Annotated in this window: 61 protein-coding genes and 1 riboswitch (2 of these 62 cut by a window edge); of the genes, 31 read left to right on the forward strand and 30 right to left on the reverse strand. The window is 37.2% G+C overall.

The window, feature by feature from the left end:
* Positions 1-857, forward strand: the end of a protein-coding gene (locus M3226_RS07600) for a phospho-sugar mutase (RefSeq protein WP_251564072.1). The gene continues 886 nt to the left of window position 1, outside the view; 857 of the gene's 1,743 nt are visible here — the last part of the coding sequence; its start codon lies beyond the left edge, outside the window; its stop codon occupies positions 855-857.
* A 126-nt stretch (positions 858-983) separates the two neighbouring features.
* Here M3226_RS07600 and M3226_RS07605 read toward each other — a convergent pair whose 3' ends face one another.
* Positions 984-1,238, reverse strand: a complete 255-nt coding sequence (locus M3226_RS07605; RefSeq protein ID WP_251564074.1) for a YhdB family protein — start codon at positions 1,236-1,238, stop codon at positions 984-986.
* A 149-nt stretch (positions 1,239-1,387) separates the two neighbouring features.
* Here M3226_RS07605 and M3226_RS07610 point away from each other — a divergent pair, with 149 nt between their 5' ends.
* Positions 1,388-2,371, forward strand: a complete 984-nt coding sequence (locus tag M3226_RS07610) for a M14 family zinc carboxypeptidase (RefSeq protein ID WP_251564075.1) — start codon at positions 1,388-1,390, stop codon at positions 2,369-2,371.
* A 123-nt stretch (positions 2,372-2,494) separates the two neighbouring features.
* Positions 2,495-3,910: a SpoVR family protein gene (locus tag M3226_RS07615; protein WP_251564077.1), complete on the forward strand. Its 1,416-nt coding sequence runs from the start codon at positions 2,495-2,497 to the stop codon at positions 3,908-3,910.
* A gap of 86 nt (positions 3,911-3,996) precedes the next feature.
* Here M3226_RS07615 and ald read toward each other — a convergent pair whose 3' ends face one another.
* Both ald and M3226_RS07625 read right to left on the reverse strand, forming a co-directional pair.
* Positions 3,997-5,130 (reverse strand): alanine dehydrogenase, encoded by a 1,134-nt coding sequence (gene ald / locus M3226_RS07620; protein WP_251564079.1) that lies wholly within the window; start codon positions 5,128-5,130, stop codon positions 3,997-3,999.
* A 135-nt stretch (positions 5,131-5,265) separates the two neighbouring features.
* Positions 5,266-6,498, reverse strand: coding sequence for a PucR family transcriptional regulator (locus tag M3226_RS07625; protein WP_251564081.1), 1,233 nt, complete (start codon positions 6,496-6,498; stop codon positions 5,266-5,268).
* Between the two features lie 466 nt (positions 6,499-6,964).
* Here M3226_RS07625 and alaP point away from each other — a divergent pair, with 466 nt between their 5' ends.
* Positions 6,965-8,365 carry an alanine permease AlaP gene (alaP, locus tag M3226_RS07630; RefSeq protein ID WP_251564083.1) on the forward strand — a complete coding sequence of 467 codons (1,401 nt, stop codon included), beginning with the start codon at positions 6,965-6,967 and terminating at the stop codon, positions 8,363-8,365.
* Positions 8,366-8,529: 164 nt separating this feature from the next.
* The gene (locus tag M3226_RS07635) at positions 8,530-9,312 is read left to right on the forward strand and encodes a 5'-nucleotidase, lipoprotein e(P4) family (RefSeq protein ID WP_251564526.1); all 783 of its coding nucleotides are present in this window, start codon (positions 8,530-8,532) and stop codon (positions 9,310-9,312) included.
* 67 nt (positions 9,313-9,379) lie between these two features.
* Here M3226_RS07635 and M3226_RS07640 read toward each other — a convergent pair whose 3' ends face one another.
* From M3226_RS07640 to M3226_RS07655, 4 genes are all read right to left on the reverse strand, one after another.
* Positions 9,380-9,745, reverse strand: a complete 366-nt coding sequence (locus tag M3226_RS07640; protein ID WP_251564085.1) for a cytochrome-c oxidase — start codon at positions 9,743-9,745, stop codon at positions 9,380-9,382.
* Between the two features lie 131 nt (positions 9,746-9,876).
* Complete coding sequence (locus tag M3226_RS07645) at positions 9,877-11,133, reverse strand: DUF445 domain-containing protein (protein WP_251564087.1); 1,257 nt, start codon at positions 11,131-11,133, stop codon at positions 9,877-9,879.
* A gap of 105 nt (positions 11,134-11,238) precedes the next feature.
* Entirely contained in the window at positions 11,239-11,904 is a 666-nt protein-coding gene (locus M3226_RS07650; protein WP_251564089.1) for a DUF3939 domain-containing protein, read from the reverse strand.
* A 249-nt stretch (positions 11,905-12,153) separates the two neighbouring features.
* Positions 12,154-12,456 (reverse strand): HesB/YadR/YfhF family protein, encoded by a 303-nt coding sequence (locus M3226_RS07655; RefSeq protein ID WP_251564091.1) that lies wholly within the window; start codon positions 12,454-12,456, stop codon positions 12,154-12,156.
* Positions 12,457-12,810: 354 nt separating this feature from the next.
* Here M3226_RS07655 and M3226_RS07660 point away from each other — a divergent pair, with 354 nt between their 5' ends.
* Positions 12,811-13,107 carry a hypothetical protein gene (locus tag M3226_RS07660; protein ID WP_251564094.1) on the forward strand — a complete coding sequence of 99 codons (297 nt, stop codon included), beginning with the start codon at positions 12,811-12,813 and terminating at the stop codon, positions 13,105-13,107.
* A gap of 91 nt (positions 13,108-13,198) precedes the next feature.
* Here the strand turns inward: M3226_RS07660 and M3226_RS07665 are convergent, their stop codons facing one another.
* The 5 genes from M3226_RS07665 to M3226_RS07685 all read right to left on the reverse strand — a co-directional run bounded on the left by M3226_RS07665 (position 13,199) and on the right by M3226_RS07685 (position 18,545).
* On the reverse strand, positions 13,199-14,551 hold the full coding sequence (locus M3226_RS07665) for a hemolysin family protein (RefSeq protein ID WP_251564095.1): 1,353 nt from the start codon (positions 14,549-14,551) through the stop codon (positions 13,199-13,201).
* Positions 14,552-14,611: 60 nt separating this feature from the next.
* Positions 14,612-15,013: a MerR family transcriptional regulator gene (locus M3226_RS07670; RefSeq protein WP_308211936.1), complete on the reverse strand. Its 402-nt coding sequence runs from the start codon at positions 15,011-15,013 to the stop codon at positions 14,612-14,614.
* Between the two features lie 190 nt (positions 15,014-15,203).
* Positions 15,204-16,514 (reverse strand): hemolysin family protein, encoded by a 1,311-nt coding sequence (locus M3226_RS07675; RefSeq protein WP_251564099.1) that lies wholly within the window; start codon positions 16,512-16,514, stop codon positions 15,204-15,206.
* A gap of 207 nt (positions 16,515-16,721) precedes the next feature.
* Complete coding sequence (locus tag M3226_RS07680; RefSeq protein WP_251564102.1) at positions 16,722-17,273, reverse strand: GNAT family N-acetyltransferase; 552 nt, start codon at positions 17,271-17,273, stop codon at positions 16,722-16,724.
* 117 nt (positions 17,274-17,390) lie between these two features.
* A complete protein-coding gene (locus M3226_RS07685; protein ID WP_251564104.1) occupies positions 17,391-18,545 on the reverse strand; it encodes a histidine kinase N-terminal domain-containing protein in 1,155 nt (384 codons plus the stop codon).
* A 211-nt stretch (positions 18,546-18,756) separates the two neighbouring features.
* Positions 18,757-18,865, forward strand: a riboswitch (TPP riboswitch).
* 118 nt (positions 18,866-18,983) lie between these two features.
* Here M3226_RS07685 and thiT point away from each other — a divergent pair.
* The 7 genes from thiT to fumC all read left to right on the forward strand — a co-directional run bounded on the left by thiT (position 18,984) and on the right by fumC (position 26,689).
* Positions 18,984-19,574: an energy-coupled thiamine transporter ThiT gene (gene thiT / locus M3226_RS07690; protein ID WP_251564106.1), complete on the forward strand. Its 591-nt coding sequence runs from the start codon at positions 18,984-18,986 to the stop codon at positions 19,572-19,574.
* Between the two features lie 174 nt (positions 19,575-19,748).
* Positions 19,749-19,973, forward strand: a complete 225-nt coding sequence (locus M3226_RS07695; RefSeq protein WP_098529731.1) for a FeoA family protein — start codon at positions 19,749-19,751, stop codon at positions 19,971-19,973.
* The gene (gene feoB, locus M3226_RS07700; RefSeq protein WP_251564108.1) at positions 19,973-21,976 is read left to right on the forward strand and encodes a ferrous iron transport protein B; all 2,004 of its coding nucleotides are present in this window, start codon (positions 19,973-19,975) and stop codon (positions 21,974-21,976) included. The genes M3226_RS07695 and feoB overlap by 1 nt, the downstream gene beginning before the upstream one ends.
* 21 nt (positions 21,977-21,997) lie before the next feature.
* Positions 21,998-22,153, forward strand: coding sequence for a FeoB-associated Cys-rich membrane protein (locus M3226_RS07705; protein WP_251564110.1), 156 nt, complete (start codon positions 21,998-22,000; stop codon positions 22,151-22,153).
* A 158-nt stretch (positions 22,154-22,311) separates the two neighbouring features.
* Positions 22,312-22,767 (forward strand): helix-turn-helix transcriptional regulator, encoded by a 456-nt coding sequence (locus M3226_RS07710; protein WP_251564111.1) that lies wholly within the window; start codon positions 22,312-22,314, stop codon positions 22,765-22,767.
* 133 nt (positions 22,768-22,900) lie between these two features.
* Positions 22,901-24,937, forward strand: a complete 2,037-nt coding sequence (locus M3226_RS07715) for a transglycosylase domain-containing protein (protein WP_251564114.1) — start codon at positions 22,901-22,903, stop codon at positions 24,935-24,937.
* Positions 24,938-25,264: 327 nt separating this feature from the next.
* Positions 25,265-26,689: a class II fumarate hydratase gene (gene fumC / locus M3226_RS07720; protein WP_374110569.1), complete on the forward strand. Its 1,425-nt coding sequence runs from the start codon at positions 25,265-25,267 to the stop codon at positions 26,687-26,689.
* An 80-nt stretch (positions 26,690-26,769) separates the two neighbouring features.
* On the opposite strand, the gene M3226_RS07725 is transcribed toward fumC, so the two are convergent.
* Complete coding sequence (locus tag M3226_RS07725) at positions 26,770-26,976, reverse strand: alpha/beta-type small acid-soluble spore protein (RefSeq protein WP_215040071.1); 207 nt, start codon at positions 26,974-26,976, stop codon at positions 26,770-26,772.
* 374 nt (positions 26,977-27,350) lie between these two features.
* On the opposite strand from M3226_RS07725, the gene M3226_RS07730 reads away from it, so the two are divergent.
* Positions 27,351-27,548: a hypothetical protein gene (locus M3226_RS07730; protein WP_285857767.1), complete on the forward strand. Its 198-nt coding sequence runs from the start codon at positions 27,351-27,353 to the stop codon at positions 27,546-27,548.
* 40 nt (positions 27,549-27,588) lie between these two features.
* On the opposite strand, the gene M3226_RS07735 is transcribed toward M3226_RS07730, so the two are convergent.
* The 8 genes from M3226_RS07735 to M3226_RS07770 form a co-directional block, all read right to left on the reverse strand.
* Positions 27,589-28,701 (reverse strand): ABC transporter ATP-binding protein, encoded by a 1,113-nt coding sequence (locus M3226_RS07735; protein WP_251564118.1) that lies wholly within the window; start codon positions 28,699-28,701, stop codon positions 27,589-27,591.
* A gap of 107 nt (positions 28,702-28,808) precedes the next feature.
* The gene (locus tag M3226_RS07740) at positions 28,809-29,711 is read right to left on the reverse strand and encodes a PucR family transcriptional regulator (protein ID WP_251564120.1); all 903 of its coding nucleotides are present in this window, start codon (positions 29,709-29,711) and stop codon (positions 28,809-28,811) included.
* Positions 29,712-29,827: 116 nt separating this feature from the next.
* Positions 29,828-30,013, reverse strand: a complete 186-nt coding sequence (locus M3226_RS07745) for a hypothetical protein (RefSeq protein WP_251564527.1) — start codon at positions 30,011-30,013, stop codon at positions 29,828-29,830.
* A 132-nt stretch (positions 30,014-30,145) separates the two neighbouring features.
* On the reverse strand, positions 30,146-30,355 hold the full coding sequence (locus tag M3226_RS07750; RefSeq protein ID WP_251564122.1) for a YheE family protein: 210 nt from the start codon (positions 30,353-30,355) through the stop codon (positions 30,146-30,148).
* A gap of 76 nt (positions 30,356-30,431) precedes the next feature.
* Positions 30,432-31,475, reverse strand: a complete 1,044-nt coding sequence (locus M3226_RS07755) for a YheC/YheD family endospore coat-associated protein (RefSeq protein ID WP_251564124.1) — start codon at positions 31,473-31,475, stop codon at positions 30,432-30,434.
* The gene (locus M3226_RS07760) at positions 31,472-32,836 is read right to left on the reverse strand and encodes a YheC/YheD family endospore coat-associated protein (RefSeq protein WP_251564125.1); all 1,365 of its coding nucleotides are present in this window, start codon (positions 32,834-32,836) and stop codon (positions 31,472-31,474) included. The genes M3226_RS07755 and M3226_RS07760 overlap by 4 nt, the downstream gene beginning before the upstream one ends.
* Positions 32,814-33,917 (reverse strand): YheC/YheD family endospore coat-associated protein, encoded by a 1,104-nt coding sequence (locus M3226_RS07765; RefSeq protein WP_251564127.1) that lies wholly within the window; start codon positions 33,915-33,917, stop codon positions 32,814-32,816. Before M3226_RS07765 ends, M3226_RS07760 begins: the two co-directional genes overlap by 23 nt.
* 1 nt (position 33,918) lies before the next feature.
* Positions 33,919-35,295 (reverse strand): YheC/YheD family endospore coat-associated protein, encoded by a 1,377-nt coding sequence (locus M3226_RS07770; protein WP_251564129.1) that lies wholly within the window; start codon positions 35,293-35,295, stop codon positions 33,919-33,921.
* A 149-nt stretch (positions 35,296-35,444) separates the two neighbouring features.
* On the opposite strand from M3226_RS07770, the gene M3226_RS07775 reads away from it, so the two are divergent.
* From M3226_RS07775 to M3226_RS07785, 3 genes are all read left to right on the forward strand, one after another.
* Positions 35,445-35,792 (forward strand): YlbF family regulator, encoded by a 348-nt coding sequence (locus M3226_RS07775; RefSeq protein ID WP_251564131.1) that lies wholly within the window; start codon positions 35,445-35,447, stop codon positions 35,790-35,792.
* A 278-nt stretch (positions 35,793-36,070) separates the two neighbouring features.
* Positions 36,071-36,940, forward strand: coding sequence for a Cof-type HAD-IIB family hydrolase (locus tag M3226_RS07780; RefSeq protein WP_251564134.1), 870 nt, complete (start codon positions 36,071-36,073; stop codon positions 36,938-36,940).
* A gap of 268 nt (positions 36,941-37,208) precedes the next feature.
* Positions 37,209-38,000 (forward strand): enoyl-CoA hydratase, encoded by a 792-nt coding sequence (locus tag M3226_RS07785; protein WP_251564136.1) that lies wholly within the window; start codon positions 37,209-37,211, stop codon positions 37,998-38,000.
* A gap of 268 nt (positions 38,001-38,268) precedes the next feature.
* Here the strand turns inward: M3226_RS07785 and M3226_RS07790 are convergent, their stop codons facing one another.
* The gene (locus tag M3226_RS07790; protein ID WP_251564138.1) at positions 38,269-38,454 is read right to left on the reverse strand and encodes a YhzD family protein; all 186 of its coding nucleotides are present in this window, start codon (positions 38,452-38,454) and stop codon (positions 38,269-38,271) included.
* Between the two features lie 164 nt (positions 38,455-38,618).
* Here M3226_RS07790 and M3226_RS07795 point away from each other — a divergent pair, with 164 nt between their 5' ends.
* From M3226_RS07795 to M3226_RS07820, 6 genes are all read left to right on the forward strand, one after another.
* On the forward strand, positions 38,619-39,518 hold the full coding sequence (locus tag M3226_RS07795) for an ABC transporter ATP-binding protein (protein ID WP_251564140.1): 900 nt from the start codon (positions 38,619-38,621) through the stop codon (positions 39,516-39,518).
* A complete protein-coding gene (locus M3226_RS07800; protein WP_251564142.1) occupies positions 39,511-40,761 on the forward strand; it encodes an ABC transporter permease in 1,251 nt (416 codons plus the stop codon). The genes M3226_RS07795 and M3226_RS07800 overlap by 8 nt, the downstream gene beginning before the upstream one ends.
* A 113-nt stretch (positions 40,762-40,874) precedes the next feature.
* The gene (locus M3226_RS07805; protein ID WP_251564143.1) at positions 40,875-42,095 is read left to right on the forward strand and encodes a metallophosphoesterase family protein; all 1,221 of its coding nucleotides are present in this window, start codon (positions 40,875-40,877) and stop codon (positions 42,093-42,095) included.
* 18 nt (positions 42,096-42,113) lie between these two features.
* Positions 42,114-45,113: an ATP-binding protein gene (locus M3226_RS07810; RefSeq protein ID WP_251564145.1), complete on the forward strand. Its 3,000-nt coding sequence runs from the start codon at positions 42,114-42,116 to the stop codon at positions 45,111-45,113.
* 55 nt (positions 45,114-45,168) lie between these two features.
* A complete protein-coding gene (yhaM, locus tag M3226_RS07815) occupies positions 45,169-46,113 on the forward strand; it encodes a 3'-5' exoribonuclease YhaM (protein ID WP_251564147.1) in 945 nt (314 codons plus the stop codon).
* Positions 46,114-46,238: 125 nt separating this feature from the next.
* Positions 46,239-46,427 (forward strand): sporulation YhaL family protein, encoded by a 189-nt coding sequence (locus M3226_RS07820; protein WP_176541166.1) that lies wholly within the window; start codon positions 46,239-46,241, stop codon positions 46,425-46,427.
* A gap of 88 nt (positions 46,428-46,515) precedes the next feature.
* On the opposite strand, the gene M3226_RS07825 is transcribed toward M3226_RS07820, so the two are convergent.
* Positions 46,516-47,388 (reverse strand): peptidylprolyl isomerase, encoded by an 873-nt coding sequence (locus tag M3226_RS07825; RefSeq protein WP_251564149.1) that lies wholly within the window; start codon positions 47,386-47,388, stop codon positions 46,516-46,518.
* Positions 47,389-47,608: 220 nt separating this feature from the next.
* Between M3226_RS07825 and M3226_RS07830 the strand changes: the two genes are divergently transcribed.
* Both M3226_RS07830 and M3226_RS07835 read left to right on the forward strand, forming a co-directional pair.
* Positions 47,609-47,695 (forward strand): YjcZ family sporulation protein, encoded by an 87-nt coding sequence (locus tag M3226_RS07830; protein WP_098529756.1) that lies wholly within the window; start codon positions 47,609-47,611, stop codon positions 47,693-47,695.
* 33 nt (positions 47,696-47,728) lie between these two features.
* Positions 47,729-47,821: a YjcZ family sporulation protein gene (locus M3226_RS07835; protein ID WP_040204450.1), complete on the forward strand. Its 93-nt coding sequence runs from the start codon at positions 47,729-47,731 to the stop codon at positions 47,819-47,821.
* Between the two features lie 91 nt (positions 47,822-47,912).
* On the opposite strand, the gene M3226_RS07840 is transcribed toward M3226_RS07835, so the two are convergent.
* The gene (locus M3226_RS07840) at positions 47,913-48,092 is read right to left on the reverse strand and encodes a hypothetical protein (RefSeq protein WP_098529757.1); all 180 of its coding nucleotides are present in this window, start codon (positions 48,090-48,092) and stop codon (positions 47,913-47,915) included.
* A gap of 277 nt (positions 48,093-48,369) precedes the next feature.
* On the opposite strand from M3226_RS07840, the gene M3226_RS07845 reads away from it, so the two are divergent.
* Positions 48,370-48,708, forward strand: a complete 339-nt coding sequence (locus M3226_RS07845) for a DUF1878 family protein (protein WP_251564153.1) — start codon at positions 48,370-48,372, stop codon at positions 48,706-48,708.
* 11 nt (positions 48,709-48,719) lie between these two features.
* Here the strand turns inward: M3226_RS07845 and M3226_RS07850 are convergent, their stop codons facing one another.
* Entirely contained in the window at positions 48,720-49,295 is a 576-nt protein-coding gene (locus M3226_RS07850; protein WP_098529759.1) for an HTH-type transcriptional regulator Hpr, read from the reverse strand.
* 166 nt (positions 49,296-49,461) lie between these two features.
* Positions 49,462-49,824: a YtxH domain-containing protein gene (locus M3226_RS07855; RefSeq protein ID WP_251564155.1), complete on the reverse strand. Its 363-nt coding sequence runs from the start codon at positions 49,822-49,824 to the stop codon at positions 49,462-49,464.
* 165 nt (positions 49,825-49,989) lie between these two features.
* Between M3226_RS07855 and M3226_RS07860 the strand changes: the two genes are divergently transcribed.
* Positions 49,990-50,181, forward strand: a complete 192-nt coding sequence (locus tag M3226_RS07860; protein ID WP_251564157.1) for a hypothetical protein — start codon at positions 49,990-49,992, stop codon at positions 50,179-50,181.
* A gap of 55 nt (positions 50,182-50,236) precedes the next feature.
* Here M3226_RS07860 and M3226_RS07865 read toward each other — a convergent pair whose 3' ends face one another.
* The gene (locus M3226_RS07865) at positions 50,237-50,764 is read right to left on the reverse strand and encodes a tryptophan transporter (protein ID WP_098529762.1); all 528 of its coding nucleotides are present in this window, start codon (positions 50,762-50,764) and stop codon (positions 50,237-50,239) included.
* Between the two features lie 154 nt (positions 50,765-50,918).
* Positions 50,919-51,338 (reverse strand): HIT family protein, encoded by a 420-nt coding sequence (locus tag M3226_RS07870; RefSeq protein WP_251564159.1) that lies wholly within the window; start codon positions 51,336-51,338, stop codon positions 50,919-50,921.
* 637 nt (positions 51,339-51,975) lie between these two features.
* On the opposite strand from M3226_RS07870, the gene M3226_RS07875 reads away from it, so the two are divergent.
* From M3226_RS07875 to M3226_RS07885, 3 genes are all read left to right on the forward strand, one after another.
* Positions 51,976-52,716 carry an ABC transporter ATP-binding protein gene (locus tag M3226_RS07875; RefSeq protein WP_251564160.1) on the forward strand — a complete coding sequence of 247 codons (741 nt, stop codon included), beginning with the start codon at positions 51,976-51,978 and terminating at the stop codon, positions 52,714-52,716.
* Positions 52,709-53,920: an ABC transporter permease gene (locus M3226_RS07880; RefSeq protein WP_251564162.1), complete on the forward strand. Its 1,212-nt coding sequence runs from the start codon at positions 52,709-52,711 to the stop codon at positions 53,918-53,920. The genes M3226_RS07875 and M3226_RS07880 overlap by 8 nt, the downstream gene beginning before the upstream one ends.
* 97 nt (positions 53,921-54,017) lie before the next feature.
* The gene (locus M3226_RS07885; protein ID WP_098529766.1) at positions 54,018-54,740 is read left to right on the forward strand and encodes an EcsC family protein; all 723 of its coding nucleotides are present in this window, start codon (positions 54,018-54,020) and stop codon (positions 54,738-54,740) included.
* Between the two features lie 20 nt (positions 54,741-54,760).
* On the opposite strand, the gene M3226_RS07890 is transcribed toward M3226_RS07885, so the two are convergent.
* Positions 54,761-55,936 (reverse strand): M20 family metallopeptidase, encoded by a 1,176-nt coding sequence (locus M3226_RS07890; RefSeq protein ID WP_251564164.1) that lies wholly within the window; start codon positions 55,934-55,936, stop codon positions 54,761-54,763.
* A gap of 156 nt (positions 55,937-56,092) precedes the next feature.
* On the opposite strand from M3226_RS07890, the gene M3226_RS07895 reads away from it, so the two are divergent.
* Positions 56,093-56,728: a phosphatase PAP2 family protein gene (locus M3226_RS07895; protein WP_251564166.1), complete on the forward strand. Its 636-nt coding sequence runs from the start codon at positions 56,093-56,095 to the stop codon at positions 56,726-56,728.
* Positions 56,729-56,743: 15 nt separating this feature from the next.
* On the opposite strand, the gene M3226_RS07900 is transcribed toward M3226_RS07895, so the two are convergent.
* A protein-coding gene (locus M3226_RS07900) for a hypothetical protein (protein WP_251564168.1) crosses the window boundary here: on the reverse strand, positions 56,744-57,671 show its 3' portion. It continues 470 nt past the right edge of the window; 928 of the gene's 1,398 nt are visible here — the last part of the coding sequence; its start codon lies beyond the right edge, outside the window; it ends in the stop codon at positions 56,744-56,746.

Raw genomic sequence — 57,671 nt, forward strand, 5'->3', positions numbered from 1 at the left:
CGGATATTTTAATTGCAACTGACCCTGATGCAGACAGACTTGGAATTGCTGTTCCTAATGAAGAGGGAGAATATATTGTATTAACTGGCAATCAGACCGGTGCTTTATTAGTGGACTATCTTCTTTCTCAGAAACAAGCAAAAGGAATATTGCCTCAAAATGGGGTTGTATTAAAAACCATTGTTACATCTGAGTTAGGCCGGAAAATTGCTGCTGCATTCAACCTAGAAACAGTTGATGTTTTAACCGGATTTAAATTCATTGCAGAAAAAATAAAGGAATATGAAACAACAGGAGAGCATACCTTCCTATTTGGCTACGAGGAGTCTTACGGCTACTTAATTGGGGACTTCGCGCGTGATAAGGATGCTGTTCAAGCAGCGTTGCTGGCTACAGAGGTTTGTGCCCACTATAAAAAACAAGGATTAACCCTTTATGAAGGAATGCTCCGCGTATTCGAAAAATACGGTTTCTATCAAGAGGGACTTCGTTCTTTAACACTGAAAGGAAAAGAAGGGGCAGAGATGATTCAACGCCTGTTAGCATCTTTCCGTAATGAGCCATTAACAAGTTTGGGTTCACTTAAGACTGTTGCCAGCGAGGATTATTTGACTCGTAATAGAGCAACAAAAGATGGCGAAGAATCGATTCAGTTACCTAAATCTAATGTTTTGAAATATATCTTTGAAGATGGATCATGGGTATGCTTACGTCCATCTGGAACGGAGCCAAAAGTTAAATTTTATTTTGGTGTCAATAGTGCAAGTCTTGCAGAAAGCAAACAAAAGCTGCATACCATTGAAAAGGATTTTATGGAGTTAGTAGATAAGAAAGTAAAAATGGTTCAAACTATTTAATTTATAGGATGCAGCTTAGCGTTTTAACGAATAAAACGGCCTCCATATTAGGAAGCCGTTTTTTTGGTGGAATTCTATTTTCCCGGTAGAAAAATTTTCTCAACAATTTTGTATCCACTTTATTTTTCAGGAGAGACTATACATCGGTAAGCCATTTTCATCAGGGTCCAGTGAATCATTTGCATGGTCAATGTAACGGAGCAGATTATATAATTTTGTCTCAATCACAGTGTAGTCACGTTCAAAATTATATGCGTGCAGGAATTGTTCAATCTTTTTCGATAAGAATTGGTCCTTTGTCCGAACCATTAAAATTAATAAATTGTCCCATTCGGATCTGTGCGTATAATATAACGCCCGATCGTAATCCAGTTTATTCATTCGATTTTGCCTCCTCCATATTAGGAGTTGACTTTATTTTATGACATTCCCCAGATAACTTTCACAGAAAATGTTGGACACCTGATGTTTACGCGGTTTTTAACATTTACCAGTATAAAAAAGTTTTCTATAGAAACGTGGTGCATTATTTGGGTCGATTGATTTGTATGCTTTTCTGCTTATTCATACTAACAGATTCCGTGGCTGATGCGAAGATTGTAAAAGTGGATAAACCGTACTCATATGAACGTCTGAAGCAAGATCTGAAACAAATGAATAAAAAATACCGGGAACATATTGAAATTAAAACAATTGGAACAACACATTTTGGAAGGGAAATTTGGGGAGTAAAGTTAGGAGAGGGAAAAACTAATATTGTATTAATTGGTGCTCATCATGGGCGAGAGTGGCTGACAAGTGCCCTTCTGATGAACATGCTCGAGAGTTATGCCGAAGCATGTCAGAGAGGCAATAGACTCGGGTTTAGGTCAACAGATATCCTGAATCAAGTTTCTATTTGGTTTATACCAATGCTTAATCCGGATGGAGTGACCATTCAACAAAATAATCTCAAATCATTCTCCTTGGATTATCAAGACCAATTGTTACAGATGAATGAAGGCTCAAGAAATTTAAGAAGATGGAAGGCTAATGGGATTGGAGTGGATTTAAACAGACAATACCCTGCAGGCTGGAGAAGGCTTAACCAAGAGCAGTCAAACCCAAGCTATGCTTTTTATAAAGGTAAAAAACCTCTTGAATCCAAAGAGGTCATTGCTTTAACCCAATTTATTAAAGAGATAAAACCTTCGATTGCCGTTGCTTATCATACAGCAGGCAGGGAGATTTTTTGGAATTACAAAAATGGAAAACATCTGAAGCGTGATTATAAGGTTGCAAAGAAGGTATCCAGGCTGACCAACTATAAATTAGCGAAACCAGAACCAGAGGCATTTGGCGGTGGCTTTACAGATTGGTTTATTACCACCTATCACAAACCGGCTATGACCATTGAAATTAGTTACCTAGTTGGGGAAACTAGTCCGCCCCTGTCAGTTTTTAATACCGAGTGGAAGCGAAATAAATATGTCGGTCTTCTTCTTGCGAAGGAAGCCAAAAAGATGGACCAATAAATTAAGTATTTTAAACCGTAGAATCACAAAAACAAACGGCTTGCTATTGTTTTTTGGCCATCTCTCTCATCAATCTCACCTTTTCTTCATACATTGTTTTAAGAGGAAAAGGGGGAGTGAGGAATGAAAGTTGAAGATCGCAAGCAGCTAGAATATGCAATTAGTGAAATTACTGAGATTGCCAGAGGCTTTGGTCTGGATTTTTATCCAATGCGCTATGAAATCTGTCCAGCTGAAATTATCTATACTTTTGGTGCCTATGGTATGCCAACTCGATTTTCACATTGGAGTTTCGGGAAACAATTCCATAAAATGAAACTGCATTATGATTTAGGTCTAAGTAAAATTTATGAGCTTGTAATAAATTCTAACCCTTGTTATGCATTTTTGCTTGATTCTAACACACTTATTCAAAATAAGTTAATCGTTGCTCACGTTTTAGCCCATTGCGACTTCTTTAAAAATAATGTCCGCTTCCAGAATACCAAACGGGATATGGTAGAAAGTATGGCTGCTACTGCAGAGCGAATCCATAAATATGAAATACAATATGGAAAGAAGGAAGTAGAAACCTTTTTAGACGCTGTGTTGGCAATTGATGAGCACATTGACCCTTCTCTAATGAGGCCGAAACTTTCATGGTCCATAACGGATTTAGATGATGATGAAGATGATGAGCAGCGAAATATAACCCCATATGATGATTTATGGAAGCTGGATGAAAAGGATAATAAGGTAATTAGAAGTCCGAAGAAAAAGAAGTTCCCTCCCAAGCCGGAAAAGGACTTATTATTATTTATTGAAACCTTTAGTCGAGAGTTAGAGGATTGGCAGCGCGATATTTTAACCATGATGCGTGAGGAAATGCTCTATTTCTGGCCGCAGCTTGAAACGAAAATTATGAACGAGGGTTGGGCCTCATTTTGGCATCAACGAATATTACGCGAATTGGATTTAACAAGTGGTGAAGCAATTGAATTTGCAAAACTGAATGCGGGAGTTGTTCAGCCATCCAAAACGGGAATCAACCCTTACTACCTTGGTATTAAAATCTTTGAGGATATCGAAGAAAGATATAATAACCCAACAGAAGAGATGAAACGAAGAGGTGTTAAGCCAGGGTCTGGCAGGGAAAAGATGTTCGAGGTACGGGAAGTTGAATCAGACATATCTTTCCTTCGTAATTACTTAAACAAAGATCTAGTAATGAGAGAGGATATGTATCTGTTCCAAAAGCAGGGAAGGGATTATAAGATCGTTGATAAAGAATGGGAACATATCCGTGATCAATTAGTGAATATGCGGGTAAACGGAGGATTCCCTTATATCACCGTTAATGATGGCGACTTCTTGAAAAATGGAGAGTTGTACTTAATGCACTGGTATGAGGGTGTAGAATTAGACGTAAAGTATCTTGAAAAGGTACTTCCGTATATTCACCAGCTTTGGGGCAGACCTGTCCATATGGAAACCATGGTTGAAGAAAGAAAAATGCTGTTTTCCTATGATGGTAAAGGTGTACATCGAAAATATTTATAACGTAAAGGCAGCTATTTTAAATAGCTGCCTCTTTGCTTATATCTCTAAACTGTTTGAAATGGATGAGCGAAGGAGAGAATCCTAAATTAGATTACAACAGTTTCTTTCGCAAGTGCCTCTTCTACTGAAACATATTTAAATCCTAGGTCTTTTGCCACCGCTTCATAAGTAATATCCCCATTTGCTACATTAACGCCAAGCTTTAAAGCAGCATTTTCCGAAATGGCTTTTACAACCCCTTTATTAGCGATTTGTAAAGCATATGGAACAGTAACGTTCGTAAGGGCAATTGTTGAGGTTCTTGGAACTGCCCCAGGCATATTGGCAACGGAATAATGAACCACACCATGTTTGACAAAAATAGGATTATCATGTGTTGTTACATGGTCAATGGTTTCAACAATTCCGCCTTGGTCAATCGCCACATCGACAATAACAGATCCTGGCTTCATTGTCTTCACCATTTCTTCAGTTACTAGTTTCGGAGCCTTTGCACCGGGAATTAACACTGCTCCAATGAAAAGATCAGCTTCCGCAACTGCTTCTGCGATGTTAAATGGATTTGAAATTAATGTTTTAACTTGATTTCCAAAAATATCATCTAACTGGCGTAAACGGTCGGCACTTAAATCTATGATGGTTACATCAGCACCTAGCCCAATAGCCATTTTAGCAGCATTTGTTCCAACAATACCACCACCAAGAATAGTTACCTTACCACGGTTAACTCCTGGTACGCCAGCTAGAAGGATTCCTTGACCGCCATTATTCTTTTGTAAGAATTGTGCACCAATTTGTGCGCTCATGCGACCGGCCACTTCACTCATTGGGGTAAGCAGCGGAAGAGTTCTGTTTACAGAGACTGTTTCATACGCAATAGCAAGAACCCCTTTATCTTTAAGTGCCTTTGCTAAAGAAGGTTCAGCAGCAAGGTGCAAATAAGTAAATAAGATTAACCCTTGGCGGAAATACTGATACTCACTTTCTAATGGCTCTTTTACCTTCATTATCATTTCTGATTTTGTCCAGACATCTTTAACATCTTCCAGGATTTCTGCGCCCGCTTTTGAATAGTCCTCATTAGTGAATCCGCTTCCAACACCGGCGTCTTTTTCTACTAAAACATTATGACCAGCTTTTACTAATGAAACAACACCAGCTGGAGTAAGTGATACACGATTTTCGTTATTTTTAATCTCTTTAGGTACACCAATAAACATATCTGAAGTCCTCCCTAATACTTAAAAGTATTTCCTTGCTATGGCTAAAGTATAAAATGTTTTTCTCGGAAATACTTTGTTTAGAAAGTAGAAAATTTTTCATCCATTTTGGGGATTTTCACAAAATGTTCAAATCTATTTATATTTCTCGAGCTTTAGGTCAATATAGAGAAGCATTTTCTGGCTAGGGTCCTTAAAATTCACATCTCCAATTTCAGAAATCCGCTTTAACCGGTAATTGAGAGTGTTCACATGAACATTTAGTTCCTTGGCGGCATCATTTATATTGTTATCTTTATTTAAGAAAACCTCTAACGTTTCAATTAGATTACTATGATGTTTTAGGTCATATTCTTGCAGCCTTCTCAATGAATAATTTTCAGAAGCTTCACTTTGTCTTTTTTCCAAAATAACTTCAAAAAGTTGATAAATCCCCAGTTTTTGATAATTAAAAATTTCTTTTGTTTCTGCTGGGAATTTTTCTTTAATTGATAAAACATTTAAGGTTTCTTTATATGCTTGGCCAATTTTTTGATAATCATCATAAATACTGCTGTATACAGGAGTGATTCCTTTGATCTGATACCGCTCGGCCATTGTCGAAACAAAGGTCTGAACAAAACGATTAAACTCTTGATAAGGCGCTTTATTATTAACAGCGGAGATTAAGACAATTAGTTGATTGCAGTCCATTGTATATAGCAATATTTTCATCAGTTGACTGGTTTTTAATAAATAAGAAATATTTTGTTCTACTTTACTTGTTATGTTTTCTGGAAATTGAAATACTGCAATCACAAAGGAAGGGGAGGGAGTAATTTTCAATTCATGAAAACGCTCGTAGATGTCCTTTTCGGCCTTCAAGTGTCCTGTTAATAGTTTCCAGAAGAATTCCTGCGAATGTTCTTCTTTTTTATTTTTCCTGGTTTGCAGCTGTAAAAGTTTATTTTTTGCCGAATCCGCCGCTTTTTTGAGTAAATCAAAATCCTTATCAGTTAAGGTTTTATCAATTTCTATCGCCCAAATAAAGCCTAATACCTCATCTTGCTTCCAAATAGATATAGCAACTCTATTATTAAGTCCAATATCATCCATATTCTTAACACGGATTGGTTCACGGGTTTGAAGCAGGGCGGGAATGGTTCCTTCTTTCCATAATTGATTAATCACCTTCTCAGGCACTCTTCGTCCGATGATGGTATAAATCCTTGCGGGATCAGTCCGTTCATCATGTGTGCTATAGGCAAGAAGTCGATGATTAGCATCCTCAATCGTAATCGGGCAATTTAAAACTTGACTTATTAAATCTGCAAATTCTTCTAAACTATCAAAAGCGGTTTTAAACGGATCATGTTGTCTAGTATTCAAAATGAAAACCTCCACAATGTCTATCACGGAATGATTTTATTCTTTGGTAGGTAAGAAAGTATAAAAGTTTTTACCTAGAGAATTGTCCAGCTCCAGCGCCTAGCCCCTCGAGGCCACAAGCCAATCCGTCCAAAAGGTTAAAGAGCAACCTTTCGGCCGGCTCGTCTTGTGCTTGTCGGGGCTGACCAAGGCGCTTGCGCTTTTCTTAGTTTAATTCTACAAAAAGTTATAGTAAATTTCTCGTTATTCTACAAAAAAGATTGTTCATAGAAATGTTAAAATAATGTCATAAAATGTTCGGATTTTTTCAAATAGATTTGAAAGCGCTAACAATAAAAAACAGGAGGATGGTCAGTCGCATTAATTGCTGATAAGTAGTATGATAATAATTCATAAATTATTTTTTGTCAAAATTCGAACAAGTGGATGAATGGAAATTGAAGTTTTTTCAGGAGGAGATTCATAGATGGGGAAAAACACTCAGAACAAAGAACTTCATCGCGGTTTAGAGGAAAGACATATAACGTTAATGTCTCTCGGTGCAGCTATTGGGGTAGGATTATTTCTTGGTTCAGCGTCTGCGATCAAAATGGCGGGACCAGGTATTTTGGTTGGGTACGCATTTAGCGGATTAATCATGTTTTTTATAATGAGAGCCTTAGGTGAAATGGCGATTCAAAAACCGGTAGCCGGTTCTTTTAGTAAATATGCGCGTGATTATTTAGGACCGCTGGCGGGATACATAACAGGTTGGAATTATTGGTTTTTATGGGTAGTTACTTGTATGGCTGAAATTACTGCCATTGGTATTTATATGGAATATTGGTTCCCAGCTGTTCCAAGATGGATATGGGCATTAGCAGCACTTGTCATTATGGCGTCAGTCAACTTCCTTGCTGTTAAAGCTTATGGGGAATTAGAATTTTGGTTTGCCTTAATTAAGATTGTTACAATCATTGCGATGATCCTAATCGGTGCCGGGATGATTCTCTTTGGTCTTGGTAATGGCGGAATTGCAACCGGTGTCAAGCATTTATGGGAGCATGGCGGTTTCTTCCCGAATGGAATAAAAGGTGTGTTATTATCCCTGCAAATGGTTATGTTTGCCTACTTGGGAATTGAAATGATTGGGGTTACAGCTGGAGAGGTAAAAAATCCGGAAAAGTCGCTTGCAAGAGCAATAGATACTGTCTTTTGGCGGATTCTTCTATTTTATGTTGGAGCACTGTTTGTAATTATGTCGATTTATCCATGGGAGGAAATTGGTACAAAAGGGAGTCCATTTGTACTGACCTTTGAAAAAATTGGCATCCCTGGGGCAGCAGGTATTATAAACTTTGTTGTTCTAACGGCAGCTCTTTCATCTTGTAATAGCGGTATTTTCAGTACAGCTAGGATGCTATTTAATCTTGCTGAGCATGGGGAGGCCCCTAAAAACTTTGGTAAGGTTAACAAAAGCGGTGTTCCCGGAGTTGCTGTGGTTGCCTCTGCAGGAGCTTTATTGATAGGGGTTATCCTAAATTATATTGTCCCTGCAAAGGTATTTACTTGGGTTACGAGTATTGCTACATTTGGTGCGATTTGGACTTGGGGAGTCATTCTTTTGTCGCAAATTCGTTATCGACAAACTCTTAAGCAGGGGGAAGTAAAGGTCCTAAAATATAAAATGCCATTATTTCCTTACACATCTTATTTCTCCTTAGCCTTTTTAGCGTTTGTCATTGGATTGATGGGCTATAATCCTGATACAAGAATTGCTTTAGTAATCGGACCGTTATTCCTGGTCTTCTTAGTAGCAGTCTACTATATCAAAGGTTTTCATAAACGGGATAAGATTGAAACTAATGTAAAAAAACGAATCATTTAAACAGGAAAGAGCAGTAAGTCGTTTTATTGGACTTGCTGCTCTTTTTTTACAAAAATACCTAATACTCAAATATTAGGATGTTCCTTTCTTTCACATACTATTATTGTAAAAAAAGGAGGGTAATTTGATTGAATAGGAAGATTGGATGGCTTTTAACCTTAATAATGGTTGTGTCACTCTCAGGTCTAAATGTAAAAGCTGAGACGAAAGGCAGTTCTTCGTTAAACCTGTATGATCAAAATACCATGTCTGTACTTTGGTTTCAAAACTCAGCTGAAGCAAGAGCTTTATATTTTCAAGGTTATAACATGGGGAGAATGCGATTAGATGAGCTATTAAGGGACCGACCTAAAACAACCGGATTAAAACCCGCAATTGTATTAGATATAGACGAGACGATCCTTGATAACAGTCCGCATCAGGCGTGGTTTGTCCTTCATGGGAAAGGAGTCCCGTTCGGCTGGAATGAATGGTTTAGACGTGGGGAAGCCAAAGCCTTGCCTGGTGCAATTGAATTTTTGCAATATGCTAATGCAAGGGGAGTCGATATTTTTTACATATCGAATCGAAACGAAACGGAAAAAAAAGCAACGATGAAAAATTTATTAAATGTAGGTGCTCCTCAAGTAATTAGTGAGCATGTGTTATTACAACAGCCCGGAGAAAGAGGGAAGGAAACCCGCCGCATTCAGGTAGCAAAAACTCACGACATTCTTTTGTACTTTGGAGATAATTTAGGTGATTTTAGCGGGTTTGATGGGTTAACGGTTTCAGAAAGATCTAATGAGGTTGATAAACGCAAGGATGAGTTTGGCCGTAAACTGATTGTTTTCCCTAACCCCATGTATGGCGATTGGGAGGGTGCTATGTATCATTACGACTATAGAAAAACAAATGAAGAAAAGGACAGGCTAAGAAAGAAGTTACTAGAAATTTATATTCGGTAAATTCTTTAATAAAGAAGACACCTAATGGGGTGTCTTCGCTTATTTTAGAAGATAGATAAGGACAAGTTTATTGCTTTACATTTTTCAAGATGTTTATCGCAAAGACTATGATCCCTATAACCAATAATGTTCCACCAACAGCAACTGCAGGTCCGGCACTATCTACACCGGAGACCAAAAAGGCAAGCCCAATCATCATAATTGGAAGTGAGATATTATGGAGCCAAAAATGAACCTTCGCAAGTTTGGTTTTAGCCGCATTTGGAAATCCGACATAAATCAAGCCAGCAAGTGCCATTGACATCCAACCTAATAAATTAATATGCACATGAACAGGTGTAAAGTCAAAGGCTTCCGTCATCGACATATACATGCCAATGAGCACCCCAATAACAAAATAGATCACGGAAATCTTAATCAATTTAACCGCCATTTTCCTGCCCCCTTATGTTAAAAAATATGACTATAGTACTAAATATGAAGGGAGGAACTGAAAAAGAACCATTCTCTAGTAGGGATTTTTGAAAACTCGAAAAAAAAAAAGCCTTAGTAAATAAGGCGAATTTAAAAGAATGCTCTTAACCCAACTAAGATAAGTCCTATCAAAAATCCGCAAACAGCTCCATTAACCCGGATCCATTGAAGGTCTTTTCCGACGTTAGTTTCGACCATGTTAATCAATGTTTTATCGTCTAATTTGTCTAAATTCTCTTTAACAAGCTTGCCAATTTTAGAATGATTTTTATCCACAAAGGAAGAAAGTTTTGATTTAATCCACGTATCTATAGCCTCTACTTTTTCGGGGCTAGTTTTTAATTCCGTTAGCATGTCATTTATAAATGGAAGTAAGTAATGATTTAAAAAGCCAGGTTCTGCAACGAAATTGATAGCTTTTTGCTGAAACTGTTCTAATATATCATTAATTTGCTCTTGTGACTCCCATTTAGTAATGGCATGTGATTTCAAATTCGAAAGTTCTTCATAGATTTTTTCGTCTGTTTTAATTGATTCAAGCTTATTTCGGATATGAATTAATAAAGTTCGGCGATTTGGGTTATAGGGGTCGCTGTAACTGGCAACTCCTTTTTGAATTAGGTTTTGGATAATGTTACCCAATTTTTCCTCGTTAACAAGATTACTAAAAGATTTCAGAGCAAACTGCATAAAGCCATCTGCTTTGATGTTTTCCACAGCATCCACTGCCATTCCGCCCAGCTTATATTTAGTGGAATCTTTCGCGGCCCATTCGTCGATTTCCTTGAGAATGTAATCTAAGGTTTTTTCGTCATATTTTCGTTCTGTTACTTGCTCAATAAGTAAGGGTAGATAATTTTTTATATCCCAGTCATCTAATTTAGCTTTTAGTTCTTTTTCGATAATTGGCGTTAGCTTTCTTACCTCTATTTTTTTAATCAAGTGTTGAACTAGCGTGACGACATTTTTTTGTAGCGATTGGGAATTCATTTCAGTCTCTAATATCTCTATAAACTTATTGGTGAAAGCAATCGTATTGATTTTTTTACGAATACTTTCCTTAGTAAGCCACTCATTTTCAAGCATGGATATTATTCCTGCTGTAATTCGTTGCCGGTTCTTTGGCAGCAATGCAGTATGGGGAATTGGAATCCCCAGCGGGTGTCGAAAAAGTGCAGTTACCGCAAACCAGTCTGCTAATCCACCGACGAGCCCCGCTTCAAAACCACCTTGGAGGATATTTCCCCAAAATGAATCCTGTAATGGAATGGTAGCAATAAATCCGATTCCCATGATTATAAGAGAAATAGTCGCTAAATGATGCGATTTATTTTTCTGTTTTACCATCTTTGTACCCCTCGTTCTTAAATTATTATTAAATTAGTTAGTGCTATTATCTCAATATAGTTGAAGGAAAAGCAAAAAAAACTACCCAAAAAAAAGAAATTCCTCTCAGAGCTGAGAGGAGTTTTTATTCTGGGGTGTAATATGTGTGATGAGACCATCTAAATCGGTAATGTAAAATTGTGTTTTAGGGGCCTTTTTTAAGTAGTGTTCTTGGAGGAGCAGATAATAGTTTACCCTGTGCAGCGGATCAAAACTTAACATAGGATATTCTTTATGGTCTTTCACATACTGATCAACTGCCTTTTGGACCATATCCATTTCAATTGGTATTAGTTTTTCATTTTCTTCGAATAGATCATAGGTCTCCTTCGACATATAAAAATTTTTATAAGGAATTCCACCAAGATAGGGAGTAAGCTTCTCAAAATCAATGCTATTATCATCTTGAACTAAAATGGTACGGAAAACTCCTTTTGGAAGTTTTTCAGAATATTCCCTTACGGCTATTCTCACTTGGTCAAGCGTAACTTCGATTTGTGGATAGTTAATAATAGAGTCATTATTAGACTTATTATTAACTTTAGTTGTATCACCTGGCATATTAATATATTTATGAATTTTTGAATATACGGTTAGTCCTCCAACTCCAATTACTAAAAAGATTCCAATGATGGTGAAGGTTGAATCAATTTCATACCAGTTTTCAAGAATCGCTCCAAATTTATAGCCAACATAATCGAAAATAGGAATGATGGCAGTACTAACAATCACAATGCCTAACCCCTTTCTTTGAAAGTTTTATTAAAAGTTGGAACGATCTAACAAGAGGGAATTTATGTCATCTTTATTATACCTAAAAAAAGTAGTAGTGTAACATGGCTTCCAATTTATAACTATTTTTTTTAAAAAAAACAAGGATGGATAGATTGGAATTAATAACAGGCTGATGTTGAGAAGGCATATAAACTATTTGCAGAATCCAAAAGACCAGCCATTATAAAACGGCTGGTCTTGATCATACTAATGAATGGCTTTTTCTTTATAGATAATTTGAATTTCCTCAAGTACTTCATCAAAAGATAAGTATGTCTCAGTGTCTTCAAAAAACCATATATCATTTCCTTCAACATAAAAGGTAATTCCGTTCATTTCTTGTGCATAACCGGCATCTTCAGGCTGCTCAACTGAAAAAGCAAGGCTATAACCTTTATTTTTTTCTCCAAAGCCTGCATATTGAGGAAACAGGCGAATACTGATTGGCTTATTTATTTCAAATTCCTCCGTGAACCATAAAGCTGCTTTTTCATCGATTGATATGAACATATTTTTTACACCAACCTTTTAAGTTAATTATTCGTCATAAGGTAGCTGAAAGGTAAAGATTAAAAATGTTAGCCCTCTATTCCTTATAATGTAAGACTATAATATTTATAGTGAAATTAATGTGATATTATTCACATTAATAAGTTAATTAATTAAATGTTCACTTTTTTGCTTAGATTGTTCCCCTTATAAAGGGGGAATCCCTTTAAAATGGTTAATAAATTGACAATTGTTGACGATTATGTGAATGCGTCCAAGGAGTTTATCTATTGGAGGTGAATGTGCTGTTTTTGTAACATATATACAGTGGAAATGATGATAAAATTAAGGAACAAATAAAAGTGAGGTTGTTCAATGGGTAATGAATTTGAAAAATTACCAGAGAATGAACTGGATTTAAGAAGCTTAATCCAAACATTCAATGTTACATTAGAAGCGATTGAAAAAAGGCTATCAAGATTAGAAAAAATGGATAGCATTGAACATCGAGTGGAAGTAAATCAGATTGATTTGTCTGATATTAAAGATTCACTGCAGAGGATTGAAGAGACACACAGCATTGAGCTTCAGCATGTAAATCGCCGGCTTGACTCCCATTTAGTGAAAATCGCGAAGCTAGAAGAAGAAATGATCATCTCAAAAAATATATAATCTTAAGTGGAGACTGTTGTCCTATACAGTCTTTTTATTTTTGTCTACTGACAAATAGTAAAAAATAGACCGAAAGATTCGGCCTATTTTTTTATGAAAGAACTTCTGATTTTGTTACTGCCATTTGTTGAGTATTTGATTCTTCATCAATGGCGTTTTTTGTTACTTCAATATACTTGATATGATGTTCATCCATATCTAGAATTTTAAAGGTATATGAATCGTGATGGATGATGTCGCCTTCTTTAGCTTCATAATTCTCAGTTAGAATCCAACCGCCTATTGTATCGACATCTTCATCATCAATTTCAACGCCTAATAAATCATTAATCTCACTCACTAAAACCTTTGAATCGATGATGTAATGATTTTCCTTAATTTTACGAATCTCTGAAATTTCATCCATATCAAATTCATCACGAATTTCACCAACAATTTCCTCAAGGATATCTTCAACGGTAACAAGTCCTGATGTTCCACCATATTCATCCATTAAGACGGCCATATGAACACGATCTTTTTGCATCTTAACCAATAAATCATGAATAGGAATCGTTTCTATTACTCTAATAATTGGCCGAGTAAAGTTTTCTAGAGTTTGTGATGAAAGATTTTCATTGCCTATTAAATCAGTCATGATTTCCTTGATATTGATTAAACCAATAATATGGTCTTTATCGCCATCAATGACAGGATATCTGGTGAATTTTTCTTCCCGTAAGACCTGAAGAAATGTTTCTAATGAATCGTCCTTTGATAAAGAAACCATTTCTGTTCGAGGTACCATGATTTCCTTGGCAATCCGATTATCAAATTCAAAAATTTTATTTACATACTTAAACTCTGATTGGTTAATTTCGCCACTTTTATAGCTTTCAGACAGGATAATTCGAAGTTCTTCCTCCGTATGGGCAATTTCATTTTCCGATACCGGTTTTAAACCGAAAAGACTAGAAACAATCCGTGCAGACCCATTTAGTACCCAAATAAAAGGGTACATAATCTTATAAAATAAGATTAAGGGACGTGACATGACTAAGGTAATCATTTCTGCCTTTTGAATAGCAAGAGTTTTAGGTGCTAGCTCTCCAACCACAACATGAAGGAAAGTAATGGTCGCAAATGCAATCCCAACTGAAAATATTTGCGTTGCGCTCTCAGGCAAGTTCAATTTTAGGAAAAGTGGGCTAAGCAAATGCTCAATTGTCGATTCCCCAATCCAACCTAATCCCAAAGCAGTTATGGTTATACCCAGTTGACAAGCAGATAGATATTCATCTAAGTTTGATATCACTTTTTTTGCGGAAACAGCCCTCGAATTTCCTTCTTCAATTAACTGATCAATTCTTGAACTTCTGATTTTGACGATCGCAAATTCTGAAGTTACAAAAAAGGCAGTTAAGGCAATTAAAATGGCTATAATAACCAAGTTAAATATGTCCAAATAAGTTCCCTTAGCCCGTTGTGGACGGGTAAGGTGTCACCTCCCAGTTATTTAAAAAAATTAAGTCGTAACACTTAAAAGTGATTTCATAAGTACTGTTCGAAGCAGACTAAGATTGCTGGTCAGCTTTTCTTTCTGATCCTCATCCAATTTTTCTAAAATCGGGATTAGGTCAAACAAGTCGCTATGCAGCTGCCTCATTTGCTGCGTTACAGCACTTACATGTTTTTCAACCTCTGATTCCCGCAGGTTTTTTGCTTTACGCATTTCTAGTTTTCTTTTAATCTCGTCTAATGGAAAGTGCAGACATTTACATTCCTCTATAAATTTCAAATCATCCAGTGCTTCATCCGAATAAATGCGGTAGTTTGACTTAGAGCGTTCTGCCTTTAACAAGCCAATAGACGTATAATAGTCAATGGTGCGTTTCGACACATGCGCTATTTCTGCTATTTCACCAATCCGATAGACAGCCCCATCTTACCACCTCTATATTTTACAAATTACAATAATTATAAAGAAATTAAACTGTACAGTCAAACGTTCTAGTTTAGATAGTAATATATACTTATATTTTATGGAGAATTGCCGTAAGTATGAGTATAAAAATCTAAATATTACAAAAAATATGTAAAGAAATATACGCCTCGATTTACTCGGAGGCGTTTTTATCAACCTTACTTACTTCAATATAGACTATATGATGACCTTCAATTTCTTTAATTTGAAACGTGAAGCCCTCTTTTTCAATTGAATCACCCTTTTTGACATCAAACTTTTGCGTTAAAAACCATCCGCCAATTGTGTCTACGTCCTCTTCTTCAAGCGTCGTTCCCAGAAGGTCATTTACCTCGCTTATTAGAACTTTCCCTTCTAAAATATAATGATATTCACCCTTTTTTTGGATAAGAGGAAGCTCATCCAAATCAAATTCATCTCGAATTTCACCGACAATTTCCTCGAGAATATCTTCAACGGTGACAATACCAGCAGTACCGCCATATTCATCAGATAAAACTGCCATATGGGAGCGGTTTTTTTGTAATTTCACCAATAGTTCCTGGATAGGGATATTTTCAATTACATGAATAACAGGTTTGATATAGGGGAGAAGGGGCTGTTCCCCAGTACATTTTTGCTGTATACAATCGGTAAGGACCTCTTTAATATTCACCACTCCCAGAATATTATCTTTATCACCGTCAATGAGTGGATACCGGGTATATTTTTCCTCGCGGACAATTTCGATAATTTCCTCCATTGTCGCATCTCTTGACAGGGTGACGATTTCAGTCCTTGGTACCATAATTTCCTTTGCAATTCGATCGTCAAATTCAAAAATATTATTCATATAACTATATTCCGAATGATTGATCTCGCCGCTTTCATAGCTTTGCGACAGAATCATCCGCAGTTCTTCTTCAGATAAAACAATCTCTTGCTCAGAAGTTGGTTTAACACCGAACAGTCCCGTTACAAACCGGGCAGACCGGTTGAGAATCCAAATAAAGGGGTACATCAACCGGTAAAAAAGTATCATTGGCTTTGCAAAAAGCATAATGATTTGTTCTGACTTTTGAATCGCAAACGTTTTTGGTGCTAATTCACCAATAACAACATTGAAAAAGGTAATGACTGAAAAAGCAAGAATAAAGGAGATCACTTGTTCCAATGATTGCGGTAACTGAATCCAACTAAAAATAGGTTCTAAAATGCTGCGGACTGTGGGCTCTCCTAACCAACCCAAGATTAAGGAAGTAATCGTAATCCCGACCTGTGTGGCTGATAAATACCCATCTAAATTAGAAATCAGTTTTTTGGCTGCTTCTGCTTTTTTATTACCTTCTGAAATTAATTGATCTATTCTAGTCGTCCGCACCTTTACCATGGCAAATTCTGATGCAACAAAAAATGCGGTAAAGGTAATCAGTATAGCGATAATTAAAACGTTCATCCAAATCATTTAGTACCTTACAAAGGGTAAGGCATGCCACCTCACTTACTTTTTACTCTATGTAAAGATTATTCCCTATAATTCCAACTTCTAACTTTGTCAAATTGCCAAGTTTTCTTTTATTATTTCAAATATGACTCTCATTAGCAAATTAGCTATCAATTTCAACAAAAAAAAACAGCCATGTTGGCCGCTTGGATTATTGGTATTATGGTACTAAACGTGTACGGAATTCCATTCCCGCGCCAGCATGCTATATATAATAAGGTCATGAAAATGGCCGTTTAAATGTTCTCCGTCACGAACTGTCCCTTCCCTGACAAATCTCAGCCGCTCGGGAATGGCACGGCTTTTTATATTATTTACCCCGCAGCGAATCTCAATCCGGTTTATACCTAATTGAAAAAAGCAATAATTCAGCAGAGCTTTAACGGACCTTGTGATAATCCCATGACCTTCCGCTTTTTTAGCTAAATAATAACCAATACTCGCCATGCTGTTATACCAATCAATTTGGTGCAAACCTAACGAGCCGACAAGCTCCCCCCGGTAAAGAATCCCTACATTAAGGCCGCTGTTTTCAGCAAATTGATTAAGCCATATCGGGATTATGGTTTCTATCTGATAGGGGGAGGCCATACTATCCACCCATGGCATCCATTCCCGTAAATGTTCACGATTCTCCTCAATAAGTTGGAATAGTGTTAAGGCGTGATGCCGTTGAAACAATTGTAACTCAATCTCATGATCCACTTTTAATGTAAACATAGGCCTATTCTCCTGATGATGAATTTTGGTACATCATATGCGCGGGCGGGCCGGAATGGGAGATGAATTTAAAAAGAAAAAAATCCCTGCTTATTTGAAAGTGGGATTCGATGTTCTCTATAGATTACTTTCCTGCTCATCACTTTGGTCCAAAGCAACTGGCAAGTAAATGGAAAACGTTGTTTTATCATGTGAAGAGTCGCAGGTTAATTTTCCTTTATGTTTTTCAATGATTTCTTTACAGACAAACAAGCCGAGGCCAGTCCCCAGTTTTTTTGTAGTGAAAAAAGGTTCGAAAATGGTTTTATGCAACTCAGTTGGAATGACGGGCCCATTGTTTGTAATACTAATTTTTATCGTTGTATTGTCTTCCAATGAACTTTTTATCCCAATGGTCGGATTTGCGACCTCATGGTGATTCAGAACATCAATGGCATTGAAAATGATATTAATAAAGACCTGCCTGATTTCGTCTGCATAGCCATTCAATGTAAAATCGCCGTCTAAATGATTTTGAATTTTAACTTTACCGTCCAAAATACTAGGGTAGAGGAAGTTTAAAACCTCATCAATTAAGTGATTTAATTTAAAAAATACCTTTTCCTTACCAATCAGCTCTTTTTTCGAAAGTAACAAAAACTGGGAGATACGAAAATTAAGCTGGTCCAATTCACTTGAAATGATATCTAAATATCTCATATTTGGATAATCGGCTTTCAGTAATTGAATAAATCCCTGAACAGATGTAAGTGGGTTTCTAAATTCATGAATAAAGCTTGAAGTCATTTGGCCGAGAAGTGTTAAGCGATCCTGGTGGGTTGAATCAATAAACATCGTCTTCTCTTCAATAATTTTATTCTTCGCTTCAGAGTAATGGGATACGGCAAAATATAAAAATTTATCAAAACAAAAGTTAATATCGTTAATAGATTTTTGTAATTCGGACCATGTCAGTCCAGTCTTACTTAAATAGCTATATAAAATTGTCCTCCCGATATTGACATTGTATACAAAATCACCGATGTTAATGTCGGCCATAACCCGTTCCTTTGATATCGTAATGGCGATCTTTTCGATAATCGTTAATAATTCTTCCTTAGATATGGTATGCATCGTTAGAATAACATCTAATAAGGCTTCCCCATTTTCACGTATTTTACCTTTAAAGGGATCACCATGATATATCATGATGGCATTTTCCCATTCTTGTACTAATTGCTTTTTGTTATGAGCAAAAAAGGCGATTAAATCCGTTTGTTCTCCCGTAAACATGTTGTTTCCCCCTAATGGTTTTAACCAAACTGATTACCATGATAATTCGCTGAAGAATGAAAAAATCCTTTATGAAATTTAAGGAAAAATTTTTATACAGTGAAATGTAATTAATTATCAATAATTTATTATGTCGAATATAACATTCTCTATAACGAATATCTTGTTTAATTAGTGGTAGAGTAGTATATTTTCTATGGATACAATTGAATACTTCCACAGGGGGAGCTGCTTTCTAGGCGGCTGAGAGTGAACGTTTGAGTTCTGACCCTATGAACCTGTTAGGTAACACTAGCGTAGGGATGTGGTTTGCTTAAATACAAAGCAATTTAGACATTCCAAGTTCTGAATTGCTTTTTTCTTCCACATTGTTTTGGCACCATATCGTCTTTCGGAAGAGATCAAGCGGGTCTAATTAGATATAGGGGGAAATGTTAAGTGAATCAAACAAGAAGTAATACTTTATTTATGGCAGAAGTTGCTGTATTTACTGCACTTGCTTATTTATTAGATTTTGTCGCGGGTATCATATCTTTAAGAATTTGGCCGCAGGGTGGTTCCATCTCCATTGCGATGGTGCCGATATTCCTGATTGCCTATCGCTGGGGGATAAAAGGTGGACTTTTAACAGGTTTTTTATTAGGTTTCCTTCAGTTTATTCTAGGGTTTTCCCAAGTTTATACGATTGTACAAGGGGTTATTGATTACTTTATTGCTTTTACAGTTGTTGGGTCCGCTGGAATTTTTGCATCTGCCATTAAAAAAGCAATCAATGAACATAACAATGGTAAATGGATGGCTTATGTAATTAGTGGAGCATTTTTGGGAAGTGCGCTAAGATATATTTGTCATGTGATTTCTGGGATTGCCTTTTTCGGCGAGTATGCTCCAAAAGGTCAGCCGGTAGCGATCTACTCTCTACTATATAATGGAACCTATATGCTGCCTAATTTCATAATTAGTGCAATTATTACTATTGTACTAATTAGTGCCCTTCCAAAGAAAATGATTTTACAAAAAAGTCTATAATAAATGGATAAAAAGGAAAGGATGAGTTCTTTCCTTTTTTTGTATGGATATCAATGTCCTTCCGGAAATATATTCGAACTTCTGTCAAATTTATTATGCTTATTAACTCAAAAAAGTGTTAAAATACCATTAGAAAGATAATCATTCTCAATTAATATAGATAGGGTGATATACATGTTTGGTTCTTTAAAAACAGGAGATAAAGGAAAAATAATTGACCTATCTCATGTTGGTCACCTCGTTCAAAGGCGCTTACTCGATTTAGGAATTACTGAAGGATCTGAAGTCTGTGTAAAATGTGTGATGCCATTTGGCGGCCCAATTATGATCGAATCCTGCGGCCAATGTGTAGGTATTCGCCGAAAAGAAGCCGTTCAGATTGAAGTGGAGAGAATATAATGGAAATCGCTCTAATTGGAAACCCGAATACTGGAAAAACTTCATTGTTTAATAATTTAACAGGTTCCTATGAGTATGTTGGCAACTGGAGCGGTGTTACCGTTGAAAAAAAAGTCGGAGTTTTCAAGAATAATATTGGACAATTAATAGATTTACCGGGAGTATATACTCTTAATCCTTTATCAAAGGATGAGGGGGTTGTAACTTCGTTCTTTTTAACTGAATCAGTTGACCGGTTATTAAATATTTTAGACGCATCACAATTAGAACGTAATTTACATTTAACACTGCAATTAATGGAGTTTGAGAAGCCTGCTCTTATAGGTTTAAATATGATCGATGTTGCCAATAAACGCGGCATTCATGTGGATGCTCCGAAACTGGCCAAAGTCTTAAGCGTTCCGGTTGTGCCTGTCGTGGCTCGGAGTGGAAAAGGGTGTGACAAGCTTGTAGATGTCATCTCTACAAAATCAATCCATCCTGCCAATAAGCATCTAGTCTATTATGGCAAGGAGGTAGAAGAGGCGATTACGGCAATTGCCGGTGAAATTAGTGGAAAGACCAGCCACTCTATTCGGTTTCTTGCAATTCAATATTTTGAGGGAAATCAATATGTTCAAAACTATGTAAACAGTATCACCAATCCTCAAAGAATAAATACTATTGTGAGAAATTTGGAAAACAAGCTTCAAGCTCGATTGGATGGAAAGTCACTCTCCAATTTTATTTATTTAAAACGAAAAGAAGTCATTGAAAAAATCGTTGCCGAAGTAGCAAGCAAAAGTGACTCGGTAATTCCATTGTCTGAAAAAATTGATAGTATTGTAACGAATCGCTTTTTGGGGATGCCAATCTTTTTGCTGCTCATGTATTTCATGTTTATGTTGACATTTGATTGGCTGGGCACGCCTCTATCAAATGTGCTCGACGCCTTTTTAACGGGACCTGTCACGTCTGGGTTTGAGGCGCTTTTAAGTTCTATTCATGCCTCAAATTTTATTCATGACTTAATTATTGAAGGGTTAGTAGCTGGGGTTGGCGGCGTACTTGTGTTTGTACCGCAAATCTTTATTCTGTTCTTCTTTATTTCCTTATTAGAAGACTCTGGTTATATGGCGCGCGTAGCCCTTGTAATGGACCGTATAATGGAATCAGTAGGATTAAATGGTAAAGCTTTTATCCCAATGATGATTGGCTTTGGCTGTAATGTTCCTGGGATTATGGCGGCTAGAACGATTGAAACTCCTCGGGAGAGACTATTAACGATACTATTAACACCATTAATGTCATGCTCAGCCCGGTTACCGGTATATGCCTTATTTGTAGGAGCCTTTTTTGCAGGCGATAAGGCATTCGTTGTTCTTAGCCTATACGTGTTGGGGATTGTAGTAGCATTGACGTTAGCCAAAGTATTTTCTAAAACTCTACTAAAATCTGAAACATCTTTGTTTGTTATTGAACTTCCTCCATACCGGCTTCCACAGTTTCAATCATTATGGAGAAGTACTTGGGATAAAGGGAAAGGATTCGTTAGAAAGGCGGGAACATTTATTTTTGCCGGTTCCGTCTTTATCTGGCTATTATCTTATGCAGGTCCTAATGGCCTAAAAGTTGATATGGACCATAGCTATTTAGCTGCTGTTGGTAATATAATTGCGCCTATTTTTGATCCGATTGGCTTTGGAACTTGGCAGGCATCTGCTTCCTTAATAACAGGTTTCCTGGCTAAAGAAGCGATCATCTCAACCATGAATATTATTTACTTCGTTCCAAAGGATGCAAGCCTGCAAGGGTTGTTGGCTAATTACTATACTCCGCTGGCAGCCTATAGCTTTATGGTCTTTATCCTATTGTATATTCCTTGTTTGGCAACGACGGCAACCATTTATAAGGAAACAGGTTCTAAGAAATGGACTGCTTTTTCGATGATTTATGCGTTTGTTATTGCTTATGTATTGTCCTTGGTCATTTACCAAGGAGGAAAATTATTTGGATTGATGTAAAATCTTAAAGGGGTGGAGCCAATGATTGCGAGTGTAATAATCGGTGTGGCTATTTTTGGATATGCTGCCTGGGCATTAGTGAAATTCATTAAAAAATCCAAAAAGGGAAAATGCGCCGCATGTGATTTGAAAAATTCTTGTTCCAGTCAGTGCGGTATCCCACCACGAAATGCGTAAGCGCCCTGTTCAGCACGTATGTCCTGGAGTAGACAAATTTAAAACATAAAGTACTTAAACTGCTATAGTGAAATATAGCAGTTTTTTTTCTTGAAATTTGAATAGTCCTATAAACTTGTGTAAAATTACACTAGAAGAAATTGAAGGAAGGGCTTACTGTGACCAGGGATGAAATTATTATACAGGTTTCTGAGAAGCTTCGGCTGATTAGGACAGAAGCAGGTTATACCCAGGATAAAATGGCTGATATTATCGGTATTTCGAAGAAAACCCTTGTACAAATTGAAAAAGGGAGGGTTCTAGCTGGCTGGTCGACAGTGGTTTCCATTTGTGCTCTTTTTCGAGAAACGGAAACCGTCCAATTTTTATTTGGAAATGAACCCCTTGAGGTATTAGAAACAGTTGCCCTAAACGGAATCGACCTTCGTAAAACAAAAACCCTCGGCGGACGAGTTTGGTGGAGGGGAATTTCGCAAAAAAACGGCTTTATCCTTCAGCAAAATATATTAAGTAAGCATTTTCGGATATTAGATCATCAAAACTATCGAATCTTTTCAAGCTTCGATGAAAAGCTTTCTAGACAACGCTTTAAAGAACTGGCAAAAAGTGAATAATAATGCCAAAAAAGATGAGGCTTCTGCCCATCTTTTTTTTGATAGTATGTGTTTTTTCCAAATTTTTATAAAAACTAATAAATAATTGAAAAGTATTCCTGTTAAAAGACTAAAGCTAAAGGATGTCCTCATAGTGATATTTTTAGATAAAGTAAATGGCCTTTTTAAACAGCTGAAGTGGCATTTGTTTCAAGTGGTTGTGTTGTTGATATTGATTCTGATGTTGGCATTTTTCGGTCTTCTATCCTATTTCTCAAAGGATGCAGATATTTCAGGCTTAAAGAATGAGCTGGCATTGCCGACTGTTTTTTATGATAAAAGTGGAAACCTTGCCAGTAAGGTATCTGCTAATAAGAATGAAGGGGTTCCAATTAAGGAAGTCCCGAACTCCTTGAAGAATGCCATTATTGCGATTGAAGACCATCGATTTTACCAACATAATGGAGTTGATTTAATCGGAACCGCACGTGCACTGTTTCGTGACCTGAAGGCAGGAGGGATGGTTGAAGGAGGCAGTACGATTACGCAGCAATTAACGAAAATTACAATTCTTACGTCAGAAAAGACCCTTAAACGAAAGTTGCAAGAGGTATTTTTAGCCATTGCAGTTGAACGGAAATATTCAAAACAGGAAATTCTTCAAATGTACGTGAATCAAATTTACTTTGGTAATGGCGCATATGGTGTTAAACAAGCGGCAAGCAAATACTTTGCGAAAGATGTGCAGGATTTATCATTAAGTGAATCGGCCCTGCTTGCCGGGATCATTAAGGCGCCCTCTGCTCTAAATCCCTATAAGCATATTGAAAACGCAACGGCAAGACGGAATCTAGTCTTATCTGAAATGAAAAAGCAAGGTTTTATCGATAATGGGCAATATCAACAGGCAAAAGCGGACAAGGTTGTCTTAATGAATAGAGGAGGCGATCCGTTTCGTGGAAAATACCCTTATTACGTTGATCAAGTATTATATGAGGCCGTAAAACAATATGGATTTACACAGGATGAATTATTAACTGGCGGCTTCCAAATTTATACGGAACTTGATCCAAAAATGCAAAACGCAATGGAAACAACCTATCAAAATAGCTCCCTATTTCCTAAAAGTACGGATCGCCTTGTCCAAAGCGGCGGTGTATTACTTGACCCCAAAACAGGCGGGGTCAGGGCCATTGTTGGCGGCAGAGGAAAGCATACCTTTAGAGGGTATAACCGTGCTTCCCAATTAAAGGCACAGCCGGGTTCTTCGTTTAAGCCAATTGTTGTATATACACCAGCCCTCGAGGAAGGCTGGAAAATTACCGATATGCTAAAGGATAAACCAATGAAGTTTGGATCTTATCAGCCAAGTAATTATGACCATCAATATGCAGGTGAGGTTCCTATGTATGAAGCGGTAAAGGAATCAAAAAATGTCTCTGCTGTTTGGCTTTTAAATAAATTAGGGATTGAAAAGGGAGTTGATGCTGTTAAGCGGTTCGGGATTCCGTTGGATAAAGAGGATGATAATTTATCAATGGCACTAGGTGGTCTGCATAAAGGGGTATCACCGTTAAATATGGCCGAGGCATTTTCTGTTTTTCCTAATAAAGGAAGTCAAATTAAGGCCCATGTCATTAAAAAAATCGTTGATTCAAAGGGGAACTTAGTCGCCGAGTGGAAAGAAAAAAAGATCAGGGTAACATCAAAAGTTGTAACTGACAATATGACGACCATGCTTCTTGGTGTAGTGGAAGAAGGAACAGGAAAAGCAGCGCAAATTCCTGGCAGGGAAACTGCGGGGAAGACAGGATCCACGCAGGTACCAATTAAAGGAATAAACGGCTTGAAGGATCAATGGTTTGTGGGCTATACACCGCAGTTAGTCGGTGCGATCTGGGTCGGTTATGATAAAACAGACACTGACCATTATATAACCCCAGCTAGTGGAACTGGTTCTGCTGTTGTCTTTCGTACGGTGATGGAAGAGGCATTAAAAGGTACTCCGAGCCAGCGTTTTAATGTTCCACATATCGCTCCCTTGATAGAAAAAAGGAAAAAAGAAGAAGAGAAAAGTAATTTTCAAGAGCATTTCAACAATGAAGTCCAAAAGTGGGAAGACAGATGGAATAAACAAATCGAGAAGTGGAATAAAAAGTGGAAGAATAAAGGAAAAGGATATATTGATTAACAAAGTTACGGGGATGAGATGGCTTGGCTTTAATGGATGTCTACCGGTCACTTCCCAAAAGAAATATATGCAAAAAAATTCACATCAAAGTCACAAAAGTGTAATTTTTATCACTTGCTGCATCCTGTCTTTATGATATTTTAAAAACAAAATCAAAGGGTGGAATGTATATGTCAGAATACTCAGTTGTATTAGCAATTGGCAGTTTTTTAATTCTTTCTTATTTTATTGGATATACACTCATTAAATCTTAGACTGCAGACAAGTGTCTGTAGTTTTTTTAATTTAACAAAAGATATCAGTACGATGTTAATAAATTAGGTAACAATGGATATATATATTGAAGTAGTCAAAAATGTGAGGTGGAAGGTTTTGGACAAATTTAGAATTGAGAAGGATACTTTAGGTGAAATTCGTGTTCCCGAAGATAAATATTGGGGCGCTCAGACACAGCGGAGCAAAGAAAATTTTAAAATTAGTGAAGAAAAAATGCCGATTGAAGTCATCTATGGCCTGGCATATATTAAAAAAGCCGCGGCGATTGTTAATTCAAAATTAGGGAAGCTTGATGAATTTAAAATGAGTATCATCGTAAACGTATGTGATGAGATACATAATGGGGATTATGATCAGCATTTTCCATTACTAGTTTGGCAAACCGGCAGTGGTACCCAATCTAATATGAATGTCAATGAAGTGATCGCCAATCGGGCAAACCAAAAACTTGTCGATATGGGAAGAACAGAAAGAATTCATCCAAATGATGATGTAAATATGTCCCAAAGCTCAAATGACACCTTTCCAACTGCCATGCATATTGCAGCTTATCTAAAAATTACTGAATCGTTATTGCCAGCGATTTTAGAACTAAGAAAAACTTTTCAGGAAAAAGAGAAAGCTTTTACTGATATTATAAAAATTGGCAGAACTCATTTACAGGATGCAACCCCGCTTACTCTCGGACAGGAAATAAGCGGCTGGAGGGCGATGCTCGAAAAAGATGTTCAAATGATTAAGGAAGCTAGCCAGCATCTATTAAATTTGGCAATAGGAGGAACAGCTGTAGGGACAGGCATTAATGCCCATCCACAATTTGGACAAATGATGGCTGAGGAACTTAGTAAGCTAACGGGGTATTCCTTTAAATCCTCAGATAATAAATATCATGCACTAACAAGTCATGATGAAATTGTTTTTGTGCATGGTGCATTAAAAGCATTGGCTGCTGACTTAATGAAGTTGGCTAATGATGTCCGTTGGCTTGCCAGTGGACCACGAAGTGGAATTGGAGAGATCAGTATTCCTGCAAATGAACCGGGAAGTTCCATTATGCCCGGAAAAGTTAATCCCACACAAAGCGAAGCCTTGACGATGGTTGCCTGCCAGATTTTTGGGAATGATGCTGCGATTGGTTTTGCTGCCAGTCAAGGTAATTTCCAGTTAAATGTCTTTAAACCAGTTATTATTCATAATCTCATTCAGACAATAAGGCTTCTTAGCGATGGTATTCGGTCCTTTAATGAAAATTGTGCAATAGGAATTGAAGCGAACGTAGAAAAGATTAGAAATAATGTGGAGCGGTCGTTAATGTTAGTTACAGCGCTTAATCCACATATTGGCTATGAAAAAGCAGCTGAAATTGCAAAGCTGGCTTTTAAGGAAAATAGTACCCTAAAAGAAGCAGCACTTAAAACGGGTTACGTAACGGAAGAACAATTTATTGAGTGGATCCAGCCTGAAAAGATGGTGTAATTAAAACAGTGAAAGCCCCCTCCGTCAATAGGAGGGGGCTAAGCCATATTATTAATTTGTACAATAATGTTTGTTAAAGATTAGCGTTGGAATCCGCCGCCAAGTTGAGATTCTGCCATAGCTACAAGACGCTTAGTGATTTCTCCTCCGACAGAACCGTTTGCACGTGAAGTAGTATCTGCACCAAGATTTACGCCAAACTCTTGAGCAATTTCATACTTCATTTGGTTAAGTGCTTGTTCTACGCCTGGTACTAAAAGGTTGTTAGAGTTGTTGTTACTTGCCATAGTTGAATAACACTCCTCTTATTAATTTTGGGGTCAGTATGGAATTGAACCATAAAATTGCCACCTGGCCTAACCCATATTATCAATGCTGAGGATATAGAATATTAGTAATTGTAGATAATTCATTTTGGTTGGATGATCCGGAGTTGCACCGGATATTACCCTTGTTTTTGGCTTCATCCATCGGTGTAATTGTTGCTTTGTAATCTTTATTATGATTAATTTTAAGAGTTCTATTCAAAAAAATAAATTAGAAATTTATTCCATTACATATGAAGTTTAAGTTAACACAAACTAAGATTATCTTATAAATAAAAGGGTGAAGAATAGTGGCGATATGCCCGGTATGTAATGGCTTAAGGGAAGTCTATTTAATGTGTACGAATTGCGGAGAGCCTATGTTGGAAGCGGGGAGGCTCATTGATTTTTTTGATGATTACAGCCCCTATATGGAAATTGATTTAATGAAGCTTGAGGATGGATATCCAGATACGAATTCAGGTCAAAAGTGCCCACATCTTTATAGATGCCCTGCTTGTCATCATGATGAAGTGATTTTTATAAAAGAATGACCCCGTTACTTTTGATAACGGGGCCGATTCTCAATAATATTTATCTTTCATTAACAGTTCTGATACGTGATTTAGTATCAACATCAAAGAAATGTGCTTTATTTAAGTCAAAAGCAAGATCGACAGTATCACCAGGATGAACATCTGCACGTGAATCTAAACGGGCAACGAAGTCCTGACCTCCGAAACTAGAATAAACCATTAATTCAGCACCAGTTAACTCGGCCACATCGACATTCGCTTTAATTTTTGTTCCGGCAGATGCCTCGATAAAGACAGGCTCATCATGGATATCCTCTGGACGTACGCCAAGGATTATTTCTTTGCCAACATAACCTTGTTCACGAAGGAATTTCATTTTTCCTTCAGGAACAGCAACGGAAATATTGCCAATTGAAAATTTTCCATCTTGTAATTTACCATTAAAGAAGTTCATAGCAGGTGAACCGATAAAGCCGCCAACAAAAACATTCTCAGGTTTTTCATATACTTCTTTAGGAGAACCAACCTGTTGGATAACACCGTCTTTCATAACTACCAAACGTGTTGCCATTGTCATCGCTTCTGTCTGGTCGTGGGTAACGTAGATAGTAGTAGTATCAAGACGACGGTGAAGCTTAGCAATCTCTGCACGCATCGCAACACGAAGTTTAGCGTCCAGGTTTGATAATGGCTCGTCCATTAAGAATACTTTAGCGTCACGAACAATCGCACGGCCTAGGGCAACACGCTGACGCTGACCACCTGAAAGTGCTTTTGGCTTACGAGTTAAATAAGCTTCTAAACCAAGAATTTTTGCTGCTTCTTTAACACGACGGTCGATTTCATCTTTTGGAAATTTACGTAATTTTAATCCGAATGCCATGTTATCATATACTGTCATGTGTGGATATAAAGCATAGTTTTGGAATACCATCGCGATATCACGATCTTTCGGAGCTACATCGTTCACTCTTTTTCCATCGATGTAAAAATCGCCTTTTGAAATATCTTCAAGTCCAGCAATCATTCGAAGTGTTGTGGATTTACCGCAGCCTGATGGACCAACGAATACGATAAATTCCTTATCTTCAATATGCAAATTGAAGTCCTGTACAGCCGTTACTTTATTATCGTAAATTTTATAAATATGATCTAATTTTAATTCAGCCATTTTTTTCTTCCTCCCTGTTTATGTTGTATCTTTAGTCTACAGGGAATGAAAACATTTACATATGGACAGGTTGCACAAAATGTGAAAACGCTTTTTTGGGCATGTTGTCATTTTTTTTGTTCAAATAAGAGGCAGGCTAAGAAAACGGTAAAAGCTCCATAAAAATCTTTGAGGCTAATGCCTGTTTTTTCAACAAATTTATCAATTCGATACTGTAGCGTATTTCGATGAATATATAATTTTTTGGCTGTCATGCTGGCGTTTAAATTGTTTTCAAGAAAAACTTTAATGGTTGAAAAGATTTCATGATCTTCGTTAAATAGCTCAATAATTTCTTGACTAACCCTTACTTTTAATTCAGGTGACAAATAATAGGATAAATAGGCAGGTATCACCCGTTCAAATGTAAAGATACTCGATAACTCTAATTGTGAAAGGGCGAATGTAAAATATTCCTTCTCTTGATGAAATTTCTCTGGTAACTGCTTTGAAAATACTCTTGGTTTACCAATATAAAAAGAAACTTTTACATAAAAATCGCTTTCTAGTGTTTCTGACATTGAAAGGATTTCTTCCTCTGAGAGTGACATTGTATTCTTTCCTTCAATCACAATTCCACGACTTCTGCCCACCCAAATAATGATTACTTCTTCAGTGAAGAAACCTTTTAAAGCTGATTCTATCTCAGGTTGACTTGCTTCAGAACCGTTTATATTAAACTGAATAATTCTTAGAATATTTCCGGCTAGATGACCTGGTATAGGACCATTTGAAAATAGAAAATCATGCCATGCTTTTACAGTCGGATGAAGGTTTGAACTTGGAAATTCTACCAAAGTATAGAGTACTTTAAGGAGGTTTAATTCCCGTTCATTTAGCTCTGTTTTAGGAATTCCTATCCATTCATCCTCTGATTCACTGCAAAAATAAAGAAACCGTTCTGATGGATTTTCAGGCTTGCTGGGAAAAAGGATGGAATTTTGATAGATTGACAATAATTTTTTTATCATGTTATATTTCCCCGTTTATTAAATTTTTCAGGCTTTAGGCAATATTATACCAATAGTGTGCAGCGCATAAAAGATAATGGCTGTACCTGTTAAATTTAGGTACAGCCATTACACCATTATTCAATTTCTGCTGGTGGTTGTTCTTTGGGAAGATCATGCGCTTCTTCAATATTAGTGGCATCCTGGCGGGCATGGACTGACCCCCCGGACAAACCTTCATTGATCATACGGTCTACATCTACATAAGCCTTATCTCTGCCTTCATAGGCTGATTCATTATTGGTTATATTATTTTTACTCATTACAGTCACCCTTTCCTCCTAAAAAATGAATCATTTGTTATTATCCTTTCTGGCTCAGGGTTTACTTCCTTGCTCGATAAGAGATTATAACTTAGTGTGAGGCAAAGGGTGAGAGTTCATGCATTTTTCTCTTTATTCATAAACATGAAAAAGCATTAATTCATGAATTTGGCTCTTTAATGGTTGAAGATCCACTTGTTCTGGCGCAGTTCCAGTCCATTCAATGGTTCCAGTTTGGTGATAAATTCCGGTATATCTCTTTTTTTTATAATAAAAGGAAATTGACCAGCCAGGAATATTTTGATTTGAAAATAATGGTTTATATTGAAAGTGCTTAAGCATGGGAAACATCCTCCTCAAAGACGATTATAAGTATAGCTTACCTTGTCTTATAGATGATGGATACCTTTTTTAAAACTCAGGAAGATTTGTCTATAAGTTGGAGAAATAAGCGGCATAAGTTTTCGATTTTCCTTTCCTCAATATCCGTTTCATCAAAGCTCATCGGTTTCGAATTTACCTCATAAATATAATATCGTCCTGTCTTACTTAATCCTGCGTCAATGGTAAACTCACCGAAGTAACCAAATTGGCTGGACAGTGATTTACCAATATTAGAAATAATCGTCTGAAAAAATTCATCATGCTCATTTGATTGAAGAAGGTGATAGGGAAGGAGTCTGCCTCCTGACGGTATATGGGTTGTGATTTCCTGATCCTGGGAAAGCCGGATTCCAACACCTGTTAGAGTATAATCATCCTGATGGCCGTGTGCTAAAATACGAAAATCAAATCGTTTTCCTTCATATTCTGCTGAGAGAATTTCTTCCTGGGCTAGATATTGTTTCTTAAATAATTCTTCGGCCCAGTTCTCCCAAAAATGGGCAAAGGATGGGTAGTGTTCTTGTTTATTAATGCCCTGTAGGTGAATTTCTGAAGGACCGTCCAGTCTTAAACGAACAATACCTTTTCCCTTTGAGGATTGTGTGGGTTTTAAATAAATGCCCCTGAATTTCTTTAGAAAGTCTAATAATTCATATTGCTCCTGCACAAGGATGGTTTCTGGTAAATAATCTCGAAGGATGCTATCCTTTTTTAATAATTGAAAAAGTTCATATTTATCGATAAAACAAGGATTAAAAAAAGGTATTTTCTTTTCCTGTAAGTACGAAAATAACCATCGGCTCTTTTCATCTTTTTCTGAAAATCGAAACGGGATGCGATTATAGACAAGGTCCGGGAAAGGGAAGGATCTTTTTTTCCAACTTTTTTCTTCAGGCGAATAGGAATATCCATTAATGTAATTAGTTTCCACTTCTTCCGGAATAAAGACAAAGCTTATTCCATTAAGTGAAATAAGCTTCTTTTGTATTTCTATAAAAAGTGGACCATTACCGGCAATGGTTCCATCTGATTTACTTGCTGTCAAGATTCCGATCAATGGCGTGCCGTTGTTTTTCATTTAAATAATTCCTCTGGGTGTAATAAGGACTGCTCCGTTATAAAAACGGCAAAAGCAATCGATAATTTCCGGGTTAATAAATCAAATTCTTTTAATTCCGGATGACTAAAGATTGACCTGCCCGGTTTTGAATTTGCTTCAAAAAGCCAAATATCTCCGTTTCGGTCAATACCTAAATCAAAGCCAATCTCACCAATTATACCTTCGATATTTTTATCGAGCGCTTTACTTAGCAAGAGAGCGGCGTTACTTAGTTTTTCACGATAAATTTCTGCTTCTTCCTTAGGGAAAATTTCTTCGATTGTTTTGATATCCCCGCCGCTTCGTGCGTGGGTGGTTACACTGCCTTGACCGGCAATTTTTCCAGCAATGGCTGTTACTTGCCATTCACCGTTTTCGTCCTTATTTGTATGGACGCGGAAATCAACTGAACGTTGATCATTTCTAAGCAGATGAATCCCTTGCTGGACTAACATTCTATCTAGTGATTGTGCTGCAAACACCGATTGGAATAATCGTTCCAAGCTTGAGTATTTACGTAAACGATTAACACCTGCTTCATCTTGATACCGGCAATAATAATCGTCCATGTGTTTGTCGTATATGACTTGATGAACACCATGACCAAGACTGCCATTCTTTGGCTTTATAAAAATATGACCATACTTGGATAGCATCGTTTCGATTGAAGAAAAGGACGTAAATGGAAAAGTTTCTGGCAAGTAGGCTGTAACGGAAGAGTCTTGTTGCAGTCTTTCATAGATATCAAGTTTATTAAAGAAACCGGGATTGTACCATGGAATCAGATATTCTTTTTGGAGACGATTTCTCACTTTAATTAATTTAGGATTTTCCTCACTTTTTCGATTCGGCAGGCGGTCATAGATAACATTTGGGAAAGGGACTTCGACTGTTTGCCAAACATTCTCTTCAAAAAAGTATCCTTCTATCGTTCCCGACTCCCAATTAATATGCTGTTCCCCAAAAACAAAGGCAAGCGCACCGACAGATCGATTTACAGAAAGGAGTTTCGCAAAAAATAAGGTCCGTTCGCCAATTGGCTGTTCTGGGTATGAAGTAAAACCAGCAGTAAATATGCCAACTAATGGACCAATATAGAGAACCTCATCCTCTAGAAAGGCATGTAAGGGGACTTTAAAATAAGGAAACTGAATTGTCTCTTGGATTTTCCTGCTAATGACAATTCGGTCATTTTTATCAGGATGAGGAAAAAATTCCACATCCATTGATTTCGAGCCAAAAGCAATTCTTTTAATCCGTTTATCCTGAATTAAATTAGAAGGGCAAAAGACAATTAATTGATCATTTTGTGCAACTTCAATGAGATAATGTTTTCTCATAATAGACCTTCCTTTCCGTTTGATCCGTCTCTGAAAGGTATTTTCCGTAAAGGAGCGGTTTGGTGTATAGAGATTCTTGTAATTCAGGGTTCGTAGATAGAAGGACCTTCCTTCCTGGTTTAGAGTTTATATCAAGAATCCAGATTGATCCGTCTTTGGCAATGCCAATATCAACACCAATTTCAAATAGTGGCATAAACGCACTCTCTAAGGTAGCAGGGAGGCAGTTGAGTATATAAGTCAGCTCCTCCCTTATATATTCAGCCTTAGCCGGCGGCAGGGAAACGAGCCACTCTTTAAAATTAATCACGGTTCCCCCGGCAGCTAGGTTTGATAGAATACCGCCCGTAGTTCCAATCCGAATTCCCCGTCCTTGTTCACCCCAAATTCCCAGCTCATTTTTTTGCAACAAAATCCGAATATCAAAGGGTTTGTGTTCCTTATTTGATAGCTCCAAATACGGTTGCAGCAAATAATGGCGCTGTTTCAATAGAAGTGTTAACCATTGAATAAGTCTTGCTTCATTTGGAAAAATCCGTGAAATAATTCTTTTTTGTTTTTCTGTTTTAACATGTATCGTCTTTTCATTTTTCTTTAAATAGTAAATACCGTACCCTTGGGAACCATTGATCGGTTTTATTATAATTTTCTTCTTTAAAGTAAGTTCCTTTAAAACACTTTCAACATCTGAGACAGCCTGTGTTGAAGGTAAATAGGAGGATAGGGCAGTAGTCTTTAAAGCTTGATATAGTTCCAATTTATTGGGTAAGCCATAGCCTAAAAATGTAATATCGCTACGGCTTTTTAACCAGGTTACGATGGGCAGGCATAGCTTGGAATGTTCATCCTCTCCGTAAAAACAGCGATCATAAATGATAGTTGGGACGGGTGCTTGGCAAGGGATCCAGGAGTTTGACTTTGAATCGAACCTCCTCCCTTTTACATGGAGATCATGGGGATCAATATCGGATGGGATGAACCGGAGTACCTCCATTCCCAATATCTCTGCTCGGTGGGCCAATTCGGTTATATAAGCATTTTCACTTTCCATATTTAATGTCATAATACCAAATGTTAACAATTTATATATCCTCCTTCATAACAGCTGTATCAAATGCAAGAATGGTGCAGAACTGGATAATGGCCTTGGCAGAGGGTCTAACTTTTGTTAAGCCATCTTCAAAGTTTTTGGATGGCTTCGAATTAACCTCAATTAACCATGGATTTCCATCTTGATCAACACCAATGTCAATACCAAGTTCACCAATAATACCTTGTGAATTTTGGCTTATAATGGAGGCAGTCTCAAGTGCCAATTCCTTCATTTGGGCTAGTACTTCTAAAGCTTTCTTATCGTTTATACATGTCTTTAATGCGCTTAATGGTCGTGTAAGCGTACCGCCTCTTGCTAAATTAGAAACAAATTCTTGTTTTCCGGCAATCCGTGCCACAGTGGAAGTTACCCGCCAATTGTTATCCAGATTTTGATGGCACAGAACTCGGAAATCCATCGAAGATGATTGATAGGACATCAATGAAATACCTTGTTGAATAATATAAATTCGATTATGGATAAGTGGCTTAATTTGTAGGAATAGTTCATCTAATGAAAATAATTCTCTTTGTTTAGCCGGCCCAGATTTTAATGAGGTTTCAAGCGAATAACATGAATCTGGGCCACGACATACCTTAATAATATTTTTGCCCTGACTTCCATGGATAGGCTTTAGAAACAGGGTGTCATATTTTTGTATCATTTCATAAAAATGATCTTTCGAAAAAAGCTTTGTTTTCGGCAGATAGGAATCAAGATTCCTTATGTCTTTTAGAAGTTCGTATACCTCCCATTTTGAAAGGAAACGGTCGTTAAAAAACGGAATCAATAATTGATTCACTTTTGCTCGAAATTGTCTGAATTCCTTTTTATACTCTAGAGCTCTTGAATGAATCCGGTTATAAATGACATCAGGGGCAGGCAGCTGTGCAGCCGTCCATTTTCCATCTATCAAGTAATAGCCTTGACTTAAAAACTGTTGATAGGAAAGAACATAGAAGAACCCGCCAGTCTCACTAATTACTTGTTGAAGCTCCTCACAAAACAAATGTATGGAACGAAAGTAAGGTTCATTATTTTCGTTATCAATTGAATCTGTTAATAAAGCTGCGACAGGTCCGAGCTTTAATGTCTGACTCTCGGGAAGAACCATTGCTTGAAATTTAAGAGGGTGAATGGGGAGATAAAAAGATTCCATTAAATTTTCGGGAAAATAGATCGTATTATCTGGTAAGTCTTTGGTTTGAACTTTAATGGGAATGGTTCTTCTGCCAATCGAGACGTTTATCTCATGCATATTTAATTGGAGCAGCTTAAACAATTGGGCAGACATCTGGATAACATCCTGATTTTTGTCTGATAATTTTATTGGAACGACTAAGATCGAGGTTAACGAAAATGACATAATCACTCCTCATTTACTGGAATTTTGGGCATTAGTTGATATAAATAATTTATGTAAATGCTTGAGGAAAGGTGATTTGAACATTCTCGCATTTAATTGAATAGTTTGTTATAGTTGTGAGTATGTTTATACAAAAAGGAGTGGCTCAAATGGCAGTAAATTTATATGATTCCGCCTATGCTTTAGAAACAGCGATTCGTCAAAGTAATGAGTATACACAATTACAGCAGGCCTATAACGAAGTAAATAAAGACCCTCAGTCAAAACAAATGTTTGACCAGTTCCGTCAAATGCAAATGAATTTGCAGCAAAAACAAATGATGGGCCAAAATATCTCTGAACAGGAAGTCCAGCAGGCACAATCCACTGTTGCCCTTGTTCAGCAGAATCAAAAAATAGCCCGGTTAATGGATGCAGAACAACGAATGAGCATGGTGATTGGTGAATTAAACAAAGTTATTATGAAACCATTGGAAGATTTATACGGAAATCTGTAAGATTAGTTGAAAGCCTTCGGTCCTTAAACCGAAGGCTTTTGCTCTCTAATATGCGATAAAAGGAATCACTTTTGAAAATTGTCTAGCTGCAGCGCCTAGGGGCTCGGGGTCATAAGCCAAACCGTCAAGAAGGGCTAAGGAAACAGCCTTCTCGCCGGCTCGTCTGTAGCCTTGCGCCCCTGTTCAAGGCGCCTCCGCTTTTCTTTCTGTTCTATATGTAAGTGAAAGGTCATAAAAGTGATATAAAGGCATTTTCACCAAGAACAGGGGGCAACATAATGATTTATCGCTTGCTTGCGCTAAATATCGATGGCACGCTTCTACAATCGAATGGCAAAATTCATAAATCAACAAGGGAAGCAATTGAATATGTTCAGCAAAAAGGAATTTATGTAACATTGGTTACATCACGGAGCTTCCCTTCAGCCAAGAAGGTGGCGAAGGCGTTAAAAATAACAGCACCGCTTATTACCCACCAAGGGGCATTTATTGCAAATACCCTCGAGAAACCAGTATATGTAAAAAGAATTAATGAGGACATTACGTATGACACGATTCGTTTTTTAGAGGCATTGCCATGTCAAATAAGGCTAGTACACGAGCAATTTTCATTAGCAAATAAATTAAAGCTTCATAATCAATTACTGGCCAAAACTGTGTTTACTTCAGGAGACCCGGTTTTCTATTCCCAACAATTTGTGTCTACCTTAAGTGAGTATTTACACGACCAGCCGGTAACTCCTCCAAAAATAGAGGTGTATTTTGAAGATGAGCAGGACCTGAATGATGCCACTCAGGCATTAAGAAAAATGTTTACAGAGATTGATGTGATTCAATTGGATTCACTCAGGCTTGATATTGTTCCAGCTGGTGTTTCCAAGCTAACAGGATTGTCATACTTAGGCAATCAATTAGGGATCAAGCGGAGTGAAATGGTTTATATTGGTGATGGACTTGATGATATCCCGTTAATCGAAGCAGCGGGTTTAGGAGTTTCAATGTGGAATGCCGGCTTTGAGGTCAAGAGGTCATCCGATTGGGTAACAAGGTCCAAAAATGAACATGGTGTGGCCTACATGGTAAAAGAACACTTCCGCAAGCAGCAGCCAATAGAGTTCTTAAGAAAAATGAAAATCATTAAAAATTAAAAAACAAAAATATCAAGGCAACTTTAGTAGCCAATAAAGGTCAGAATAGAAAAGTACTGGTCTCTAATCGAATCTCCTGCTTAATTTAAGCGGGAGATTTTTAATTAAAAGTAAGAAAATTGACCTTGAGAATTGTGCGGCTGCAGCGCCTGGTCAAGGCGCTGCAGCTCTTCTATTAAAATTCAATATATTTAGAAAGCTTGTTTTTATTCTAATCATTTCCATATATAATAAAAGTGAGTGAATAAAAAAGGGGAGGAGATTTCCCATGTCAATTAATTTTGAAACAGATAAGGTCAATTTGCGAGTGAATCATCGTGTTGCCACCATTGAATTAAACCGGCCAGATGCATTAAACGCCATTGATACGGACGTCATTAAGGGGCTAATTTATAAACTGAAGGAAATTAGTGATTCAGATGAGATTGATATTTTAGTATTAACAGGAAAAGGAAGAGCCTTTTCCTCCGGTGGAGATATTAAAACAATGCTGTCCAATATGAATGAAAGTGATTTCTTTCCGGTGATGGATTGCATCAGCGAATTAATTATCACCCTGTACAGCCTGCCAAAACTAACTATTAGTGCTGTTTCGGGTGCAGCAGCAGGTTTAGGATTTAGTTTGGCGCTCTCGACTGATTATATTATTGCAGATAAAACTAGTAAGCTGGCAATGAATTTTATTGGTATTGGCTTAATACCGGATGGCGGGGCACACTTTTTTTTGGAAAAAAGATTAGGAGAGACGATGGCTAAACAGGTCATTTGGGACGGAAAAAGTTTAAGTGCTGACGAAGCATTTAAAATGGGATTAATCCAAGAAGTAGCTGAAAGTAATCTTCTAGAGACGCTAGAGGCAAGGGTGGAAGATTGGCTGAGCCGACCGGTTCAGGCAATGATTAAAACCAAAAAAATAATGGCTGAGAAGAATCGTCCACAATTACTTAAAGTGCTGGAATTAGAAAAATACGGCCAGCAAAAAATGCGGGAAACACGTGACCACCGTGAAGGTATCAGGGCTTTTATCGAAAAAAGGAAGCCAGTCTTTATAGGGAAATAAAAGAAAGAAATTATCCGATTTACTACTTGTGGATAACTTTTTACAGGTTTTGATACGTCCAGCTCCAGCGCCTAGCACCTCGTTGGTCTACAGTCACTCAGGGAATGAAGGCAAAGAACACCTTCTTTCCCTGAGCATCTCATGCTTGGCTACAGCAAGCTATTGCTTTCTGTACGCATTAAGGGCGACTAGTCTCTGTCCTTGCTTTCGCTGGCCATTCTACAAGTCGCCCTATATCGGGGCTGATCAAGGCGCTTGCGCTTTTGTTTTAAGAATGAAATAGTAAAAGCTTGCCGCAAGGTGATGTTAATCGATGTGTCTTTTCTAGCAACTGTTTCTCTCTCAATAGCTGCTCCCCTTGCTTCTTTGCAGCCTCATCATTCCCTGCTTGAAGACTCTCATCTAATAATTTTTCCCCATTTGCCTCAAAGGCTGTTAATTTATACGTTTTCATCGACAATCCCCCATATATATCAATGATTATTAGGAGACGGCGTTTACTAATGCAGCCGTTTCCACTTCAATATTATTTTCACACAATTCTTTGAATTTTTCAAAAAAATAATCAGAAACCAAATTATGGTATATTCGTATTAAAGAGGGAAAGGGGTGCGTATTATGGTACTCAAACTTGAACATGTTACCAAGAAGTTTGGTCAATTTACAGCTGTTAATAATTTATCGATAACTGTTCCGGAAAAAGAGATGTTTGGCTTCTTAGGGGCAAACGGGGCCGGCAAAACCACAACATTTCGAATGATATTAGGACTGCTGGATAGTTCGGCCGGCCGTATTACTTGGGATGATCAAACAATTGACTATTCCACCAGCCATCTGATTGGCTATTTGCCTGAGGAAAGAGGCTTATATCCTAAATTAAAAGTACGGGACCAGATTGTCTATTTAGCCAGATTAAGAGGGATGCAAAAGACTGAGGCATTAATTGAACTAAAATTGTGGTTAGAGCGTTTTAAAATCTTAGATTATGAGAATAAAAAGGTTGAAGAGCTTTCGAAAGGAAATCAGCAGAAAATCCAATTTATTGCCGCGGTCGTCCATAAACCCAAATTATTAATCTTAGATGAGCCGTTTAGTGGACTTGATCCCGTTAATGTGGAGATGCTAAAGGAAGCAGTTTTAACCTTGAAAGATGATGGAGCAACGATTGTGTTTTCGAGTCATCGGATGGAGCATGTGGAGGAAATGTGTGAACATTTATGCATTTTACATAAAGGCAGTCCGGTTGTAAGTGGTTCACTAAAAGATATCAAACGTGAATTTGGCAAAAAGAACCTTGTGATACATGCTGATTTTCCTTTAGACTCATTGAAGAATTTCCCTGGGGTAGTTAAATCCAAAGTGACAATGGAGGGCATTCACCTGCAAATTGAAGGGGAGGAAATTGCCGCAAAAATCCTTAAAGATCTTGTTAATAATGGATTTATTCGCAAGTTTGCTCTAGAAGAGCCTTCATTAAATGATATTTTTATTGAGAAAGTAGGTAATGCCTATGAATAGTTTCTGGATTATCTTATTTCATACCTACCTTAACAAGCTCAAAACGAAATCGTTTCTTGTTACGACGTTATTAACCATAGTCATCGTTTTAGCAATCACTAACATTAATAATATCATAGATTTATTTGATAAAAATGGCGGAAAGGAAAAGGTAGCAGTAATAGACCATACGGGCCAGCTTTACGAGCCATATAAGCAGCAAGTAAAAAGTGTTAATAAAGATATTCAACTTACTTTTTTCAAGGGCGATGAAGACCAAGCGGAAAAGCTGGTCAAAAAAGGCGAGTATGCAGGGGTTATTCAACTGGGTGTAAACGACGAAAAGTTACCTGAAGCTACCTACAAAGCCATGAGTATCGCAGATTCATCCCTATATACTGATCTTCAAACAGGTCTGCAGCAGCTCAAAACGATGCTTGCAGCCTCACAGATTAATTTGGCACCTGAGCAGCTCCAAAAGCTCTATGAACCCGTTTCTTTCAAGAAATTGGCTCTTGAGAAAAACGCAAAAACGGAAGAGGAATTAAACCAGGCAAGAGGCTTAGTCTATGTATTGTTATTTGTTATCTATTTTGCGGTTATTATGTATGCCAACATGATAGCGATGGAGGTAGCAACCGAGAAATCTTCACGCGTTATGGAGATTTTAATTTCAAGTGTTTCTCCAATTAAACAAATGTTTGCAAAAATAGTCGGCATTGGATTATTAAGCCTGACACAATTGGCCGCGTTCTTGCTGGTTGGTTACTATTCATTTTCGAGAAATATGGAATCATTAAAGGATGGCTTTTTCGGTGTGTACGGGTTTGGAGGAATTCCTGCTGGGACAATCGTTTACGCCGTGATTTTCTTTATTCTCGGCTATTTTCTATATGCGACACTTGCGGCCTTTTTGGGGTCGCTTGTCAGCCGGATTGAAGATGTACAGCAGATGATTACACCGATGACTTTATTAGTTGTTGCTGGATTTATGATTGCTATGTTTGGTCTAGGTAAGCCCGATGCTCCGTTTATAACTGCAACATCTTATATTCCTTTCTTCACACCGATGATTATGTTCTTGCGTGTAGGTATGCTGACGATCCCGGCTTGGGAGGCAATCTTAGGAATAATCATCCTAATAGCAACCATTTCAGTACTGGCTATTTTTGGTGCCCGGGTGTACCGCGGTGGTGTCTTAATGTATGGAAAGTCTGACTCTTATAAAGATATTAAAAAGGCATTACAATTAACGAAAAGGTAATAAGTTCAAAAGAGTTTTACCATTATGGTAAAACTCTTTTGTTTTAGAACATGCATTCGCATTCTGGTAGTAAAGATGCTACAATGGAGAAAAGATGGTGAAAGGAATATTTTATGAAAAAAATATCATTTATCCATGCAGCCGACCTTCACTTAGACAGTCCGATGGTCGGGTTTAAGCATTTGCCAGATAATATCTTCACTAGAGTAAAAGACAGTACGTTTACTGCATTGAAAAAATTAACAGCTACTGCAATTCAGCGGCAAGTGGATTTTGTCATTATTGCTGGGGATATATTTGATGGTGAGGATCGCAGTTTACGTGCACAAGCTCGGTTTCGCAAGGAAATGTTTAAACTTAGCGAAGAGAATATCCCTGTTTATATCGTTCACGGTAATCATGACCATTTAAACGGTTCTTGGGTTCATCTTGACATGCCAGAAAATGTTCATGTTTTCGGCAGCAAGGTTGAAACAATGGAGCTACAGACAAAAAGCGGTGCAATCGTTCATCTTTACGGTTTTAGTTATGGAACAAGGCATGTTTTTGAGCGGAAAATAGATGAGTACCAAAAAAAAGATGGCGCAGATTACCATATCGGTATCCTTCACGGAAATGAAAGTTCAGGGACTGAGCACGATAATTACGCTCCATTTACAGTAAAGGACCTTGTTCAGAAAAATTTTGATTATTGGGCGCTTGGACATATCCATAAACGAGCTGAATTGTCTGTGAACCCCCCCATTATTTATCCCGGTAATATCCAAGGAAGAAATAAAAAAGAATCTGGAAGTAAAGGCTTTTATCACGTTACTTTTACAGATTTGGATGCAACCATGGACTTTATTGAGGCCTCAGATATTATTTGGGAAGAAGTAACCGTTAATGCAGAGACCGCAGTTAGTTTTGATGATCTGTTTCATTTATGCCAAACAGTCATTAATGGACTGAGGAAGGAACATACTGGCACACTGTTAACCCTTCTGTTAAAAAATTTGCAGCTTGCTGATTCCCGTGAACATAAAAGCATTGATAATGAATTGCTTGATCTTCTTTTAGAAGATGAAAGGGACGAAGAATCCTTTGTTTGGGTGACGGACTTCAAATTGACGGAAAAATTGTCTATCGATAAAGAAAAAATAAAGACCGAAGCCAATTTCTATGGAGAACTATTTGAGACCATCGATCAGTTTGACCAAATTGAGCAGGCATTAGCGCCCCTCTTTGAGCATCCATTAGGGAGAAAATACTTGCCACAGTTAGTAACAGAAGAGAAAGATGAATTGCTTGAAAAAGCAGAGAAATTATTAATTGAATTACTATATCAGGCCTAATTAAAGGGGATAAGAGGCATGAAAATTCTTGAAATATACATATATGGATACGGCCAATTAGAAAATGTAACGATAAAGTCTCTCTCAGAATTTCAAGTTTTCTATGGCGAGAATGAGGCAGGAAAGACAACCTTGATGGCTTTTATTCATGGCATTTTATTCGGTTTTCCCACCAAACAGTCATCCGAGCTGCGATATGAACCAAAGCACAGTACTAAGTACGGTGGTAAACTTAGAATTTATCATGAAGAGCATGGATACGCTGTGATTGAACGTGTCAAGGGGAAAGCCGCAGGGGATGTAAAGGTGATGATGGATAATGGAGCCATCGGCGGTGATGAGCTCTTAAAAAATTTGCTGGGAAACTTTGATAAAAGTTTGTTCCAAGCCGTTTTCTCCTTTAATTTACAGGGGCTTCAAAACATTCACCAAATGAAGGGTGAAGAGATTGGTAAGTTTTTATTTTCAGCCGGAACCTTGGGTACTGAGCAGCTATCCAAAGCGGAAAGCTTTTTGCAAAAGGAATTAGATGTTCGTTTTAAGCCGTCAGGCAAGAAACCAATTTTGAATGAAAAATTACAGGAACTTCATGAACTAAAGGGTCAATTAAAAAAGGCTGCAGCCAAAAATAACGAATACGAAGAACTTCAACGGAAAAATGAAACATTGCAGCTGGAGGTCCTTCGAATAAATGGCAGTCTTCAGGAAACAGGCGAAAAGATCAATAAAATAAAAGAATGGAAGAGAATTGAATCTGTTGTAAAGGAAGAAATTTGGATCGAAAAAGAATTAAACGATTTAGGTACAATCAATTTCCCAGCACGTGGGATTGAAAGAATTGAAAAAATAAATCAGCTAATCCATCCGTATAAAGCGGAGATTGCGAGTATCGCCAATAGAGTAGAACGTTTACAAGAGGAATTAGCTGGTATTAATCCTGATCTTGAGTTTCTTAAAAATGAGCCATCCATTTTAACATTGCTTGACCAAATTCCGATTATGGAGCAATTAAGGATGGAAAGACAGCAATCCGAACGGAAACTCAGAGAATATGAAGAGAAGCTTTCAATAACCAGAGAAAAACTTCATTTGCCTTTGTCTGAAGAAGAAATCCTAAAGATTAATACAAATATCTACATGAAAAATCAAGTAGAAATGGTTACCCGTAAAAAGCAAAAACTAGAAGAAGTGAAGGAAGAATTAGACAATCAATATCAAGAAGAAAAACAGGCACTTGATGAAATAGAAAAGGAGGTTCGTGCTGCTGAGGATAAGATTCTGCCGACAAAAGAGAGATTACTCCTCGAGGAGCAGCTAAATCAGAAGAGTGATAAAAAAAGCCTAGAATGGGAAATAAAATCGATACAAGACAAAATAAAATTCTATCAACAAGAACATGAACAAAATCAAACAGCAAGAAACAAGTTAAAGAGCGACCGTAAGCTTCAGTTGCTTCTTTTTGAATTGATTCTACTCGGAGTATTTTTGTATGGGGTATATACAAAGCAATGGTTCCTGCTAGCCGTTGGCGTGTTAGGGTGCATTGGGCTTGTATACTTTTTTGTAAAAGGAGGGATGCAGACTAAAGAGGACAACATTTGGCAAACGATTGATGGCCTAAAAGAAAAGGAAAAAATATTGCAAGAAAAACTTCAATCATCCAAATATCTTGATATTACATTACTTGAGAATCAATTAATCATTGATAATCAAAGGCGTCAAGAACTGCAATTGTTAAAACTGAGGCTAAAGCAGCAGCAAGCCCAATTTGAGAAGATTATTTCTAAATTTGAGGAATGGGAATTGGCAGCAGCTCAAAATAAAGAAAAACTTATTTCCATAAGCAAAGAATTAAATATCCCAGAATATATTGCAAACAGCTTTTTAAACGAGGCTTTCGAGTATATTGAACAGTATAAATCCATAACACGAGATAAAAATCAGTTTGTACTTAGGATAAAAGAAATAAATCAACAACATTTTTTAGTAGAGGAGGGTTTAAGAGCATTTGAAACCAGCTTTTTACATGAACAGGGCCTTGATTTACACAATTCTGCCTATCTATTACGAAATAAACTCAAGGAAGAACATGAAAAGCAAATTATGAGCAAAGAGAGAGTCCTAAAGCTAGAAGAACTTAAAGCAGATTTAAATCAAAAAGTGCAGGAACTAGAACTTTTACAAACAGAACATACTAAACTCTTACTGGCTGCCAAAGTAGATTCAGAACAGCAATTCTATAACTTGGGGGAAAAGGCTAAAAGGCAAGAAGAACTGCTTGAGAAACGTCGTCAACTGCAAAATCAGCTACAATATTCTATTCTCTCAGGAGAGGATAAAGAAGGGTTTTTGTCCGTACATGACAGTGCAGAGTTAATAAACCAATGGGGTCTTGAAATAAAAGATTTACAAGAAAAGTTAAAGAAGGTTCAGGATGAGGTGGCTGCCAATAATTTTGAAATTCAAGTTCTCGAGGAGGGCGGGATGTACGCTGACATCCTCCATCAATTTAAACAAAAGAACTATGAATTGGCAGAGGCAGCAAAGGAATGGTCTGTCTATCGTTTGGCGCAAGAGGTACTGCTGGAAACAATTGATAAATATAAAAACGTTCATTTACCAAGGATGCTTTCCATGGCAGAGGAGTACTTGTATTTTTTAACAGATGGAAGTTACAATAGAATTCATTTGCAAAAGTCAGGGACAGGTTTCCTAATTGAACGGAATGACCACACTGTCTTTGAAGCAAATGAACTAAGTCAGGCGACAACTGAGCAATTATATGTCTCCATTCGTTTGGCTTTGGCTACTACTCTTTATGAAAAGTATCAGTTTCCGATTATAATTGATGATAGCTTTGTTAATTTTGATGCCAAGAGAACACAAAAGGTAATTGAACTTCTTAGTAGATTGAAACATAATCAGATTCTATTTTTCACCTGTCACAACCATTTATTATCTTATTTCCAAAAGGAAAATATTCTTTGTTTGGAAAAAGGTACTGTTCAGATTACTTAATAGAGTCCTAGCTGGATATGTTATACTCTAATTATCGGAGGGGAGAGTGAAGAGGTTGAGCAAGGGAGTATTACAGTATGATGTAGGGGCACAGGTTGATTTATACCTCCTTATTAAAAGTTCGACAAAAGGGATTGCCAGTAATGGTAAACCATTTTTGACATTAATTCTGCAAGACCAAAGCGGGGAAATTGAGGCAAAACTCTGGGACGCTGGGGCTGATGATGAAAAGAATTATGCAGCACAGACCATTGTAAAAATATTAGGGGATGTTCAAAACTACCGCGGTAAAAGTCAGTTGAAAATCCGCCAAATCCGAAAAACCGGCCCTTCTGATGGTGTAAGGCTTGATGATTTTCTTGAGACAGCACCTGTTAGCCAGGAAGAAATGATGAGCAAGCTGACCCAATATATATTTGAAATGAAAAACCCGAACATCCAGAGGATCACTCGTCATTTAATAAAAAAACATCAAAAGGCATTCATGGAATATCCTGCAGCAACAAAAAATCATCATGAATTCGTTTCAGGGCTTGCTTATCATGTTTGTAGTATGCTGGACCTGGCCAAAGCGATAGCATCTTTATATCCTAGTCTCGATAAAGATTTACTCTATGCCGGCGTTATTTTGCATGATATGGGAAAAGTCATGGAATTATCAGGTCCTATTTCAACATCATATACCATTGAGGGGAATTTACTTGGACATATTACTATTATGATTACTGAAATTGGTAAAGCAGCTGAGGAACTAAGCATTACAGGAGAAGAAGTATTAATTCTCCAGCACCTGGTTTTAAGCCATCATGGTAAAGCTGAGTGGGGAAGTCCAAAACCTCCATTAATAAAGGAAGCCGAAATTCTTCATTATATAGATAATCTTGATGCAAAAATGAACATGCTTGACCGGGCTTTAGAAAGAGTCAAGCCAGGGGAGTATACGGAGCGTATATTTGCGTTAGATAACCGAGCCTTTTATAAGCCAGTTTTCCATAAATAACGTCCAAAATAACCCGAATCGGGTTATTTTTTTTTGGACAAAAGAATATTTTAGGTGTCGCTGAAATATGTTGTAGTAAAAGAAATCTAAAAGTGGACAAACTTTAACGAAGGGAGCAGGAGATATTGATGATACCTATTTGGATTTATGCAGTAGTAGCAGGAATAGTCATAAGTGCCCTAATGGCGATTAAAACAGGGCGGGAAGAACGGCAAGTGGAAATGGAAAGTATCGAGCGTGAAGGTGAAATTTATATAGAGCGGCTCGAGCGTGAGAAAGAAATGCGAGAGGAATTGAAAGCAACAGGTGAATAAATAAACCCGAGTGGCAAAGGTAAAAACTATATAAGGTAATGTAAAAAAGCGGAAGCCCCTTAATTAGGCTTCCGCTTTCCTATAGTTATTATTGCGCTGCAGTTGTCGTTGCATTTAGAGCATCTTTTAAGTCTTTGTCATTTACTTTTACGTCAGCCGCTTTAAGTTCGTTCTGCATTGCTTTATTAATATCATCACTTGTTAATTTAGATGATTTTACTTGGTATACAATATCCTTCTTCATTGCATTATAAGACTTCTTCTCTTTTTTCTCTGTAACCTGAATGATATGGTAACCAAATTGTGTTTTTACTGGTGCACTAATTTCATTTACTTTAAGAGCATATGCCGCTTTTATGAAATCAGCATCGTACTGGTCTTTATTTGTATTATTGATGGTACCCAGATCACCGCCGTTTTGCGCAGAAGCCGTATCTGTTGAAGATTTTTTTGCAACATCCTCAAATTTTGCGCCGCCATCAAGTTGTTTCTTAACGTCAAGGGCTGTTTTTTCATCTTTAACAAGAATGTGGCGAACCTTTATATCAGGTTGATAGGAAGCATAATAATCCTTTAATTCTTTATCCGTTACCTTAACATCTTTCATTGCTGCCTTTTCTTGTAACATTCCAAGTTTCATGGTTTTCTTCAAATCTGCTTCGTTTTTGTATCCATACTGGGCAAGAGTAGCATCAAAATTTGTACCAAGCTGCTCTTTTAAATCGTTCACCTTCGCATTTAACTCTGCATCCGTTACTTTGTACTTTTTAGATAGCACCTTTTCATATACAAGTTGTTGAAGGGCTTGCTCACCGTATCTGGCCTTCATTGTATTGTATAGTTCCTCTTGAGTAACATTCCCAGCCTTACTTTCTGCCACTTTTTCAGAACTAGTTTGATTACATGCACCTAATGCAAGTACACTGCCAGCCATTGTAAGGGCTAATATCCATTTTTTCATGCTGAAATCTCTCCTAAATAGTTAAATTCTGTGAAAAGGTTTGTCCACAATGATTACTATAACATAAATGGGTACTGCTGCAAAAATATTAGTAAGCGTTTAGCGAAATTTCAAACAAATGAAGCTACTTGGACTTTTCCAGAAAAATAAGCTAAGTGCCTAAACGAAATTAAACCTTTATGAATAGTATATCTTAGCAAATGAAAAAGGAGGTTTTATGATGAGTGCAGGATATGGCGGAGGATTCGCTCTAATTGTAGTCCTTTTCATCCTATTGATTATTGTTGGGGCTTCTTGGGTTTATTAATGTAACAAAATCACAATGAGGGGAGGTTAAATTATGTCTGGTGGAGCAGGTTACGGTGGAGGATTTGCATTAGTTGTAGTCCTTTTCATCTTATTGATTATCATTGGAGCTTCTTGGATTTACTAAGAAAAAATAATAAAAATAAAAAGCGATGAGAATTACCTCATCGCTTCGCTTTTTTTACTCTTATTACATATCCCCAAATTTTATTTATGGATTATGTATATAGGATTTCTAAGTATGATGAAATCAATAAAATGGTAATGAGAACATTAATGGTACGAAATACCTTATGCTGGTTCTCTTCCGGTATTTCCTTTTGGATACAAAGGGAATTGGTCATTTTATTTACATAGAATAAAATAAATATAGCGAAGACAATAAAAATGGAGATCATCGATGATTCCCTCCCAGATGGTTTACTTATGATTTTTCAGCGATATATGTTTTGAAATCTAACTAGTATAGCTTTATAAGGAAAGCTTCCGCTTTTCTATATACAATATCAAAAAACATAAGAAAAAGATAGTAAAAAAGAATGGAAGTTTTCTAGAATGTTATAGAGTCTAAATATTTGTAATTTTTTTTTGATTATCGAAAAAAAAGGTTTACCCATCTCTTTAAAAGGTGAATAATGAACATAGGTAAAGTAGGTATTAAAAAGAGGTGTTAATATGAACGAACAGGATATTCTTTTACAACGGATTAATCTTCTTGAATTTCATCAGAGGTTATTAATAAAATTGCTGGACAATCCCAATTATGATTTTTATCGGTTAATTATTGAAAACGGGATCTCGGAGCAGGAAGCCAACAAGTTCTATTATTTGTGTGATAAATTGAACATGAAACTGGCAGAACAAAAAGCGGAAGGCTTCGTTCATTTCCATCCGCTTTTTAAACAATTATCTGCTACGTTACCAGCTAATTTGAAAATTGAAGAGGTCGTAAGGGCCTGTTTGAAGCAAAAATTGTTCGAGCCTCTTTTTGAGGAGATACAAAAGTACCTATAAGACAGGCCAATTTAAACTAGTTCTTGTTCCGTTTTTTTGGCCTTTTTCAGTGTGCCATTTTCTTCAACAAACTCACTTTCGATATTATGGAAAGACCGTTCAAAGATTTCCATGAAATCTTCGCCATAAATATTGCGGACAATGGCCATCATTTCAATAATATCCGGAAATTTTCCATATAGTTCTCGAAGGGGTAACGCCCCTGAAAAAGCAGCATTTCCTTTTGGCTGATAGGTTTCCATTGATTGAAGCAGAATCTCTTCGCCTTTATCTGTCAGTTGAATATACGTATTTCGCTTGTCATTTTCCTTTTTTGAAAATTTCAGCAATCCTCGTTCTTCTAACTTTTTCGAAAAATTAAAAGCTGTTGAGACATGCATGACCCCAAATTTTGCAACGTCTGAGATGGAAGCTCCATTCAAATGGTAAGCGATCCAGAGAATATGGTGTTCATTAATATTTAAATCATAGGGTTTAATCCATTGCTGCCAATCTTTTTCAATTGATTTCCATAGTGCTTTGCTTAATTGTGTTATTCGCTGACTAAATATCATCGCTTCCTTTAACGAATATTGTTTCTCAGTCATCCCCATTTTCACCTACTTTTAATTTCTCTATTTTCATTATGCCAATAAAATAAAAATTAATAAAGTATAAATTCACAAAATTTTTAGAAATCACACAATTTTTATCTTGTTTTTTGTTTTTTTATGAAAAAACTACTTGAAAGACAACTTGGTGGGTCTAATCAGACTATTTATTATAATTTAATATCTTTTCGTCCAATTCTTGAATGGTTTCTTTCATCTGAGTAATTTCTTTTTGAATTTTCTGTTGCTGAGGGCGCACTTCTTCTTCCCAGAGTGCAAGGGCAGTCTTAACATCTGTTAAAAATGTTGAAATTTGTGTTCTGCCTTCTTTTGTTGCATGTAAAGCAGAGCTTTTTAGGTCCAATAAGTTATGCTTGAGGATCTGTAATTGATTAAGAGCAACCTGGGTGTTTTTTTTCATTTTAACCCTGGTTACTTTGCCTGAATTTGGTGTCGTTAGTAAAATACTAATACCAGCAGCAAGCCCTCCGGTTATAAATCCGTATAGAAAAGTTTTAACTTTCATTTTTTTACTTCCTCCAAAAAGGCAACTTTTAAAAGTAATTGTAGTTTTTGATATAGCTCCCTTTACGTTTTCCCTTACACAAGTCCTTCATAGGAATGGACGATGTATCATATAAATAGTTACAACTATTGTTCGAAAATGATTCGAAGTAGGGGGAACAAAGGGATGAAGACTGCAGCTTTGACTTTTTTCATGTTAAGTGTGATTCTGCTCTTTGGCACACTTAAAAATTTAGTTGAATTAAAAAGACCAGGTGTCTATCCACCTAAACAAGTATTAAAGAAAAGGTCTGCCGGTCTAGCCGGCTTTGCCTGTATTTGTCTGTTGGTTGCGCTAATGCTCTCGTATTTTTCATAGAAATAATTTAAGAAAAGAACCCCATGGGGTTCTTTTTCTTAAAAGATCCCGTGGATTATTTTTGAATCACGGAAGCTGATGTTAATTTAGTTCTCTTAACAATCGATTGAGCTACTGGATACAAAATAACCATAACGGCCGTATTTAGAACAGTTGCAGGTAATACAGCTGCTACAAATAACGCTGTAAATGGGGCAGGTAATCCTGCGATAAAGAAGGCTGCACCTAAAAATACACTTCCTGATACCAATGTACCGATCGCAGTTAAGACCCCAACACTAATAATCGATTTTCGATATTTGTTTAAGGCTAAAAATAAACCGAAAAAGACTAAAGCTGTGATTGGCTTATCAATGATATTCGGAATGGTACCACCAGGAAAACTAGTTGTGATGCCAGACAATATACCAGTCACAATTGCGAGCAGCATGACACTTTTTATTTCTGGAATAAGAATAATTCCCAAAAACATCATGGCTAGCATCATATCCGGCTTAATGCTAAGGAACGCTGGCATTACAGTATGCAACACGACCCCAATCCCCGCCAAAAGTGCTAAAACAACAAGATTCTTTGTATTCATTTCTCATCTCTCCTCTGCTATCCTAAGCTATTAATTTCTCCTGCAGTGCACTCATTGCCTGCAGCGAAAAACTTATACTCATTATACCATATTAAGATAATATTTTTAAAGAAATAATTTTCAGAAAATTTAAGGTTAGCCCTTGTTAAATGAACTATAGTTGTTTTTGAATCTTTGCCGCCATGTCCTGTAATATTTGTGGGGTATAATCACTTTGATTGTTTTTCCAGACAGCGCCGAAGCCATCACCTTTACCATAGCGCGGGATTAAATGCAAATGGAAGTGAAAGACAGATTGTCCTGCATGCTCACCATTATTATTTACGGAATTTAGACCGATAGGTTCAAATTCCTTTTTTAACGCATTAGAAATAGAAGGTACTACTTCATATAGGTTTCTGGCAATTTCGGGTGTTAACTCATATAAGTTTTCTTTATGTATTTTCGGAATAACAAGGGTATGACCTTTGGTTACTTGACTGATATCTAAAAATGCTAAAACATGTTCATTCTCAAAAACTTTTGCAGCCGGAATTTCTCCCCTAATAATTTTACAAAAAATACAATCACTCATATATACAGCCCCTTTTATATGTTTGTATTATTTTACCATAATTAACCTAAAAAGAAAAAGACAGGATCCGCGTGGAATCCTGTCTTCCCGAAGGGGAATGCTTCAATCTACGTTCATTTAGGAATGTTCTTTGATAAACACCTCATTTTTCATAGAGTGTTTTTTTATAAAGATACATCATTGTTCAAGCTGACCATCCCCTATTTGTTTTTATTGGTTTACCTAACCTTTAAAAACGGGTTGTGATCTGCGGTAAACACCTCATTTGCTTATTTTTTTAAGATAAACAGTGGTGTTACTTGAACTCTAAATGGTTAAAATGCACATTGTACAAAACAACCATCCCCTTATCTGAAACGAATAGGAAGCTCACTTGTTTGAAAAGAAATTGTCTTTAGCAGACACCTCATCTCAAATTTTGATGAATCACTTCATCGGAATAAGTTATTTCCCCTTCGAATATTATGATGTCCGTTTGCTGAAGTTTTATACAATAAGTTTAAGAAAAATTGATTTTCTATTTTTTACGGGTGTTATTTGTTAAAATTAAAATTAATGGATTTAAGGTTTTTGAATTCATCATTACATAGAGAATTCTTTCTAATCGCGATAAACTTGAAACGGAAGGACGTTTATAATGGCTTTATTAACGATTGATCATCTAGTCGGTGGATATACAAGAAATCCTGTATTAAAGGATGTTTCCTTTGACGTAAAAGAAAAGGAAATTGTTGGTCTTATCGGGCTAAATGGGGCAGGGAAAAGTACAACAATTAAACATATTATCGGGCTAATGGAGCCTCATAAAGGTTCCATTAAAATTAATGGTCAATCCTTTATGGAAAATAAAGAAGCTTATCGCCGTTTATTTACGTTTGTTCCCGAGACACCGGTTTTATATGAGGAACTTACCTTAGATGAGCACTTGAGGTTAACCGCGATGGCATATGGTTTAGATGAATCTACCTACAAAGAGAGAATTGCCCCATTGCTAAAAGAGTTTCGGATGGAAAAACGCTTAAATTGGTTTCCAGCCCATTTCTCAAAAGGGATGAAACAAAAGGTAATGATTATGTGTGCCTTCTTGGTTCAGCCATCCCTATATATAGTGGATGAACCATTTGTTGGGCTCGATCCTCTTGGGATTCAATCACTACTTGATTTAATGAAGAGGATGAAAGATAACGGTGCAGGAATTTTAATGTCAACCCATATTCTTGCAACAGCAGAGAAGTATTGTGATCGTTTTGTTATCCTACATGAAGGAAAAATCCGGGCTAAAGGAACACTTTCTGAATTAAGGGAACAATTTATGATGCCAACAGCATCTCTAGATGATTTGTATATTCAATTAACAAAGGAAGAAAATTATGTTTGATGAAAATAAGCTTTGGAGGGACCGTGCCGGCGGTCGCATGAAGGACTTAGGAAGATATTTACGTTATATTTTCAATGGCCATATTGTGATTGTCTTATTATTTTTAATTGGAACCGCCGCATTTTATTACCAAGAATGGATTAAGAATCTTTCACCCAATTTTCCAGCTGCGTTGGTAATTGCGGTTCTTATTGGAATAATTGTTACATATAGCCCGGTTTATAATTTTTTACTTGAGGCGGACAAGGTGTTTTTACTTCCTTTAGAGGAGAAATTAAAAGGGTATTTCCTCCGTTCAGGATTTGCAAGTTTAGTGTTTCAAGGGTATATCATTTTATTAGTTCTGGCTGTCTTAATGCCTATCTATGCGCATGTTAGCGATAATGGATTCGGCTCGTTTATTCCTTTTTTGCTCGTTTTGCTTTTGGTAAAGGCTTGGAATCTAGCTGCAAACTGGAAAATTCAATTTTATGTAGAAGCATCTGTACACCGCTGGGATTTCCTAGTCCGATATTTAATTAATACCGTATTTACTTATCTCATGTTTAAACAGGCAAATATTCTTATCCTCATTGTAATCGGGATAATCATGGTCCTTTATTATTACTCCTTTCATATTAGGACAACAAAAATGGGGTTGAAATGGGATTTATTAATTGATGCTGAAGAAAAGAGGATGGCTTCTTTTTATCGATTGGCCAATTTATTTACAGATGTTCCAAAATTAAAAGATACGGTTAAAAGAAGGAAATATCTCGATTTGTTCATTAGCAAAATTCCATTTTTACAAGAAAAAACGTACCTTTATTTGTTCGCTAGGACATTTTTACGTTCATCCGATTTTCTGGGATTGTTTGTTCGGCTGACCGTGATTGGCGCACTTGCTATCTATTTTATCTCATTCGGAATCGGACAACTTGTGCTTACCATTTTATTCGTATATTTGACGGGTTTTCAATTGCTGCCATTATGGAATCACCATCAAAATAAGCTTTGGGTGGATTTATATCCGGTCTCACAGAGAGACAAGACAGCGTCATTTCATTTCCTATTAACGATAATATTAGTGGTTCAATCCTGTATTTTTGCCTTATTAATTTTGATTAAGGGAGAATGGTTCTATTCACTGCTTGTTTTAGGAGCCGGTCTGGTGTTTAGCTATTTATTTGTTTATTTTTACAGTAAAAGTCGTTTGAAAAAATAGTCTGAGTATTCCCCTTTTTTAGGGGATTTTTTTTTGGAACTATTGGGCGGTTCTGCTCGTTTAGATTCATAATATAGAGTGAGAGGAGTTGGTCCAATTGAACGAGTATGAAGTGAAAGTTTATGAAGAAGTGGAAGAATGGAAACGAAGATTGATCAGACGGTCAGGAATGATGAATCGGTTATCCAAGAAAGCCCAAGTGAAAATAAATGAATGGATTCCAGAAAAGGTCCATGAAATGATGACAGAAAGCATTAAGGCAATGGTTAAGGCAACCTTATTTGGGTCGCAGCTCACTACTAGTAAAGTTCAGGCTAATCCTTTATCCCTCGCTGAAAGAGATGAATTAGTTCAAAAAAAGATTTCCGTCTACCAAAAGACGGCCATCGTTGAAGGAGCAGGAACAGGGGCCGGAGGAATTTTGCTGGGACTTGCCGACTTTCCGTTACTCCTAACGATTAAAATGAAATTTTTGTTTGAAGCAGCCGCAATCTATGGTTTTGATACAAAAAAGTATGAAGAGAGATTATTTATTCTTCATGTGTTTCAATTAGCTTTTTCAAGTGATGAAATTCGAAAAAACACTTTATCAGAAATTGAGCATTGGGAACATAGAAAAATAGAACTCATCGAAATGGATTGGCGCAAGTTTCAGCAGGAATACAGGGATTATATTGATCTCGCCAAGCTTTTTCAGCTTGTGCCGGGGATTGGAGCGTTCGTGGGTGCCTATGCTAATAATAATCTTCTAAAGATTTTAGGTGAAACTGCGATGAATGCTTATCGATTAAGGTTGCTGCAAAAAGCCCCTGAACAATAAAGTAAGGGGCTCTCAGATGTTTATTCGCTTTGGACATTCAGTGCCACTGAACCTAATGTTTTAGCAGCTATTAACATGGCTTTTTCATCAATATCAAACTTTGGGTGGTGATGAGGGTACCCATCTTCTTCCCTAATTGGTTTTGCTCCAGTAAAAAAGAAAGTTCCAGGAACTTTTTCTAAGTAATAGGCAAAATCTTCTCCACCCATTTCCGGTTCTGTTTCCACAATGTTTGTAACTTCTGGAACAAACTGAGCACAACGGATGAGAATCCCTGTTTCCTTCTCATGATTAACCACAGGCGGATAACCTCTAAAGTAGTCAAACTGATAAGAACTGCCTGATGCATAACATGTACCATGGATGATTCTTTCCATTTCCTCCTCAATAAACTGTCTGACTTCTTCATTAAATGTCCGAACTGTCCCTGTCAGCTTTGCTTTGTCAGCAATCACATTGAAGGCATTTTCAGCAATAAATGAAGCTACCGTAACCACTGCTGCATTAACCGGACTAACTTTGCGGCTGACGATTTGCTGCAGATTGACGACAAGCTGTGAAGCTGTCACAATGGCATCTCGAGTTTTGTGAGGCTGTGCCCCGTGTCCGCCTTTCCCTTGGATTTCTATTTCAAAACGATCGGCTGCAGCCATCATCGGTCCGGTTCGGAATTGAATGGTACCTGTCTGTTCACTTGCCCATAGGTGTGTCCCAAAAATGACATCCACTCCTTCTAAACAGCCAGCTTCAATCATGGATGCAGCGCCGCCTGGTGCATATTCTTCTGCGTGTTGATGAATAAATACATAGTTCCCTTCTAACTCATCTCTAAGTTCATTTAAAGTTTTTGCAAGAATAAGCAGTGTGGCGGTATGGCCGTCATGTCCACATGCGTGCATGACGCCGGGGACTAATGATTTGTATGGTACATCCTTTTCATCTTGAATCGGTAATGCGTCAAAATCTGCTCGTAATGCCACCGTCTTACCCGGTTTTTTACCATAAACCTTTGCCACTACACCATTGCCGCCTACTTGTCCCTTTACTTCTATATTCAGTTTCTCATAATAGTCTTGAATAAACCTGGCAGTATTATATTCCTGAAAAGATAATTCCGGATGCTGATGAAGGTAGCGGCGAATGGAGACCATTTCATCGTAGTAACCTTCTAGTTTAGTGAACAGGTTGTTTAACATATGTAATCCCCCTTATGGTTAAAGTTAAAGAATGTATTTTCAAACAATTTTAACACTTTTAACACTTTTAACACTATTATATAGATTTTTATAATGATTTTTTTTATACTTTTAAAAGTATGTAAACAAGGAGATTCAAGGGTTGGGGGAATAATTTTGAAAAAGAAATCGTTTGTTTTTCTTATAATCGCTGTTTTAATTACTTTATTCACCGCTATTAAAGTGGCTTTACACAGTGCTTTTTGGATGGATACTTATGTCGGAGAATTGTTCTCACACGTACCCAATAGCGCAGATCCATTTTTTATTCAGGTAACGGAAATGGGAGATAAAAAAGGGATTGGCCTTATAGCATTGATCATGTTAGTGTGGCTATTGCTAAAAAAACGGAACTATCCTGGGGCAGCAATGCTTGCTTTATCGCTGGCTTTAGCAAATGAAGCTTATAAGGTATTAAAAGATTGGTTTGTTCGTCCAAGACCTGATTTAGAGCACCTTGTTGAGGTTAAAAGCTACAGTTTTCCTAGCGGACATGCGATGGTTAGTATGGTGCTTTACTTTACAGTTGCTTATTTATTAATTGAGGAAATCCGATCGAAAAATGCCAAATGGCTGGTTGCTATTTTAGCTTCCTTATTAGTACTTCTGATTGGAGCAAGTCGGATCATTCTGCAGGTCCATTATCCTTCCGATGTGCTTGGAGGTTATGCCTTTGGCTTTATTTGGACTGCCATTTGGATATTTTTATACAAATATTTTAAACATCGATATACGAAGAAAAGGCCGAGCTAATGCCGGCCTTTATTTTTATATTAAAAACATAGCAACAATCGTAGTTACAACCAGTCCTATTAATACTGGGAGTAGGTTTCGTCTGGCTAATTCAAACGGATCGACCTTACAAATTGCTGCTGCAGGAATTAAGGCCCATGGTACCAAGGTTCCGCCACCCACCCAAATGGCAGCGATTTGTCCAAGGGCAGTTAGTGTTGCGGCACCTTTTCCAATGGCTGCAGCAAACAAACTGGCAATCGATCCCGCGAGCGAAATGCCTGAGAAGCCTGAACCATCTAAACCAGTAATTGCCCCAACGGTTGTGAGTGTCACAGCACCTACCACCTTACTGAGAGGAACAATGTTGGCAAGGGCAATCCCTAAATCGTTCACAATTCCTTGGGAAGCTTTCGGTAAATAATCTCCAATAATAGTTGTGAAACCGCTGTCACCTAAATAAAAGAATGCGGCAATTGGAATAACTGGACCAAACACCTTAAACCCAAATTGAAAACCCTCAATTAAATATTGAGTTGTTTTTTCTAGGCCTTCGTTCTTGTGACTCATAATGGTAATGAGAAGAAGGATAAGGATGGAGGTTCCACCAATTAGGGCTGTAGCATCTCCACCGGTTAAATGGAGGACGGACATAGCAGCTACATCCGCTGCAAATAGAACTGGTACTAATATTGCGAAGAAACGTCTCTGGGTGAGTGATAAGAGAGTGGGGTTATTCCTTTCTTCATCAGGTATATCCTCTAATACTGATGAAGCGGTTTGAAGAGTTCCACGCTTCATATCTCTCCTTAAAAAGTAGAAGGCGGTAATGGTTGTTACAATCCCCATAACAAAAACTAGTGGAATGCTGGCGTCTATGACATCTTGGATGGGAAGTCCGGCAGCATCTGCCGTAAGTTTAGGAGCTGCTTGAATAACAAAGTCACCTGATAGGGCTATTCCG

The sequence above is a fragment of the Neobacillus cucumis genome, assembly GCF_023715505.1.

Coding starts and splice junctions, on each gene's coding strand:
- M3226_RS07605 (WP_251564074.1), bottom strand. CDS start 1,238: ATGAATAAACTGGATTACGATCGGGCGTTATATTATACGCACAGATCC.
- M3226_RS07615 (WP_251564077.1), top strand. CDS start 2,495: ATGAAAGTTGAAGATCGCAAGCAGCTAGAATATGCAATTAGTGAAATT.
- ald (WP_251564079.1), bottom strand. CDS start 5,130: ATGTTTATTGGTGTACCTAAAGAGATTAAAAATAACGAAAATCGTGTA.
- alaP (WP_251564083.1), top strand. CDS start 6,965: ATGGGGAAAAACACTCAGAACAAAGAACTTCATCGCGGTTTAGAGGAA.
- M3226_RS07635 (WP_251564526.1), top strand. CDS start 8,530: ATGGTTGTGTCACTCTCAGGTCTAAATGTAAAAGCTGAGACGAAAGGC.
- M3226_RS07640 (WP_251564085.1), bottom strand. CDS start 9,745: ATGGCGGTTAAATTGATTAAGATTTCCGTGATCTATTTTGTTATTGGG.
- M3226_RS07645 (WP_251564087.1), bottom strand. CDS start 11,133: ATGGTAAAACAGAAAAATAAATCGCATCATTTAGCGACTATTTCTCTT.
- M3226_RS07655 (WP_251564091.1), bottom strand. CDS start 12,456: ATGTTCATATCAATCGATGAAAAAGCAGCTTTATGGTTCACGGAGGAA.
- M3226_RS07660 (WP_251564094.1), top strand. CDS start 12,811: ATGGGTAATGAATTTGAAAAATTACCAGAGAATGAACTGGATTTAAGA.
- M3226_RS07675 (WP_251564099.1), bottom strand. CDS start 16,514: ATGATTTGGATGAACGTTTTAATTATCGCTATACTGATTACCTTTACC.
- M3226_RS07680 (WP_251564102.1), bottom strand. CDS start 17,273: ATGTTTACATTAAAAGTGGATCATGAGATTGAGTTACAATTGTTTCAA.
- M3226_RS07685 (WP_251564104.1), bottom strand. CDS start 18,545: ATGTTTACGGGAGAACAAACGGATTTAATCGCCTTTTTTGCTCATAAC.
- M3226_RS07695 (WP_098529731.1), top strand. CDS start 19,749: ATGTTTGGTTCTTTAAAAACAGGAGATAAAGGAAAAATAATTGACCTA.
- feoB (WP_251564108.1), top strand. CDS start 19,973: ATGGAAATCGCTCTAATTGGAAACCCGAATACTGGAAAAACTTCATTG.
- M3226_RS07705 (WP_251564110.1), top strand. CDS start 21,998: ATGATTGCGAGTGTAATAATCGGTGTGGCTATTTTTGGATATGCTGCC.
- fumC (WP_374110569.1), top strand. CDS start 25,265: ATGGATATATATATTGAAGTAGTCAAAAATGTGAGGTGGAAGGTTTTG.
- M3226_RS07725 (WP_215040071.1), bottom strand. CDS start 26,976: ATGGCAAGTAACAACAACTCTAACAACCTTTTAGTACCAGGCGTAGAA.
- M3226_RS07730 (WP_285857767.1), top strand. CDS start 27,351: ATGTGTACGAATTGCGGAGAGCCTATGTTGGAAGCGGGGAGGCTCATT.
- M3226_RS07735 (WP_251564118.1), bottom strand. CDS start 28,701: ATGGCTGAATTAAAATTAGATCATATTTATAAAATTTACGATAATAAA.
- M3226_RS07740 (WP_251564120.1), bottom strand. CDS start 29,711: ATGATAAAAAAATTATTGTCAATCTATCAAAATTCCATCCTTTTTCCC.
- M3226_RS07745 (WP_251564527.1), bottom strand. CDS start 30,013: ATGAGTAAAAATAATATAACCAATAATGAATCAGCCTATGAAGGCAGA.
- M3226_RS07750 (WP_251564122.1), bottom strand. CDS start 30,355: ATGCTTAAGCACTTTCAATATAAACCATTATTTTCAAATCAAAATATT.
- M3226_RS07755 (WP_251564124.1), bottom strand. CDS start 31,475: ATGAAAAACAACGGCACGCCATTGATCGGAATCTTGACAGCAAGTAAA.
- M3226_RS07760 (WP_251564125.1), bottom strand. CDS start 32,836: ATGAGAAAACATTATCTCATTGAAGTTGCACAAAATGATCAATTAATT.
- M3226_RS07770 (WP_251564129.1), bottom strand. CDS start 35,295: ATGTCATTTTCGTTAACCTCGATCTTAGTCGTTCCAATAAAATTATCA.
- M3226_RS07775 (WP_251564131.1), top strand. CDS start 35,445: ATGGCAGTAAATTTATATGATTCCGCCTATGCTTTAGAAACAGCGATT.
- M3226_RS07780 (WP_251564134.1), top strand. CDS start 36,071: ATGATTTATCGCTTGCTTGCGCTAAATATCGATGGCACGCTTCTACAA.
- M3226_RS07785 (WP_251564136.1), top strand. CDS start 37,209: ATGTCAATTAATTTTGAAACAGATAAGGTCAATTTGCGAGTGAATCAT.
- M3226_RS07790 (WP_251564138.1), bottom strand. CDS start 38,454: ATGAAAACGTATAAATTAACAGCCTTTGAGGCAAATGGGGAAAAATTA.
- M3226_RS07795 (WP_251564140.1), top strand. CDS start 38,619: ATGGTACTCAAACTTGAACATGTTACCAAGAAGTTTGGTCAATTTACA.
- M3226_RS07800 (WP_251564142.1), top strand. CDS start 39,511: ATGAATAGTTTCTGGATTATCTTATTTCATACCTACCTTAACAAGCTC.
- M3226_RS07805 (WP_251564143.1), top strand. CDS start 40,875: ATGAAAAAAATATCATTTATCCATGCAGCCGACCTTCACTTAGACAGT.
- M3226_RS07810 (WP_251564145.1), top strand. CDS start 42,114: ATGAAAATTCTTGAAATATACATATATGGATACGGCCAATTAGAAAAT.
- M3226_RS07825 (WP_251564149.1), bottom strand. CDS start 47,388: ATGAAAAAATGGATATTAGCCCTTACAATGGCTGGCAGTGTACTTGCA.
- M3226_RS07830 (WP_098529756.1), top strand. CDS start 47,609: ATGAGTGCAGGATATGGCGGAGGATTCGCTCTAATTGTAGTCCTTTTC.
- M3226_RS07835 (WP_040204450.1), top strand. CDS start 47,729: ATGTCTGGTGGAGCAGGTTACGGTGGAGGATTTGCATTAGTTGTAGTC.
- M3226_RS07840 (WP_098529757.1), bottom strand. CDS start 48,092: ATGATCTCCATTTTTATTGTCTTCGCTATATTTATTTTATTCTATGTA.
- M3226_RS07845 (WP_251564153.1), top strand. CDS start 48,370: ATGAACGAACAGGATATTCTTTTACAACGGATTAATCTTCTTGAATTT.
- M3226_RS07850 (WP_098529759.1), bottom strand. CDS start 49,295: ATGACTGAGAAACAATATTCGTTAAAGGAAGCGATGATATTTAGTCAG.
- M3226_RS07855 (WP_251564155.1), bottom strand. CDS start 49,824: ATGAAAGTTAAAACTTTTCTATACGGATTTATAACCGGAGGGCTTGCT.
- M3226_RS07860 (WP_251564157.1), top strand. CDS start 49,990: ATGAAGACTGCAGCTTTGACTTTTTTCATGTTAAGTGTGATTCTGCTC.
- M3226_RS07865 (WP_098529762.1), bottom strand. CDS start 50,764: ATGAATACAAAGAATCTTGTTGTTTTAGCACTTTTGGCGGGGATTGGG.
- M3226_RS07870 (WP_251564159.1), bottom strand. CDS start 51,338: ATGAGTGATTGTATTTTTTGTAAAATTATTAGGGGAGAAATTCCGGCT.
- M3226_RS07875 (WP_251564160.1), top strand. CDS start 51,976: ATGGCTTTATTAACGATTGATCATCTAGTCGGTGGATATACAAGAAAT.
- M3226_RS07880 (WP_251564162.1), top strand. CDS start 52,709: ATGTTTGATGAAAATAAGCTTTGGAGGGACCGTGCCGGCGGTCGCATG.
- M3226_RS07890 (WP_251564164.1), bottom strand. CDS start 55,936: ATGTTAAACAACCTGTTCACTAAACTAGAAGGTTACTACGATGAAATG.